The sequence below is a fragment of the Halonotius aquaticus genome (genome assembly GCF_003605575.1).
Classification (GTDB): Archaea; Halobacteriota; Halobacteria; order Halobacteriales; family Haloferacaceae; genus Halonotius; species Halonotius aquaticus.
The window spans coordinates 55805-108609 of sequence record NZ_QKNY01000006.1 but is presented as its reverse complement, the minus strand read 5'-3'; the positions used below and the strand labels follow the sequence as shown (position 1 = coordinate 108609).

Annotated in this window: 67 protein-coding genes, 1 tRNA gene and 1 other RNA gene (2 of these 69 running past the window's edge); 33 read left to right on the top strand and 36 right to left on the bottom strand. The window is 63.6% G+C overall.

Annotated features, from left to right (window positions below):
• Positions 1 to 506 carry the start of a sensor histidine kinase gene (locus DM826_RS04790; RefSeq protein WP_165853250.1) on the bottom strand. Its footprint begins 1150 nt before the window's first position, so the window shows 506 of its 1656 coding nt (coding positions 1-506); it begins with the start codon at positions 504 to 506; its stop codon lies beyond the left edge, outside the window.
• Between the two features lie 110 nt (positions 507 to 616).
• Between DM826_RS04790 and DM826_RS04785 the strand changes: the two genes are divergently transcribed.
• The gene (locus tag DM826_RS04785) at positions 617 to 943 is read left to right on the top strand and encodes a 2Fe-2S iron-sulfur cluster-binding protein (protein ID WP_120102026.1); all 327 of its coding nucleotides are present in this window, start codon (positions 617 to 619) and stop codon (positions 941 to 943) included.
• Positions 944 to 1003: 60 nt separating this feature from the next.
• The gene (locus DM826_RS04780; protein ID WP_120102024.1) at positions 1004 to 1603 is read left to right on the top strand and encodes a class I SAM-dependent methyltransferase; all 600 of its coding nucleotides are present in this window, start codon (positions 1004 to 1006) and stop codon (positions 1601 to 1603) included.
• Here DM826_RS04780 and DM826_RS04775 read toward each other — a convergent pair whose 3' ends face one another.
• The gene (locus DM826_RS04775) at positions 1604 to 2371 is read right to left on the bottom strand and encodes a hypothetical protein (RefSeq protein WP_120102022.1); all 768 of its coding nucleotides are present in this window, start codon (positions 2369 to 2371) and stop codon (positions 1604 to 1606) included.
• A 160-nt stretch (positions 2372 to 2531) separates the two neighbouring features.
• On the opposite strand from DM826_RS04775, the gene DM826_RS04770 reads away from it, so the two are divergent.
• On the top strand, positions 2532 to 3005 hold the full coding sequence (locus DM826_RS04770) for a redoxin domain-containing protein (RefSeq protein ID WP_120102020.1): 474 nt from the start codon (positions 2532 to 2534) through the stop codon (positions 3003 to 3005).
• Positions 3006 to 3048: 43 nt separating this feature from the next.
• On the opposite strand, the gene DM826_RS04765 is transcribed toward DM826_RS04770, so the two are convergent.
• The 3 genes from DM826_RS04765 to DM826_RS04755 all read right to left on the bottom strand — a co-directional run bounded on the left by DM826_RS04765 (position 3049) and on the right by DM826_RS04755 (position 5242).
• Positions 3049 to 4500 (bottom strand): phosphohexomutase domain-containing protein, encoded by a 1452-nt coding sequence (locus DM826_RS04765; RefSeq protein ID WP_120102018.1) that lies wholly within the window; start codon positions 4498 to 4500, stop codon positions 3049 to 3051.
• Positions 4501 to 4595: 95 nt separating this feature from the next.
• A complete protein-coding gene (locus tag DM826_RS04760; RefSeq protein WP_120102016.1) occupies positions 4596 to 4820 on the bottom strand; it encodes a hypothetical protein in 225 nt (74 codons plus the stop codon).
• Positions 4820 to 5242, bottom strand: coding sequence for a nuclear transport factor 2 family protein (locus DM826_RS04755; RefSeq protein ID WP_120102014.1), 423 nt, complete (start codon positions 5240 to 5242; stop codon positions 4820 to 4822). Before DM826_RS04755 ends, DM826_RS04760 begins: the two co-directional genes overlap by 1 nt.
• 119 nt (positions 5243 to 5361) lie before the next feature.
• On the opposite strand from DM826_RS04755, the gene DM826_RS04750 reads away from it, so the two are divergent.
• Entirely contained in the window at positions 5362 to 5955 is a 594-nt protein-coding gene (locus DM826_RS04750; RefSeq protein ID WP_120102012.1) for a HalX domain-containing protein, read from the top strand.
• Positions 5956 to 5973: 18 nt separating this feature from the next.
• Here the strand turns inward: DM826_RS04750 and DM826_RS04745 are convergent, their stop codons facing one another.
• Both DM826_RS04745 and DM826_RS04740 read right to left on the bottom strand, forming a co-directional pair.
• Positions 5974 to 7119 carry a pyridoxal phosphate-dependent aminotransferase gene (locus DM826_RS04745; RefSeq protein ID WP_205738797.1) on the bottom strand — a complete coding sequence of 382 codons (1146 nt, stop codon included), beginning with the start codon at positions 7117 to 7119 and terminating at the stop codon, positions 5974 to 5976.
• Positions 7116 to 7604: an Lrp/AsnC family transcriptional regulator gene (locus DM826_RS04740; RefSeq protein ID WP_120102010.1), complete on the bottom strand. Its 489-nt coding sequence runs from the start codon at positions 7602 to 7604 to the stop codon at positions 7116 to 7118. The genes DM826_RS04745 and DM826_RS04740 overlap by 4 nt, the downstream gene beginning before the upstream one ends.
• 118 nt (positions 7605 to 7722) lie before the next feature.
• On the opposite strand from DM826_RS04740, the gene DM826_RS04735 reads away from it, so the two are divergent.
• Genes DM826_RS04735 through DM826_RS04725 form a run of 3 tightly spaced genes read left to right on the top strand, consistent with a single transcriptional unit; the run spans position 7723 to position 9022 of the window.
• Positions 7723 to 8148 carry an EamA family transporter gene (locus DM826_RS04735; protein ID WP_120102058.1) on the top strand — a complete coding sequence of 142 codons (426 nt, stop codon included), beginning with the start codon at positions 7723 to 7725 and terminating at the stop codon, positions 8146 to 8148.
• A gap of 38 nt (positions 8149 to 8186) precedes the next feature.
• Entirely contained in the window at positions 8187 to 8759 is a 573-nt protein-coding gene (locus tag DM826_RS04730) for a MogA/MoaB family molybdenum cofactor biosynthesis protein (RefSeq protein ID WP_120102056.1), read from the top strand.
• 56 nt (positions 8760 to 8815) lie between these two features.
• A complete protein-coding gene (locus tag DM826_RS04725; protein ID WP_120102008.1) occupies positions 8816 to 9022 on the top strand; it encodes a hypothetical protein in 207 nt (68 codons plus the stop codon).
• On the opposite strand, the gene DM826_RS04720 is transcribed toward DM826_RS04725, so the two are convergent.
• The 5 genes from DM826_RS04720 to DM826_RS04700 form a co-directional block, all read right to left on the bottom strand.
• Positions 9019 to 10965 (bottom strand): SLC13 family permease, encoded by a 1947-nt coding sequence (locus tag DM826_RS04720; protein ID WP_120102006.1) that lies wholly within the window; start codon positions 10963 to 10965, stop codon positions 9019 to 9021. The genes DM826_RS04725 and DM826_RS04720 overlap by 4 nt on opposite strands.
• A gap of 63 nt (positions 10966 to 11028) precedes the next feature.
• Complete coding sequence (locus DM826_RS04715) at positions 11029 to 11754, bottom strand: TenA family protein (protein WP_120102005.1); 726 nt, start codon at positions 11752 to 11754, stop codon at positions 11029 to 11031.
• On the bottom strand, positions 11751 to 12410 hold the full coding sequence (gene tenA / locus DM826_RS04710) for a thiaminase II (protein ID WP_120102002.1): 660 nt from the start codon (positions 12408 to 12410) through the stop codon (positions 11751 to 11753). The genes DM826_RS04715 and tenA overlap by 4 nt, the downstream gene beginning before the upstream one ends.
• A 92-nt stretch (positions 12411 to 12502) precedes the next feature.
• Positions 12503 to 13036: a DUF2062 domain-containing protein gene (locus DM826_RS04705; protein ID WP_120102000.1), complete on the bottom strand. Its 534-nt coding sequence runs from the start codon at positions 13034 to 13036 to the stop codon at positions 12503 to 12505.
• 77 nt (positions 13037 to 13113) lie between these two features.
• On the bottom strand, positions 13114 to 13518 hold the full coding sequence (locus DM826_RS04700; protein ID WP_120101998.1) for a high-potential iron-sulfur protein: 405 nt from the start codon (positions 13516 to 13518) through the stop codon (positions 13114 to 13116).
• Positions 13519 to 13737: 219 nt separating this feature from the next.
• On the opposite strand from DM826_RS04700, the gene DM826_RS04695 reads away from it, so the two are divergent.
• Positions 13738 to 14997, top strand: coding sequence for a COG1470 family protein (locus DM826_RS04695; RefSeq protein ID WP_120101996.1), 1260 nt, complete (start codon positions 13738 to 13740; stop codon positions 14995 to 14997).
• Here DM826_RS04695 and DM826_RS04690 read toward each other — a convergent pair whose 3' ends face one another.
• Positions 14998 to 15252 carry a hypothetical protein gene (locus DM826_RS04690; protein ID WP_120101994.1) on the bottom strand — a complete coding sequence of 85 codons (255 nt, stop codon included), beginning with the start codon at positions 15250 to 15252 and terminating at the stop codon, positions 14998 to 15000.
• Positions 15253 to 15433: 181 nt separating this feature from the next.
• Between DM826_RS04690 and DM826_RS04685 the strand changes: the two genes are divergently transcribed.
• Positions 15434 to 16168 (top strand): adenosylcobinamide amidohydrolase, encoded by a 735-nt coding sequence (locus tag DM826_RS04685; protein ID WP_120101992.1) that lies wholly within the window; start codon positions 15434 to 15436, stop codon positions 16166 to 16168.
• 18 nt (positions 16169 to 16186) lie between these two features.
• Here DM826_RS04685 and DM826_RS04680 read toward each other — a convergent pair whose 3' ends face one another.
• Positions 16187 to 17260 (bottom strand): PGF-CTERM-anchored ABC transporter substrate-binding protein, encoded by a 1074-nt coding sequence (locus DM826_RS04680; RefSeq protein ID WP_120101990.1) that lies wholly within the window; start codon positions 17258 to 17260, stop codon positions 16187 to 16189.
• Positions 17261 to 17317: 57 nt separating this feature from the next.
• Between DM826_RS04680 and btuC the strand changes: the two genes are divergently transcribed.
• Both btuC and DM826_RS04670 read left to right on the top strand, forming a co-directional pair.
• Positions 17318 to 18415: a vitamin B12 ABC transporter permease BtuC gene (gene btuC, locus DM826_RS04675; RefSeq protein ID WP_120101987.1), complete on the top strand. Its 1098-nt coding sequence runs from the start codon at positions 17318 to 17320 to the stop codon at positions 18413 to 18415.
• Entirely contained in the window at positions 18412 to 19224 is an 813-nt protein-coding gene (locus DM826_RS04670) for an ABC transporter ATP-binding protein (RefSeq protein ID WP_120101985.1), read from the top strand. The genes btuC and DM826_RS04670 overlap by 4 nt, the downstream gene beginning before the upstream one ends.
• A 29-nt stretch (positions 19225 to 19253) precedes the next feature.
• On the opposite strand, the gene DM826_RS04665 is transcribed toward DM826_RS04670, so the two are convergent.
• The gene (locus tag DM826_RS04665) at positions 19254 to 19541 is read right to left on the bottom strand and encodes a hypothetical protein (protein ID WP_120101983.1); all 288 of its coding nucleotides are present in this window, start codon (positions 19539 to 19541) and stop codon (positions 19254 to 19256) included.
• 85 nt (positions 19542 to 19626) lie between these two features.
• Here DM826_RS04665 and DM826_RS04660 point away from each other — a divergent pair, with 85 nt between their 5' ends.
• Together DM826_RS04660 and DM826_RS04655 are read left to right on the top strand one after the other, a co-directional pair.
• Positions 19627 to 20667, top strand: coding sequence for a class I SAM-dependent methyltransferase (locus DM826_RS04660; protein ID WP_120101981.1), 1041 nt, complete (start codon positions 19627 to 19629; stop codon positions 20665 to 20667).
• A 41-nt stretch (positions 20668 to 20708) separates the two neighbouring features.
• Positions 20709 to 22169: an RtcB family protein gene (locus DM826_RS04655; RefSeq protein ID WP_120101979.1), complete on the top strand. Its 1461-nt coding sequence runs from the start codon at positions 20709 to 20711 to the stop codon at positions 22167 to 22169.
• On the opposite strand, the gene DM826_RS04650 is transcribed toward DM826_RS04655, so the two are convergent.
• The 4 genes from DM826_RS04650 to DM826_RS12985 all read right to left on the bottom strand — a co-directional run bounded on the left by DM826_RS04650 (position 22170) and on the right by DM826_RS12985 (position 25994).
• Positions 22170 to 22538, bottom strand: a complete 369-nt coding sequence (locus tag DM826_RS04650) for a hypothetical protein (RefSeq protein WP_120101977.1) — start codon at positions 22536 to 22538, stop codon at positions 22170 to 22172. It abuts the gene before it with no gap.
• 46 nt (positions 22539 to 22584) lie between these two features.
• Complete coding sequence (locus DM826_RS04645) at positions 22585 to 24396, bottom strand: HEAT repeat domain-containing protein (RefSeq protein WP_120101975.1); 1812 nt, start codon at positions 24394 to 24396, stop codon at positions 22585 to 22587.
• Between the two features lie 109 nt (positions 24397 to 24505).
• The gene (locus tag DM826_RS04640; RefSeq protein WP_120101973.1) at positions 24506 to 25579 is read right to left on the bottom strand and encodes a LolA family protein; all 1074 of its coding nucleotides are present in this window, start codon (positions 25577 to 25579) and stop codon (positions 24506 to 24508) included.
• A 238-nt stretch (positions 25580 to 25817) separates the two neighbouring features.
• On the bottom strand, positions 25818 to 25994 hold the full coding sequence (locus tag DM826_RS12985; protein WP_165853249.1) for a hypothetical protein: 177 nt from the start codon (positions 25992 to 25994) through the stop codon (positions 25818 to 25820).
• Positions 25995 to 26216: 222 nt separating this feature from the next.
• On the opposite strand from DM826_RS12985, the gene DM826_RS04635 reads away from it, so the two are divergent.
• The 5 genes from DM826_RS04635 (at position 26217) to DM826_RS04615 (ending at position 30893) form a co-directional block, all read left to right on the top strand.
• The gene (locus DM826_RS04635; RefSeq protein WP_120101971.1) at positions 26217 to 26873 is read left to right on the top strand and encodes a helix-turn-helix domain-containing protein; all 657 of its coding nucleotides are present in this window, start codon (positions 26217 to 26219) and stop codon (positions 26871 to 26873) included.
• 101 nt (positions 26874 to 26974) lie between these two features.
• Entirely contained in the window at positions 26975 to 27706 is a 732-nt protein-coding gene (locus tag DM826_RS04630; RefSeq protein WP_120101969.1) for an ABC transporter ATP-binding protein, read from the top strand.
• Positions 27706 to 28941, top strand: coding sequence for an ABC transporter permease (locus DM826_RS04625; protein WP_120101967.1), 1236 nt, complete (start codon positions 27706 to 27708; stop codon positions 28939 to 28941). Before DM826_RS04630 ends, DM826_RS04625 begins: the two co-directional genes overlap by 1 nt.
• Before the next feature lie 26 nt (positions 28942 to 28967).
• A complete protein-coding gene (locus tag DM826_RS04620; RefSeq protein WP_120101965.1) occupies positions 28968 to 30185 on the top strand; it encodes an MFS transporter in 1218 nt (405 codons plus the stop codon).
• A 57-nt stretch (positions 30186 to 30242) separates the two neighbouring features.
• A complete protein-coding gene (locus DM826_RS04615) occupies positions 30243 to 30893 on the top strand; it encodes a DUF1405 domain-containing protein (protein ID WP_205738799.1) in 651 nt (216 codons plus the stop codon).
• A gap of 9 nt (positions 30894 to 30902) precedes the next feature.
• Here DM826_RS04615 and DM826_RS12980 read toward each other — a convergent pair whose 3' ends face one another.
• From DM826_RS12980 to DM826_RS04600, 4 genes are all read right to left on the bottom strand, one after another.
• The gene (locus tag DM826_RS12980) at positions 30903 to 31079 is read right to left on the bottom strand and encodes a hypothetical protein (protein ID WP_165853248.1); all 177 of its coding nucleotides are present in this window, start codon (positions 31077 to 31079) and stop codon (positions 30903 to 30905) included.
• Positions 31080 to 31116: 37 nt separating this feature from the next.
• Complete coding sequence (locus tag DM826_RS04610; protein ID WP_120101961.1) at positions 31117 to 31578, bottom strand: hypothetical protein; 462 nt, start codon at positions 31576 to 31578, stop codon at positions 31117 to 31119.
• An 88-nt stretch (positions 31579 to 31666) separates the two neighbouring features.
• Positions 31667 to 32053 carry a PIN domain-containing protein gene (locus DM826_RS04605; RefSeq protein ID WP_165853247.1) on the bottom strand — a complete coding sequence of 129 codons (387 nt, stop codon included), beginning with the start codon at positions 32051 to 32053 and terminating at the stop codon, positions 31667 to 31669.
• The gene (locus DM826_RS04600) at positions 32050 to 32310 is read right to left on the bottom strand and encodes an antitoxin VapB family protein (protein ID WP_120101957.1); all 261 of its coding nucleotides are present in this window, start codon (positions 32308 to 32310) and stop codon (positions 32050 to 32052) included. Before DM826_RS04600 ends, DM826_RS04605 begins: the two co-directional genes overlap by 4 nt.
• 150 nt (positions 32311 to 32460) lie before the next feature.
• Between DM826_RS04600 and gatD the strand changes: the two genes are divergently transcribed.
• From gatD to DM826_RS04585, 3 genes are all read left to right on the top strand, one after another.
• The gene (gene gatD, locus DM826_RS04595; protein WP_120101955.1) at positions 32461 to 33747 is read left to right on the top strand and encodes a Glu-tRNA(Gln) amidotransferase subunit GatD; all 1287 of its coding nucleotides are present in this window, start codon (positions 32461 to 32463) and stop codon (positions 33745 to 33747) included.
• The gene (locus DM826_RS04590) at positions 33738 to 34013 is read left to right on the top strand and encodes a hypothetical protein (protein ID WP_120101953.1); all 276 of its coding nucleotides are present in this window, start codon (positions 33738 to 33740) and stop codon (positions 34011 to 34013) included. The genes gatD and DM826_RS04590 overlap by 10 nt, the downstream gene beginning before the upstream one ends.
• 111 nt (positions 34014 to 34124) lie before the next feature.
• Positions 34125 to 35009, top strand: a complete 885-nt coding sequence (locus DM826_RS04585) for a universal stress protein (RefSeq protein WP_120101951.1) — start codon at positions 34125 to 34127, stop codon at positions 35007 to 35009.
• A 21-nt stretch (positions 35010 to 35030) separates the two neighbouring features.
• On the opposite strand, the gene DM826_RS04580 is transcribed toward DM826_RS04585, so the two are convergent.
• Positions 35031 to 35465: a universal stress protein gene (locus tag DM826_RS04580; RefSeq protein ID WP_120101950.1), complete on the bottom strand. Its 435-nt coding sequence runs from the start codon at positions 35463 to 35465 to the stop codon at positions 35031 to 35033.
• 141 nt (positions 35466 to 35606) lie between these two features.
• Here DM826_RS04580 and DM826_RS04575 point away from each other — a divergent pair, with 141 nt between their 5' ends.
• The 3 genes from DM826_RS04575 to DM826_RS04565 all read left to right on the top strand — a co-directional run bounded on the left by DM826_RS04575 (position 35607) and on the right by DM826_RS04565 (position 36964).
• Positions 35607 to 36170 (top strand): class I SAM-dependent methyltransferase, encoded by a 564-nt coding sequence (locus DM826_RS04575; protein WP_120101948.1) that lies wholly within the window; start codon positions 35607 to 35609, stop codon positions 36168 to 36170.
• Positions 36171 to 36254: 84 nt separating this feature from the next.
• Positions 36255 to 36566, top strand: an RNA gene (gene ffs, locus DM826_RS04570) — signal recognition particle sRNA.
• A 74-nt stretch (positions 36567 to 36640) separates the two neighbouring features.
• Positions 36641 to 36964, top strand: a complete 324-nt coding sequence (locus DM826_RS04565; protein ID WP_233735680.1) for a DUF7111 family protein — start codon at positions 36641 to 36643, stop codon at positions 36962 to 36964.
• 5 nt (positions 36965 to 36969) lie between these two features.
• Here the strand turns inward: DM826_RS04565 and DM826_RS04560 are convergent, their stop codons facing one another.
• Entirely contained in the window at positions 36970 to 37695 is a 726-nt protein-coding gene (locus tag DM826_RS04560; protein WP_120101946.1) for a protein sorting system archaetidylserine synthase, read from the bottom strand.
• Between the two features lie 120 nt (positions 37696 to 37815).
• Between DM826_RS04560 and DM826_RS04555 the strand changes: the two genes are divergently transcribed.
• On the top strand, positions 37816 to 38241 hold the full coding sequence (locus tag DM826_RS04555) for a plastocyanin/azurin family copper-binding protein (protein ID WP_120101944.1): 426 nt from the start codon (positions 37816 to 37818) through the stop codon (positions 38239 to 38241).
• 45 nt (positions 38242 to 38286) lie between these two features.
• Here DM826_RS04555 and DM826_RS04550 read toward each other — a convergent pair whose 3' ends face one another.
• The 4 genes from DM826_RS04550 to DM826_RS04535 are packed head-to-tail and all read right to left on the bottom strand — an operon-like array spanning position 38287 to position 41016.
• Entirely contained in the window at positions 38287 to 38940 is a 654-nt protein-coding gene (locus DM826_RS04550; RefSeq protein WP_120101942.1) for a 30S ribosomal protein S3ae, read from the bottom strand.
• A complete protein-coding gene (locus tag DM826_RS04545; RefSeq protein WP_205738796.1) occupies positions 38937 to 39278 on the bottom strand; it encodes a KEOPS complex subunit Pcc1 in 342 nt (113 codons plus the stop codon). Before DM826_RS04545 ends, DM826_RS04550 begins: the two co-directional genes overlap by 4 nt.
• Positions 39271 to 40542, bottom strand: coding sequence for an exonuclease RecJ (locus tag DM826_RS04540; protein WP_120101940.1), 1272 nt, complete (start codon positions 40540 to 40542; stop codon positions 39271 to 39273). The genes DM826_RS04545 and DM826_RS04540 overlap by 8 nt, the downstream gene beginning before the upstream one ends.
• Before the next feature lie 9 nt (positions 40543 to 40551).
• Complete coding sequence (locus DM826_RS04535; protein WP_120101938.1) at positions 40552 to 41016, bottom strand: 30S ribosomal protein S15; 465 nt, start codon at positions 41014 to 41016, stop codon at positions 40552 to 40554.
• Between the two features lie 254 nt (positions 41017 to 41270).
• Here DM826_RS04535 and DM826_RS04530 point away from each other — a divergent pair.
• Together DM826_RS04530 and DM826_RS04525 are read left to right on the top strand one after the other, a co-directional pair.
• A tRNA-Ala gene (locus DM826_RS04530) sits at positions 41271 to 41342 on the top strand.
• Positions 41343 to 41534: 192 nt separating this feature from the next.
• Positions 41535 to 41774, top strand: a complete 240-nt coding sequence (locus DM826_RS04525; RefSeq protein WP_120101936.1) for a hypothetical protein — start codon at positions 41535 to 41537, stop codon at positions 41772 to 41774.
• A 47-nt stretch (positions 41775 to 41821) separates the two neighbouring features.
• On the opposite strand, the gene DM826_RS04520 is transcribed toward DM826_RS04525, so the two are convergent.
• Positions 41822 to 43048: a HEAT repeat domain-containing protein gene (locus DM826_RS04520; RefSeq protein ID WP_120101934.1), complete on the bottom strand. Its 1227-nt coding sequence runs from the start codon at positions 43046 to 43048 to the stop codon at positions 41822 to 41824.
• Positions 43049 to 43276: 228 nt separating this feature from the next.
• On the opposite strand from DM826_RS04520, the gene DM826_RS04515 reads away from it, so the two are divergent.
• Positions 43277 to 44281: a DUF7490 domain-containing protein gene (locus DM826_RS04515; RefSeq protein WP_120101932.1), complete on the top strand. Its 1005-nt coding sequence runs from the start codon at positions 43277 to 43279 to the stop codon at positions 44279 to 44281.
• Positions 44278 to 44598, top strand: coding sequence for a hypothetical protein (locus DM826_RS04510; RefSeq protein WP_120101929.1), 321 nt, complete (start codon positions 44278 to 44280; stop codon positions 44596 to 44598). The genes DM826_RS04515 and DM826_RS04510 overlap by 4 nt, the downstream gene beginning before the upstream one ends.
• Positions 44599 to 44698: 100 nt before the next feature.
• Here DM826_RS04510 and DM826_RS04505 read toward each other — a convergent pair whose 3' ends face one another.
• The gene (locus DM826_RS04505) at positions 44699 to 45169 is read right to left on the bottom strand and encodes an FKBP-type peptidyl-prolyl cis-trans isomerase (RefSeq protein ID WP_120101927.1); all 471 of its coding nucleotides are present in this window, start codon (positions 45167 to 45169) and stop codon (positions 44699 to 44701) included.
• A 76-nt stretch (positions 45170 to 45245) separates the two neighbouring features.
• The gene (locus DM826_RS04500; RefSeq protein WP_205738795.1) at positions 45246 to 47639 is read right to left on the bottom strand and encodes a heavy metal translocating P-type ATPase; all 2394 of its coding nucleotides are present in this window, start codon (positions 47637 to 47639) and stop codon (positions 45246 to 45248) included.
• A gap of 170 nt (positions 47640 to 47809) precedes the next feature.
• Between DM826_RS04500 and DM826_RS04495 the strand changes: the two genes are divergently transcribed.
• Positions 47810 to 48175, top strand: a complete 366-nt coding sequence (locus tag DM826_RS04495) for a DUF5518 domain-containing protein (RefSeq protein WP_120101925.1) — start codon at positions 47810 to 47812, stop codon at positions 48173 to 48175.
• Positions 48176 to 48225: 50 nt separating this feature from the next.
• On the opposite strand, the gene DM826_RS04490 is transcribed toward DM826_RS04495, so the two are convergent.
• Positions 48226 to 48735, bottom strand: coding sequence for a DUF367 family protein (locus DM826_RS04490; protein ID WP_120101923.1), 510 nt, complete (start codon positions 48733 to 48735; stop codon positions 48226 to 48228).
• 123 nt (positions 48736 to 48858) lie between these two features.
• Here DM826_RS04490 and DM826_RS04485 point away from each other — a divergent pair, with 123 nt between their 5' ends.
• Both DM826_RS04485 and DM826_RS04480 read left to right on the top strand, forming a co-directional pair.
• Positions 48859 to 49185: a nuclear transport factor 2 family protein gene (locus tag DM826_RS04485; RefSeq protein WP_120101921.1), complete on the top strand. Its 327-nt coding sequence runs from the start codon at positions 48859 to 48861 to the stop codon at positions 49183 to 49185.
• A gap of 43 nt (positions 49186 to 49228) precedes the next feature.
• Positions 49229 to 49708, top strand: a complete 480-nt coding sequence (locus DM826_RS04480; RefSeq protein WP_120101919.1) for an RNA-binding protein — start codon at positions 49229 to 49231, stop codon at positions 49706 to 49708.
• A gap of 33 nt (positions 49709 to 49741) precedes the next feature.
• Here the strand turns inward: DM826_RS04480 and DM826_RS04475 are convergent, their stop codons facing one another.
• Entirely contained in the window at positions 49742 to 50461 is a 720-nt protein-coding gene (locus DM826_RS04475; protein WP_120101917.1) for a DUF1028 domain-containing protein, read from the bottom strand.
• A 110-nt stretch (positions 50462 to 50571) separates the two neighbouring features.
• Between DM826_RS04475 and DM826_RS04470 the strand changes: the two genes are divergently transcribed.
• Positions 50572 to 50922 carry a cell division protein SepF gene (locus DM826_RS04470; protein WP_120101915.1) on the top strand — a complete coding sequence of 117 codons (351 nt, stop codon included), beginning with the start codon at positions 50572 to 50574 and terminating at the stop codon, positions 50920 to 50922.
• A 3-nt stretch (positions 50923 to 50925) separates the two neighbouring features.
• Here DM826_RS04470 and DM826_RS04465 read toward each other — a convergent pair whose 3' ends face one another.
• Together DM826_RS04465 and DM826_RS04460 are read right to left on the bottom strand one after the other, a co-directional pair.
• On the bottom strand, positions 50926 to 51924 hold the full coding sequence (locus DM826_RS04465) for a PrsW family intramembrane metalloprotease (protein WP_120101913.1): 999 nt from the start codon (positions 51922 to 51924) through the stop codon (positions 50926 to 50928).
• Between the two features lie 74 nt (positions 51925 to 51998).
• Positions 51999 to 52805, bottom strand: partial view of a translation initiation factor eIF-2B gene (locus DM826_RS04460; RefSeq protein ID WP_120101911.1) — the 3' portion only. It continues 42 nt past the right edge of the window; only the last 807 of its 849 coding nucleotides appear in the window; its start codon lies beyond the right edge, outside the window — the gene reads right to left on this strand; its stop codon occupies positions 51999 to 52001.

The following is a 52805-nucleotide window of genomic DNA, read 5'->3' as shown; positions in this document are numbered from 1 at the left end:
TCAACGCGGGTGCGCAGGCCCACGACCCCATCAAGTGGCTCAACGGCCGATGCTGACGTTGTGGGCTCTTTGACGGTCAGAGCCTCAGCGTCGAATGAGTCGATGCCACTGTCAGCGACGGGTTCGCCGGCGGGATCAGCTGGTGCGCCCAGTCCAGCATTAGTTGGCGTTGCCGCACCGCTGTCGCTCGCTGTGTAGACAACGTCGTCGACACCGAGCCGGAACGCCTGCCGCACCATATCAGCGTCAGGTTCGTCGGCGAACAACACAAAGGGTGCCTCAGATGAGGTCGTCAGCGACTCATACAGCGACTGCCAGGTCGTCTCCGGCAGCGTAGCCGAGGCGACAAAACAGTCGACAGCGACATCAGCGGCGGTTGTCGCCGCCGCGCCGCTCTCGACGGCTGTCACCGTCCACTCTGGCTCAAATGCCCCCCGAACCGCCTCGCGGCGGTTCTCATCGGCGTCGATATACAGCAGTTGAAACGACGCCTCCGCACTGCTCATAGCTATCGTTTGGTCGTGGGGGGTATCAATTTTCCTGTCTCGTTGTGTCATAATCGACGATGTCGCGGCCGGGCAACGGATTCAGGTCGCTGCAGCGACAGGTTTTCCCTATGGGTGAGTCCTACCGTGTCGTCGTTGCAAGCGAGGGAACCGAAACCGAACTCTCGGTGGCGGCCGGAACGACACTCCGGGATGCGTTGCTGGCGGCTGAGTGCTCGCCGTACGGGCGACTGTCCGAGCGGGCGAACTGCGGTGGCCGCGGGCTCTGTGCGACCTGTGGGGTACGACTCGCCGACGACGTTGCGCCCGATCACTGGCACGATCGGCTGGCAGACCGGTTTGGCTACCCGCGGCTGTCGTGTCAGGTGACCGTTGACCGCGATATGCGGGTCGAACTGCTGGATGACAAACTGGTCTGGGGCGGCCGCGAGTCGTAGGGCTGGCTGGCGAGTGTCGGGTGGGCGACCACTCATTGCGATCGCGCCCGTAGCCACCCTATGGAACCCCACGAGCGACAGGCGGCATGGGAGGAGCTGTCGACAACGTATGCCGACCGCCGCGATCCAGATGGCTCGGATGCAGCCCTCATCGACGACCTGCTCGACCGCTGTCCGCCTGATCCAACCATCGTCGATATCGGCTGTGGGGACGGCGCGCGGACGCTTGCGAATCTCCCGGCCGACAGCATCGGGGTCGACTTTGCCCGCACCGGCCTCTCACTGGCGGCCGATACCGTCCCCGACGCACGACTGGTGCAGGCTGACATGCGACAGCTGCCGCTGGCTGAAACCGTCGCCGACGGAATAACTGCCTACCACGCGGTCTTTCACGTCCCGCGGACGCGACACCCCGAGGTGTACGCGGAGTTCGCTCGCGTGTTGCGATCGGGTGGGATTCTGCTGAGTACGCTTCCCGGTGGGCGGTTCGAGACGGTGCGGCGCGGCTGGATGGGCGGTGAGATGTTCTTTTCCGCGCCGGGACGAGACCGTACGCTTGCGCAGTTGCGGACAGCAGGCTTCGAGATCCTCGCCACGCCGACGGCGACCGATCCACTCGGCAGCAGCACCGAGTTCGTCCTCGCCGAATACACCGAGTAGCTACTGTGGCTCAGTTGGGCGTGAACAGCGAAGACAGAGGGTGCTGTTGGCAACCCAGTTGACATCGCGGGAGCCACAGGCCGGACACGCGTGGTGATCGGTTGCATACTCGGTCGTCCCACGCGGTGCAGCGAGAATACCCTTGTCGACACAGCCGTCGACCAACGACGCGAACCGCTGGCGTTTGTACTCGGCGCGGGCGGCCAAGAAGTCGCCCGGATCGGACGGATCTGCACCGTGGAGATCTTCCCACTCGATTGCGATTTCGCCGTCTTCAAGCGTGCGAGCGAGCTGTTTTGCCGGCGCGGCCGCGGCCAAGAAGAGGGGTGTCGCCCCAACCGTCTGGGGATCAGTTGTCTCATCGGCAGCTGCCCGGTAAGCGTCGGCGGCAGCGGCATAGGCATCGGTGGCCCCCTCCAACCCACCGGCGACCCGGAAATCGGCGGCAAATTCGTCGAAACAGGCGGCCTGGAGCGGGGTTGCCATTGTCGCCCCAAGGTCGCCGACGAGGGCGATCCCGGCGGTGGCTCGCCGGGTCGCTCGCGCTGGACAGTCGGCGACGCGATAGCAGAGGGCGGCCGTCAGCAGGTGGCGGGGGCCGTCACCGATCGACCCACGGTCGTCCGGGGCGAACGGTTCCAGATCGTCACGAGGGTCGGCAAGCACTGACCAGCCAGCCCGGGTGTAAGCGTCGCCGGCCGCCTCGTAGCGTCGATCGGCGAGTGCGGCGACCGCCGCCGCGTAATGGCCGTTGTCGTTGGTGTGCATACGACACCTATGATCGCGACCGGGACAACAGTTGCTATCATTGCGTGATGAGACGGGGAGCCGGAGACAAACAGACGGGCAGTGTAGCGAGAAGTGGTTGCGTGTGCGATTTAGTGGCACAATGGGCTTATCATGATTGCACTCAACGATCTGAGTGCTTATGGTTTCAACCGGAGACACCGCCCCCGACATTTCCGCAACGATCGGTACAAGCGACCACGAGGATTTTGAGCTGTCCGACTATCTCGGCGACGGCCCTGTCGTGTTGGCCTTCTTCCCCGGCGCGTTCACGCCGCCGTGTTCCAACGAGATGGTCGCCCTGGAGGAACACCTCGATGCCTTCGAGGACGCTGGCGCGACCGTCCTCGGCCTCAGTGCTGACTCAGCGTTCTCACTGGGTGCCTTCAGCGACGAGTACGACCTCTCGTTTACGCTCGTCAGCGACATGGCCGGTGAGGCGATCCGCGACTACGGCCTTGAGATGGAGATCCCGGATCTCGGCCTCTACGGCATCGCCAACCGCGCGGTCTACGTGCTCGACGAGGACGGCACGGTCACCTACGACTGGGTTGCCGACGAGCCGACCGACGAGCCCGACTACGAGGAACTCGTCGCCGCCGCCGAAGACGCCTAACACGACCCGCAGTTTTCACATATTTTTTCGTCGCGGAGAGCCGTCAGTCTGCCCCACCATCAGCGTCGGCGATGGCCGCCGCGATCCGCTCAGTCGCCGTATCGACGATCTCGTCGACGGACTCACTTTCAGCATAGAGCCGAATGTAGGGCTCGGTGCCGGAGGGTCGCACGAGCAGCCACGAGCCATCCGGCAGGGAAAGCCGAACCCCATGCTCTACAGAGACCGTTGCCTCGGAGAAGGCGTCGGGTAACGACGATTCCAGCGTCGTCATCGCCGCGGCTTTGAACCCGTCTGGACAATCGATGCTGACCTTTCTGTAGGGTCGTTCGGTGATCGGCTCCCGAAGGGCCGCAAGCCCGCGGGTCGCAACAAGGCCAGTGAGCAGGGCTGCGCTGACAACGCCGTCGATCCAGCCGCCGAATCCGGGGTGAATGTGTTTCCACGGTTCGGCCGCAAAAACAACCGAGCCGCCGTCACGTTCGGCGGCGGCGATCCCCTCATGCAGCGCGCCGAGACGCACCCGCTCAACGCGTCCGCCGGCGGCGGTCACCTGTTCGTCGATGCGCCCTGAGGCGTTGGGCGTCGTGACGACGACCGGGTCGTCGCCGCGGTCGGCAGCAGCATCGTCAGCGTCGTCTGGGTCGCCGTCGTCCGAGACCGCCCGGCGCGTGTAGTATCCCGCTAGCATCGCCACCACGCTATCCTCGTGGACGATCTCACCGTCACTATCGAGGATCACGATCCGGTCGGCGTCGCCATCGTGGGCGATCCCGAGATCGAAGTCGCCGTCGACAACGAAGGCCTGGAGGTCGCCAAGCGTTTCCGGCGTTGGCTTGCTCGGTCGGCCCGGGAACCGGCCGTCAACATTGGCGTTGAGTGCGACGGTGGTCGCCCCAAGGGCATCCAACACCTGTGGTGTTGCCAGCGCGGCCATCCCGTTGCCGCAGTCGACAGCGACCCGGAGCCCATCGTCGATGGCTGACTCGCCGTCACGCGGGAGTTGGTCGCGGACATACCCGGTGACGGCAGTCCGGTAATCAGGCAGTGGCTCGCGGCGGCGTGGTGACCCCCACGCCCCAAATTCGGCTGGGCTGGCGGCCGCGTCGTCAACGAGTGCTTCAATCCGTGCCTCTAACTCGTCGCCGAACTCTTCGCCGTCGACGAAGCATTTGATCCCGTTATCCGCCGGCGGGTTATGCGAGGCCGTCAGCATCACCCCGTAGCGACCACGGGACGCAAATGCCAGCGTCGGCGTCGGCACAGTTCCAACCCGAACCGGTAGCGCGCCCACGGCGGCGACGCCGGCTTCAACCGCCGCGGCGAGGGCTGGCCCCGTCAGCCGGCCATCCCGGCCGATGACGATCTCCGGGTGTTCAGTCGGTGCATCCGCGACCGCAAGGCGGCCGACCGCGCTCCCAACGCTGAGGGCAACGTGGGGCGTAACCGTCTCGACGACCGAACCGCGGATACCAGCGGTTCCAAACTCGACCATACCAGCCCAATGGCCTGGCTCACTTAGTGTTCAGCGATCCGCGCGCGAGGACGCAGAGAACCGTCGGTCGCGTCGATCACGGCAGTAGCCGGCGCTCACCGCAGCGACGACCGATAATCCGCAAGATTTCGCAGCACAAACCACAGCAGTCCGACGCCAACCACGAGCCCGACGGCGATGACGACAGCCAACTGTAGCGGTGTCGGATCGACCTGCAGTGCCATCAGCCCCATCGACGCGGCGACAAGCACCACGAAGCCAACTTTGAGCCGCGTGTTTGCGGTTTTCCTCTCGTCGTCGGTGAGGCTTGAACCAACCATCAGTCGTCCCAGGAAAACAGATCATCTTCGGCGTCTTCGAGTTCCTCACAGGGCGACGACACGTGAAGTGAGACAAACTGCCAGGTGCCATCCGGGTTCGCTTCGAGCGTGCCCGTCCACCGCGTGTCGAACTCGTAGTCGGTATCGAGGGTGGTGTCAGTCCACGCCAGCGTCAGCCGGTCGTGAAACCACGCAAACGAATCGCGTTCGGTGATCGATGGATCAGCGTCTTCGACGCGCCAGTCGGCCGTGGTCGCCGTCTGTTCGGCCAAGGCGTCGGCGACATCGGGGTAGCCGACCAGCTGTTCGCTGAGGCCGACTTTGACCGTCGACAGCGACTCCGCGAAAAACGGCGACAGCGGCTCGCTGGCCTCTAACGCCTCGTAGTAGGCGGCGATCGTCTCCGCGGCGTCTTCATCCATATGTGGTGGTAGATCGGTGGGGGCTTGAAAACACTGTTTGTGCCTTGTCGCCGGAAGGGGTATTTTCATATATCCTCGGCCACCATACCCTCTATGAGCGACGAGGGATCCATCGAGATATGACTGACGAACCCCCACTCGTACTTGTTGTCGAGGACGAACCTGACCTTGCTGATCTGTATGCCACCTGGCTCCGCGCGGACTACCGGGTTCGGACGGCCTACGGCGGCGAGGAGGCCGTCGAACAGCTGGACGACGAGATCGATATTATCCTCCTTGACCGGCGGATGCCCGGCCTCTCCGGCGACGAAGTACTGGAGGAAGTCCGTGACCGCGGGATCGACTGCCGGGTGTCGATGGTGACCGCCGTCGAACCCGATTTCGACATCATCGAGATGGGCTTCGACACCTACCTCGTCAAACCCGTCACCCGAGAAACGCTGGAGGAGACGATCGAGGATCTCCTCTCGCGGAACTCCTACGAGGAAGGTGTCCAACAGCTGTTCTCGCTGTCCTCGAAGAAGGCGCTCTTGGAGTCTGAAAAGAGCCAATCCGCTCTCGCCGACAACGAGGAGTATCAAGAACTCACCGAACAGATCAACGAGCTTCGGGACGACCTCGACAACACGATGGATGCCTTCACCGACCACGAGGATTACGCCGGCTTCTATCAGGAGTTTGACGACGCCGACGAGGAAGTCTCCTTCGAGTAGTTCCCCGACAGCGGTCAGTTATCGATCAGCGACGAACGCGTCGATCCGGTTCATCGCTTCTTTGAGGTCACGCATCCCCGTTGCATACGAGATTCGGAGATGGCCCGTCCCGCCGGGGCCGAAGACACTACCCGGAACGACGGCAACACCTTGTTCTTCGAGGAGATTCTCAGCGAAGGCCTCGTCGTCGCCGCCGCAGGCCGGGAAGGCGTAGAACGCGCCCTTGGCGGTAAAGCAGTCCAGTCCCATCTCCTCGAACCGCGAGAGGACAAACCGCCGTCGTCGATTGAACGCGGTTGCCATCTCGTCGACGCTCTCCTCGCAGCTTCGCAGGGCCTCGATCGCAGCGTACTGGGCAGTGGTCGGTGCCGACAGCATCGTATACTGATGGACGCGGTTCATCGCCTCAACCGCGTCGGGCGGCCCCATCGCGTAGCCGAGTCGAAGCCCGGTCATCGCGTAGGCCTTCGAGAAGCCGTTGATGACGACCGTTCGCTCCCGCATGTTCGGCATCGTTGCGATCGAGGTGTGGTCGCCGTCATAGGTGAGCGCGGCGTAGATCTCGTCGGCGATCACGTCGATGTCGTTATCAACGCAGAACTCGGCGACGGCTGCGACCTCCTCGGCGTTCATCACCGCGCCGGTCGGGTTATTCGGGTAACAGAGAATAAGCGCGTCGGCGTCGGCTGCACCAGCCTCGCGGAGGGCCTCCGGCGTCAACACGAAGTCGTTGTCCGCGCCCGTCGGCACCGGCAGTGGCTCACCGCCCGCAAAGCGGACGCCCGGCTTATACGAGATGTAGGTCGGCTGGTGGACGGCGACCGTATCGCCGGGATCGACGAAGGTGCGGAGCGCGAGATCGACGGCCTCGCTTGCGCCCGTCGTCACAAGGATCTCACTGTCGGGGTCGTAGTCGAGCTCCCACTGCTCGACGTGGTTGGCGATCTCTTGGCGGAGTTCCAGCTTCCCGCGGTTGGCGGTGTAGGAGGTCTTGCCCGCCTCCAAGGAGTGGATCGCGGCGGTGCGTGCGGCCCACGGCGCGGAGAAATCGGGCTCGCCGACGCCCAGCGAGATCACGTCGTCGCGCTCCTCGGCGAGTTCGAAGAACTTTCTGATTCCGGACTCCGGCGTATCGGCGACGCGGTCGTTCGGCTGCAGCGTCATGGCGACACAGAGAGGCGATCATCGTCGTCGCGGTCGCCGAAGTCGATGCCGGCCTCCTTGTAGGTCTCCATGATAAAGTGGGTCACCGTCTGGGTGATCTCCGGGATGGGTGCGATCTGCTCGGAGATAAATTGGGAGACGTCCTGCATCGAGTCGCCGGTGACCTCGATCGCGAAGTCGTAGTCGCCGGAGACGAGTCGGAGGGATTCAACCTCGGGGAATTTGGCGATCCGGTCGGCGATCTCCTTGTAGCCGGTTTCACGGTCAAGCTCAACGTTGAGTTCGACGAACGCGGCGACATGCTCGGTGTCGGTGTTGTCCCAGTCGATGACCGCCTGGTAGCCGTGAACGGTGCCGTCGGACTCCAACTCATCGAGCAGGCTCTCGACCGTCTCGGCGTCGGTACCGAGCTGGCGGGCGATGTCATCGACATCCTCCCGCGCATCGGTCGACAGCAGCGACAAGAGCTCCTGTTTCTCGTCCATACATGTGGTGGGGCCCCGGGTTGCATATCATTTGCGACACTCCGCTGGCGCCCCGACCGAAGAGGCTGCCGCAGCCGGTATCCAGAACCGCTATCATGCCAGCGAACCGACCAACAGTATGAGCTATTTGCCGTGGGCGCTCTTGGCATTGGTTGGATACACACTCGTGCCCGTGTTGCTGCGGGTGGCGACAACCGGGCCAAACGCGGTGCCGAGCGACGTAGCCATGCTGCTCACCAATGGGTTGTTGGTTGGTGTCGTCAGCACACTCGTCGTCGCCACCGATCAGCCGGTGATGTCACATATTCGCGGGCCGAATGCCGGCTACATTCTCGCCGCCGGGGTTTGTCTCACGGTGGGGATCTTGGCGTACTATCGCGCGTTGGCTCGCGGCCCGGTCAGCGTTGTGACACCCATCTTTGGGATGTTTCTGGTGACGAGTTCGATCCTCGGGATCGCTGTCCTCGGGGAAGCACCGACACCGCGAAAACTGGCTGGCATCGTGTTGGCGGTCGTTGCTGTCGCGCTCGTCAGCATCGAGTAGCCGCCACCGCTAAGATGACGGCGACACGCTGGGGGGACATGACAGCCAACTCGACGCCGACACCGACGACCGATCCCGACCGCCGAACCACCGACGACCACGGCCACGATATCGTCTCGCCGCTCCAGGCGGCGATCCTGACAGTTTCGACCTCCAGAGCCGAGGCTGACGGCGCGGTCGACGATCCCGGCGGCGACCACATCGAATCGCTGTTTGAGGAGGCGGGTCATCGCGTCGTCGACCGCCGCCTCGTTGCCGACAATATCGGCCAGATTCAACGCGCCCTCGACGACCTCCTCGACGACGACACCGTCGATCTAGTCGTCACCACCGGCGGCACCGGCGCGACCGCTGACGACGTGACGCCGGATGCCGTCAGCGACCGCTTCGACCGCGAGTTGCCTGGGTTCGGCGAGCTATTCCGGCAGCTCTCGTATGAGGAGATCGGCCCGCGAACCATTGCCTCGCGGGCAACCGGCGGCATCGCCCGCGATACGCCCGTCTTCGTCCTGCCGGGCAGCACCAACGCCGTCGAGTTGGCGACCGAGGCGATCATCCTGCCTGAGGCCCCACATCTCGTCGGGTTGGCGACGCGGCATCTGGTCGAATAACGCCGCGGACAGAACGATAACCGAGAGGCCTATTCGTTGCCACGGCAACACCCTGCATGGGCAACGACGTGGGCTACTGCCGGCTCTGTGGGGCTGCACTCCGACAGGGCGCAATCGCCAGCGAGCAGCGCGCCTGCTGTCTCAACGCGACGACTATCGACGGCGTCTGTCCAACGCATGGCCCACTGGGGCCGCACCACGTCGTTGACACCCCACCCGATGCGACCGGCGATTGCGACACCGATTCTATAGCGCGAGATTAAGCGGGGCGCAATCCCCAGAAGAACGCGATCCCAAGCACCGTCACCACCGACAGCAGCAACTGCAGCGGCGCGCCAACTCTGAGGAAATCCGAGAACTTGTAGCCACCCGGCCCGTACACGAAGAGGTTCGTCTGGTAGCCGACCGGCGTCAGAAACGCCGTCGAGGCCGCAAAAGTCACCGCCAACACGAACGCAAACGGGTTCGCGCCGATCGCTGTCGCCGCCTCGATGGCAACCGGGAGCATCAACACGACACTCGCATTGTTCGAGATAACGCCCGTGATCAACCCCGTTGCGAGATAAAACACCCACAGCACACCGATCACAGGGAGATAGTTCGCCGTCGCGGCGACAAGCGCACCCAGCAGGTCGGCCCCGCCGGTCTGTTCGAGGGCGATGCCCAAAGGGATGATCCCAGCAAGCAACAGAATCACATCCCACTCGACGGCGTCATAGAGTTCGGGAGCCTTGATTACGCCCGTCGCCACCATCGCCACGACGCCCATCAGCGCGGTTAGCATGATCGGCAGCGACAACGCCGACAGCGCGGTGAACGCACCGATCCCTGTCGCCGACGCGAGCCACGCGCCGATGGCCTCGAACGGGACAGCGACGAGGCCGACGACGCCGAGCATGATCGCCGCGGCGTGGGGGATCTTGTCGGTTCGGTACTCAGGTTTGTCGGGCTCGTGGGCGACGATGAAGTCCGAGGTACGCGAGAGGCGGTCGATACTGTCCGGTGGCGCTTGCACGAGGAGTGTGTCGCCGACGTGAATGGGACGGTTTTCAAGGCCATCGCGGATCGTCCCGCCACGGCTGCGGAACGCCAAGACGGTGGCGTCGTATCGCTTGCGGAACGTCGAGCTTGCCAGTGTCTTGCCGGCAAGGAAGGAACCACGCGGGATGACGACCTCGACAAGCGTCTGTTCGGCCTGCTCGTCAGCCACAAGATCAGCATCCGAATCGGGGGTGCCAACCACGCCAAGCGTCGCTTCATCGACCAGCGAGGCGAGTGTATCGCGGTCGATGCGGAGTTGCAGCTCGTCGCCGGCACGGATCGTTGTCGCGCTGGCCGGCTCGATAAACTGCTCGTCGTCGCGGACTAACCCGAGGATATCAGCGTCGAATGCGGCGTCGTCGATGGCAGCCGGGACGGTCTTGCCAACCATCGGCGATCCCTCGACGACAGCGACCTCGGTCAGATACGGTTCAAGCTCGTACTCCTGGATGTAATCCTCCTCGGGTGGAACGCGCTCGGGCAGCAGCCGGTGGCCGATCGTCAGCAGGTACACCGAGCCGACGATGAAGACGATGATCCCGAGTTTGGTGAACTCGAACATCGAAAACGGCTGGCCGAGCAGTCGCGCCGACACGTCGCTGGCGAGGATGTTCGTTGAGGTGCCGATCAGCGTGAGCATCCCGCCGAACATGGAGGCAAACGACAGCGGCATCAGCAGCTTTGACGGCGAGGTGTTGCCCTTGTGAGCGATATCGGAGACGATGGGGACGAGAATTGCCACGACCGGCGTGTTGTTGATAAAGCCCGAGACGGGGCCGGCGACGCCGATGGTCGCCAGCAGCTGTTTGTGCGGACTATCGCCGGCGAAGTTGGCCATCTTGCGGCCAAGAATCTGGACGACGCCAGTTCGACTGATCCCGGAACTGAGGATCAACATCGCCAACACCGTGATCGTCGCCGGATTCGAAAAGCCCGACACACCCTCGGTTGTCGTGATCTGCGTGAAATTGACGATCCCGTCGGGGCCCAAGAGAATCAACAGCACCATCACGAAGATGGCCGTCACGTCGATGGGCAGCCACTCGGTGACAAACAACACCAACGCCAGCAGAATGATCCCGAAGACAACAAGCGTCTCGGCGGTCACACCTGCGGCGAGCCCGCCGGTCGCAAGCGGCAACCCACCGGTGATGACCGCCGACATTGTTGTCTCAGCAAGGCAGGGCAGGCGTCTTGAAGCCGGCGACTCCAAGACTGCCGAGTCGAACTAGACGGCGTTGGAGGCAGCGTCGAAGAAGGCGACCTCCTGCGCAACCGTCCGCTGGAACAACCGAGCCACCCGCTGTTGGCGACGCGGCGACAGCGTCGGCCCAACCGTATCGAGTTGCTCTCGCAGCCAGGTGACGAAGGCGACAAAGTCGTCGTTGGCATGGAGGTCGATCCACTCGGCGAGATAAAACTGCTCGGGGCGATCTTCGGCTTCACGGGTCGCCCACGAGCGGTAGATCCATTCGGCGGGCACCAGGACGGCCAGCGTCTCGGCGTAGCCGCCCTGCTCTTTGGCGGCAAGCAGGAGGTCGATAAACGCCTCTGTCGTTGCGGTTCGCTCGGGTGTCTGCCAGTTCTCTGGCGGCACCGCAAGGGCATCGAAGGAGCGTTCGAAGTAGGCATCCTCGTCGTCGGTGACCACGTCAAGAAACTCGACAAAGCGGCGTTTTGCCGCCATCGTCGGCGCCTGTCCGACAGCGTAGCCGAAGACGCCGACCAGCGTGTCGACGAAGGCGTAATCTTGGGTGAGGTAGGCGGCCATCACGGTCTCGTCAAGCGTGCCTGCACCCAACTCCCGAGTGAATCTATGGTCGACGGCGTCGCTCCACGCCGGCTCGCTTCGCTCGCGGAGCCAGTCGGTGAATCGCGGATCGTCGTGGCTCTCAGCGTAGTCGTCGAAGGTGTCAGCGTCTTCGATCGTCGCCGTAGTCGACGCATCGCTCATAGGCCCCACCCCTCCTCGCTGTAGGCCATCTCCCAGAATCGGTATTCGAGTTTCGCACTCGTCAGGAACGCGTCTTCCATCGCCTCGCGTTCGCCGGGGTATTGCTCCCAGCAGTCATCAACGAATGCCCGTCCCCACGCCACGTCGTCGCGGAACTCATCGCCGGTGTAGGTCTCAATAAACGGGGTGTACGCGTGGGTGTCGTCGGCCACCTCGGCCATGTGATCGGCGATATCGAGATAGCCCTGCATACAGGGATACAGCGCGGCGGCGATCTCGGCGAGGCTCCCCTCGTAGGCCGTTCGCAGCAGGAAGTTCGTGTAGGCGACGCAGGTCGGTGCCTTCTCTGTCGCCTCCAACTCTTCTTGACTGATCCCGTAGTCGGCCGCAAACGAGCGGTGGAGATCCATCTCAGTGTCGAGGATGGTGTGGGCGATACCCAACAGGTCGGTCATCGTCGTCTCCTCGCGGGCTTTCGTCCCGGCGAGGGCCCACAACCGGGCGTAATCTTGGAGGTAGCGATAATCCTGTTTGACCCAGTGTTCGAACGCCGCGCGGTCGAGGCTGCCATCGGCGAGTTCGACAACGAAGGGATGGGCTTTCTGGGCCTGCCAGATCGATTCGCCTGCATCGAGGAGGTGGTCGCTGCCGGCCATGGGCGTGTATTCGGGTTCTCGCAGTTATAACTTGCTAATAACACTAACTTATTCGTCTACGACGCACACGGTAGGCACCCCCGGCCGAGCAGTTATTTGGCGTCTTCGGCGGGAGCGGTGGGCTCGTCGTCGCCGGTGAGTACGGTGTCGACCAGTTCCTCGACAACATCGATCTCACGACGGCGGTAGGCGATGACCATCTGACGGACGAGCCCGTAGCTAAGCAGGCCTGCGAGAACCGCGATGATCGACGAGCCGACAGCAACGCGCACCAATAAGGGTCGATTGCCCGACAGCGAGAGGTCGACGCTGAGGCCACCATCGATCGGGCCGAGCAGTGCGACACCGATCGGGACGCTGACCGCATACACTCCCCACTTGACGAGGGGATTGATGACGATCCCTGAGCTAAACAGTGCGACCGGGTTGATCCAGGCGACACGGGCTGCCAACGCGACCATCACAAGGAGGTTGCCGCCGAGGGTCGGCAACGTGGTCAAAAATACGCCGATCGCAAAGCTCCCAGCGATCTCCTCGGGCGGCTGATCGTCATCAAAGGAGGCCTCGACCGCTGTCCTGACTCGCTGTCGCAGGCGAGTCAGGCGACCACCGCGAGAGCGACGCATACACCACAGCTAGCCCTATCGTGGCAAGAACCTACTGCACGGCGGCGCGGTGACGGGCGTGACGACTGCGAGTCAGGTTAGCCGTTGTACGCGGCGTAGCTGATACACCAGCCTTCAGGGTCGATCTGGCCGGAAACCAGCGTACAGGCACCCATCCCGTCGCCGTTTTGATCCGGGACATAGTACTGACAGCCGTTACACTGTTGGCCGTTGTTCGGCGTTGACTGGTAGTTGAGTGCCTCGGGATCTTGGAGTGCGTCGGGATCGCGTTCGATGCCGCCAAGCGCCTTGGCGGTACGCTCGGACTCCGGAACCGGTTCAGACTCGCTGCCGCCGCCACCCGATTCCTCAGTGCTCTCAGTCGTCGATTCCGAATTGTCTGTACCGCCGCCGCTGCCACCGCAGCCGGCGAGGCTGGTGGTGATGGCTGCGGCACCGGCGACACGCAGGAACTGTCGGCGTGAGTTCGGTGTCTCCGACATATCAGGAGGTACGACGAGTGTGTAAAAGATGAACACTACTGTTCTCAGAAACTGAGAATCGAGGGAGGGCTCCACCCCGACGCAGATATCGAGGATATGAATGTGTAACACAAATTGAGCTTTGAGTCTTCACAAGGGGTAGTACCCACGATCACCGAGTTGTAGCTGCCAGTACACCGCCCTCCAGACAGGCCGGATCCACAGACGCTGGCATCCACTATGAACAGTCGAACGCTCATGTTGATCACGCTGGTGGTAGTCGGTGCCGTCGCTGCCACGGGCGTGGTCGCCGCAACGACGGGAAGCACCGCAACAGCAACCGAGACAGCGACCGCCAGCGACGGAGTCACCGCCCCTGATCCCGGCAACTACACGCGCCTCTATGTCGATGAGGGGTACCGAAACCTCGAACTCAAGCCGGGCGAAAGCGACACGGTCACCGTTAGCATCGAAAACGGCGAAGACGAGGCCGTCGACATCGCCCCACGAATCGCTACCCCGCCGACCCGGAGCCAGCCGCCGGTCGAACCGGATTGGGTATCGATTCCGAATGGTGAGACTACGCTCGATGCCGGTGAATCCACCGAGGTTGAGATCTCGGTTGACGTTCCAGATGATGCCGAGATCGGCGACTACCGCGGTGTCATCGCCTTCACCGATGAGACGGTTCGGTATCCAGGCCGGCCGCCGCAACCGATCCACAGCGTCTCCCTCAGCGTTGATGTCTGGCAGGAGCCGACCGTCCAGCTCAACTCGGAGACACACATCTACACCCACCTCCAAGCCGGCGAAACGATCACCCGAGAGATTTCAGTCTCGAACACCGGCGAGGAGGCTGTCCCGGTCAACCCGCAGTTCAACGCTGAGAACCGACGCCGCCATCGCCCAGGCGGTCGCACCACGTTGGATCGCTCGTGGGTGACGATCGAGGCCCCCAGCGAGGTCGCCCCGGGCGAAACCGAGACGATCGAACTTACCGTCGAACCCCCCGCTGACGCCGAGCGCGGCGACTACAGCGCGACCGTCGACCTCGGCCTCACCGATCCGGCTCGCAACGCCGACAACACCTACTGGCAGGAGGTCGATCTCAACTTCCAGGTATGGACTGCCCCCGAGGAACCATTCGAAACGAGCTTCAGCGTCAGCGAGACGACGAGTAATGCAACGCTGGAACTCACCGCCAACCAACGGCGCCGAGCCGGCGAGCGCAGTCAAGACGCGTCGTTCGATGTGACCTTTATCGCACCGGACGGCCGTGAGATCGACGCCGAACGAACCAGCCTGACGGACTCCGGCAGCGTCAATCTCGGCGCCCAGCGGCCGAGAGAAACAACCGACGGCACCTACGCCGCCCGCGGCGGCCAACAGACGTTCACCTACGAGCTGGATGAGCCAGCCGCCGGCGAGTGGTCGGTGCGGATCATGCCGGAGAACACGATCGACTTCCGCTACGAGATCACCAGAGACGAAGGAAACTGATCACGCGGTAAGCGATGTCACGTTTGCCGGTCGATGCGCTCGCCACACGTTGGCCCGCGCCCCGACGCGATCAAGTTTGAGCTCGACGAGTTTGCCGGCCGGCAGCGTTGCAAGCTCTTTCCGGAGCGCATCATCTTCATAGGCAACCACCTGAAACACACGGTTTGCTGATGGGTTGAGGAGATTAATCGCATCGTTTGTATTCATTTCGTCGATAACGCGGTATTCGTGTGGTTTTGATCGCTCCGTCTTCATACAACAACATTAGTAACCGCGATTGTCAAAAGAATTGCGGCTATATCTGTGAAGTACAATCTCAATACGCTTTTATTCAAATATTTGTTGTATTATAGCTAGTATAATTTTATATTCATAGAAATTATGCTGCATTCGGAGTCGACAGGGCTACTTGGCTTGCGATTGATTGCCAGCAACGATGGCCAACGGCGTTTTCGAGACAACGATCACCGACGGCGTGCTACAGGCTGGCCGGCCCGATACCGACTGGCTCTCGACGGGTGTCGATGGCGGTCGAGGGCGCGCCGACGCCGCCTACAACATCACGGTGCCGACCGGGTGGAACGACACCGACCTCAGCAGGTACGTCGATCGGCGGACGGCAGCCGCCGGCTTCGAGATCGATGGGCCAGCGTTGTTGACAGGTGTCGAGCAACGACACGCCAGACGGGCCGTCCTCGACCCGGTTGAGGTGCTCGTCACCGCTGGGCTCTCAAATCCGGCCACGTTGCCGCCGCAGGGGGCTGCCGAGTCGTCGACGACGGTCGAAGGTGACAGCACGACCCCCGACACCACCGACCACTATGGAACAATCAACATCATCGTCGGCACAACGCGAGCACTCCCGCCGGCCGCGTTGGCCAGCCTGCTTGCAGGGGTCGCCGAGGCGAAAACCGCAACGCTCAGCCACCGAACCGACTTCACCGGCACGACGAGCGATGCGGTGATCGTCGGCAGCGACCCCACCGGTGAGCCAGCACAGTTTGCTGGCTCGGCGACGATGGTTGGCCAAGCGGCCCGGGCCTGTGTTCGAGACGGCCTCACCGCCGCCGTAGACGCACGGTATCCGGACGGTGAGCTGCCGCGATCGGTAGCCGACGCTGACTATGGCGCTGCAACGACGGCGACGGCGACAGTCTCGACATTGAAATAGCTCCACCGGCGTCGTCGACTACCGCCCGTGATAGAATCGCGCGCTGGCAACGACCGCCACCAAGGAGAGGACAGCGACAACAACACCGAATCCGGGGGCCGAAACGTCTGTCGCCGGCCCATCGTCGCCGTCGGCGCCGGGTGTCGTGGTCACGTTAGCCGCCGCATCCGGATGCAGCTGAGCACTGAGATTACCGGTCGCATAAACGACACTCCGTGGGGCGGGTTGGTTGAGATACTGCACCGACAACGATGCAGTTCGATTGTTTCGTCCTGCAGAGGTCTGTGAGTACGGTGTGGAGGCAAGGATCTGACCCTGGGTTTGGTCGGTGACGATCAGTATCTCGGGATCAAGTTTGAGGACAACCTCGTAGTTTATTTGTTTATAACCGTCAAACTCGCTGGCAGCAACGTTCGCTCCGCCAGCCGTGGTGATAATTTGGTTAATAAACGTGTTGTCACCAACGGCATACCCACCCAGTAGCGGATAGAGCACGCGTGGGCGATCAACATCGTTCAGTTCCGACTCGGTCGCCGCAACATTGCGCCACATCCACGCATTCGTCTCAGCGGCCGCGGCGGTGTTGTCCGTCAGCCGACCGATGGTCTGTGTTTTCGTGGCAACCGCCTCAAAATCGGTTGCCGCCGGGAAATGATACACGGTGAGGTTGGCTGCGCGAAGCGTTCGCACGGTCTCGACACTGGTCGCATTCGGCGCGAGCACCAGATCCGGTTCGGTCGCTACCACCCGCTCGATGCTGACGCCGAGACCGGCCGCCGAGACGTTGTCCCGCTTCTCGGCCCCATCGAGGTAGCTCGCGTACTGTGTGACGCCAACGACCTGGTCGGCCGCGCCAAGCGTCCACATCGTCTGGGCCGCACTCGGGTTGGTCGTCGTCACATTCTCAGGACGGGACTCAACAGTGACCGCCGTGCCGGTCGCGTCGGTGAGCGTGACAGGGAACGTGTCGTTTGCGGTCGACACAGATTCACCTGACGCTGTAGCCGACACAGGTGCGACAGCGGCCAAGCCGATCCCGATGGCCACAGCCGCCAACAGACACACAACACGCAGTCGTCGATTCGTGATCATACGCCATCTCCGGGTGAAGACAATAAGTATTTGCCTACTGCAACTCGGCTTTCATTCATGCGAGTGCGACAGCGCGCCGTAACGTGGTCGCTGGGGCTCACCACGGTGCTCGCTGTCGCGGGGACGCTCAGTGCGGGGATCGGGCCGGTTTCAATTCCGCCGGCAACGGTGGTGAAGATCCTGCTCAACGCGGTGTCGCTGCCGGCCGGAATTGAGGTCGCACCGCTGTCGGTTGCCGGCACCCTCCAGGTACCGGTGCCGACACTGCAGTGGCAGTCAGCGGTTGCCTACCCCGTCGACAGCACGGCCGAAACGATCATCATGCGCGTTCGGCTCCCACGAATTATGTTGGCGGCAACGGTCGGCTTCGCGCTGGCGGCCGCCGGCACCGTGATGCAGGGCTTTTTCCGCAATCCGATGGCCGATCCCTCGATCATCGGCGTCTCCTCGGGGGCCGCGGTCGGCGCGGTCGCGGCCATCGTTGCGCCCGCTGCGATTCCCTTCGGATTGGGGCTTCGCGGCGCGGCGTTTCTCGGTGCGGTGATAACGGCTTTTGTCGTCTATCTGATCGCCACCGATGGCGGTCGAACGCCGGTTGCAACGCTGCTGTTGGCCGGGGTGGCGATCCAAGCTTTCCTTGGGGCCGTTATCGCCGCCCTGCAGCTGTACAGCGGCGAGGGGCTTCGGGCTGTCGTCCACTGGCTGATGGGCCATCTCGGCAACGCCGGCTGGGATGACGTGACGATCACGCTGCTCATCGTCCCCGTGCTGTTTGGGATGCTGCTGGCGTACGCCCGCGATCTGAACGTCCTCCTGCTCGGCGAGGAGGCCGCCGCTGGACTGGGCGTTGAGGTTGAGCGCACAAAGCGGCTCCTGCTTGCGGTATCGGCGGTTCTGACCGCCGCGGCTGTCGCCGTCTCCGGCGTGATCGGCTTTGTCGGGCTCATCGTTCCGCATATGTTGCGGTTGGTCGTCGGCCCCGATCATCGGGTGTTGTTGCCGGCGGCCGCGCTGGGCGGCGCGTCATTTCTCGTGATCACGGATACGATCGCTCGGGCGGGCGCGACGGAGATCCCGGTCGGCATCGTCACCGCCGCGTTGGGTGCGCCCTTCTTCCTGTACCTGCTCCGTAGCCGGGAGGTGCACACGCTGTGAGTGACCCACCACTCGTTGTCGACGACGTGTCGGTCACCCTCGGCGGTCGAGCGGTGTTGTCAGGTGTCTCACTCACAGCTGAGCGCGGTGAACTCGTCGGGCTTATCGGCCCAAATGGCGCGGGCAAAACAACATTGTTGCGAGCGATCCGCGGCGGCGTCACCCCGACGACCGGCGTGGTCACGGTAACCAGCCAATCGGTGTCGTCGCTGTCGGCCAGGGAGATCGGCCGACGGGTAGCGACTGTCCCACAGGAGACCGAACTATCCTTTGGGTTCTCCGTCGAGCAAGCGGTGGCGATGGGACGGCATGCCCACATCGGCCGGTTCGGCACCCCCGATGAGACGGATCAAGAGGTGATCGCCGACGCCCTGGCGCGAACCTCGCTGGAATCGCTGGCCGATCGGCCGGTCACCGACCTCAGCGGCGGCGAGCGCCAACGGGTGCTGTTGGCCCGGGCGTTGGCGCAGGCGACGCCGGTGCTGTTGTTGGATGAGCCGACCGCAAGCCTCGATATCAACCACGCGATCCGCACGCTGGAGACCGTTCGGTCAGTCGTCGACGACGGCACCGCCGCGGTCGCCGCGATTCACGATCTGGATCTGGCAGCCCGCTACTGCGATCGGCTCATCTTGTTGGCTGAGGGCGACGTTGTCGCCGCAGGCGACCCGGAGAGGGTGCTGACAAGCGAAACTTTGGACGACGCCTTTGATGCAACCGCGGTTGTCTCCCGCGACGAGGTGACCGACACACCACGGGTGACCGCGCTGTCGGCGGAGTCGACGGCGACCGCTGACGAGGAGGAATAGATCGTTCGTCGCAGGCCGAAACCAGCTGGTTACGGCGATTCTGAAGTGTCGCGCAGATACCGATCGTAGAGTTGGTCGCCGAGCAGCGTCCCAAACAGTCCGGAAATGATGACAAACGAGCCGAGCGAGACCATCAGAAAGCTCACCCACTGGGTCAGCGGCTCAACCGGCGGCCACAACATCGGGATCGTCCGGACGACAAACTCCCAGAAAACAGCGAGTTGCACCACCGCAACGCCCGCACTACAGGCGGCCCGTACCCGCAGCCGTTCCCACGACGGCCCAGGGCGGGGATCGGGAAATTCGCTGTCACTCATTGCCGTTCGTTGGGATGCCACCCTCAAAGCACCCGTGGTCGCCGCCAAACGTCACGCTTAGGCGCGGCGATACCACACGGTCACTATGGACGTTCCGTGTGTCGCCGTCGCCCGCGAATCCGGCGAGGCTGCCCGCAGCGCGTTGGCGGCGGCTGACGCCCTCGACGACGACCACGAGATCGCCGTCGAGGACGGCCGTCTCTACATTCCCATCACCGACGCCGAGGCCGCAGCCGATGCTGTCGCCGTACTCGATGGCGACACCGAGATGACGACCCACGATCTTCCCGTCCGCCAGGGTGTTCGCACGCCCGCCGATATCCTCGGCTTCGAGCCCTCCGTGGAGCGGATCGGCGACATCGTCGTCATCGACGAGGACGACCCTGACCGCGCGGCGACGATCGCTGAGGCCGTCATCGACGCCGACCTGCCGGCTCGATCGGTGCTCAATCGTGCCTCGAAGATCAAAGGTGAACTCCGGGTGCGAGACTGGGAGGTGGTTGCCGTCGACGACGACGCAGCCGCCGACAGCGAGCTCTCACCGACCGAAACAGTACATCGGGAGTACGGCCACGAGTTTTGCCTTGATCTCGCCGCCGTCTACTTTTCGCCGCGGCTCGCCACCGAACGCCACCGCGTCGTCGAACAGATCGATCCGGGCGAGCAGGTACTGGATATGTTTGCTGGCGTCGGCCCGTTTGCGATCCCTGCCGCCAGCCGCGGGGCCGATGTCGTCGCCGTCGATCTCAACGAGACGGCGGTCGACTACTGCCGAGAAAACGCCCGTCGCAACGGTGTCGCCAACGCGGTGACCGCGATCGCCGGCGACGTCCGCGATGTCGCCGACGACTACCACGGCTGGGCCGACCGGCTCGTGATGAACCTTCCCCACAGCGCGAACGAGTTTGTTGCCACAGCGGTTGATCTCGCCGGCGAGGAGTGTGTCCTCCACTACTACGACATCCAACACGAGGACGACCCCTTCGGCCCGGGAATTGAGGCGATCAAAGCGGCCGCCGAACCGGAGTACGCTGTGACCGTTGAGACCGAACACGTCGTCCGATCGTACGCCCCCCACGAACTCAATGTCTGTCTCGACGTGCGGCTGACAGCGGCCCACCGATAGCGGACGCAACGCTCTTTCGCGTCGGTCGCTGACGGCCAGTCATGACCACGCGGGAGATCAACGGCTATCAGCTGCAGCGGGTTCGGGAGCACGTCTGGGAGATCCGCCAAGAAGGCGAAATGCGTGTCCCGGCGCGGCTGCTCGCCAGCGAATCCCTCCTCGATCAGATCGGCGACGACAACACCCTCGATCAGATCACCAACGCCACCCAACTGCCGGGGATCACGACCCACGCGCTCTGCATGCCGGATGGCCATCAGGGCTACGGCTTTCCGGTCGGCGGCGTCGGCGCGATCGACGCGGAAAATGGCTGCATCTCGCCGGGGGCGGTCGGCTTCGACATCAACTGCGGCGTCCGACTGATCCGGACAACTCTCACCTACGACGACCTCCGCGGCCGAGAAGAGGAGCTCGTCAACGCGCTGTTTGCGAATATTCCGACCGGTATCGGTCACGGGGGCGTTGTCGAAACCGATGTGGAGACGGTCACCGAGGTGCTTGACCGCGGGCTCGACTGGGCGGTCGACGAAGGCTATGCGACACGGGACGACATGCTGCACTGCGAGGACGAAGGCCGTCGCCCCGATGCCGACAGCGCCTTCGTCTCCGAAGACGCCAAAAACCGCGGCAAAAACCAGATCGGGAGTCTCGGCTCCGGCAACCACTTCCTCGAAGTCCAGCGCGTCAGCGAAATCTTCGAGGACGACGTGGCCGACGCCTACGGGCTTCAGTCCGACCAGATCGTCGTGATGATCCATTGTGGGAGCCGCGGGCTCGGCCACCAGGTCTGTAAAGACTATGTCAACCGCATCAGCGAAGAACACGCCGAGTTCAACGCTGACCTCCCCGATGACAACCTCGCGGCCGCCCCCGCCGGCAGCCAGGTTGCTGAGGCGTACTACGGGGCCATGGGCGCGGCGATCAACTTTGCGTGGGTCAACCGCCAGCTGCTCACCTACCAAACACGGCAGGTCTTCGACCGTGTCTTTGGTCGCTCTTGGGAAGACATGGGGATGGAACTGCTGTATGATGTCGCTCACAACATCGCCAAGAAGGAGATCCACGCGGTCGACGGCGAGGACAGGGAGCTCTACGTCCATCGGAAGGGCGCGACGCGAGCCTTCCCGGCCGGCCGCGAGGAGGTGCCACGGGCCTACCGTGAGGTGGGCCAGCCCGTCCTTCTGCCGGGCAGCATGGGCACCGGCAGCTACGTGCTCCGCGGCGGAGATGGCTCGCTGTCGGAGAGTTTCGGCTCCACCGCCCACGGCGCGGGCCGGATCATGAGCCGCACGCAGGCCAAACGCGAGTACGGCGCGAGCGACGTCCAAAACGACCTCCGCGATCACCAGCAGATCTACATCAAAGCCGAGGACGGCGAGACCATCGCCGAGGAAGCACCCGGTGTCTACAAGGATATCGACGACGTGGTCGCCGTCTCCAAGGATCTCGATCTCGCCGATCCTGTTGCTCGAACCGTGCCGGTCTGCAATATCAAAGGCTGATTACGACCAGAAGCCGCCCGGGCCCGACGGCCCGGAGGGGCCACTGGGTGCCGAGGGCGATTCATCAGCGAGTTCGACCTGTTCAGTTGGCTGCCGTGGATCGATCTCACGGCCGTCCTCGAACTTGATGAAGCTGAGATAAAACGACTCCCCACAGCCGGTTTCGCCATCCCGGAGCGTGCCGTCCTCGCCACAGGTGAAGGCGACGCCGTCAACATCGGCTTCGTCCTCAAACGGCTCATCAGGGGAGACATACGACCAGCCCTCGAAGGGATAGGGGGTGACAGCCTTGTCATCGAGATATCCCTCGCGGTCGAGTTCAACGAGGGCCTCACAGTGAGGACAGTAGTAGGTGACAGTGAAGCTCATTACCAGTTCTTGGGCGGCAACGCTATTGAGCCCTTTGTGCGCCCTTTCACTCGATGCGTTCCAGCGCCCACGCTGCCCGCTGTCGCACTGACTCCTCGGGATCAGTGTGGTGACACTCGGCGAGTGCGTCGGCAGCCGCGGTGGCATCACACCGACCCAACGCCCAGCAGGCATGGACACGGCTTCGCGTCCACTCGTCATCCAACAACGCAATCAACGCATCGGTAAACGGCTCGACGTGCCGAGGTTTCACCGACGCGATGCGAGCGAATGCGCCAGCCGTATTCGACCGCACGGTCGGATCATCGTCGGTGAGACGGGCGGCGAGTTCGTCGGTATACGGCGCGATATCGGTGGGGAATTCTCTGGCGATGTCGCCGAGGACGCCGGCCGCGTTGGCGCGGAGCTCCGGATGGTCGGCGTCGAGTTGGGCCACCAGCGTCGGCACCGCCGGTGTCGCCGCCGCCGGATAGGCAGCCGTCACGCGGCCGAGCGCGGCGGTGCTGCTGATCCGAAAGGCAGTGTCATCAGTGTCTAACAGCGAACAGAGCTGTGGGACGAGCGGTCGTACTGCCCCGGGGTGCGGTTTGGCGAGGAGGCCGACCGTCGCCAACGCCTGCCGGCGCGCGCGGGTCGGCGTCGGAGCCAACAGCGAGCCGAAGGCGGGGACGGCATCCAAGACGGCACCGGGGTTGTGTTCGGCTACGTAAAGCAACAGCCGTGTTGCCGCCGCCGCCACCAGCCGGCTATCAGCGGTGACGGTGTCGATGACGGGGTCGACCTCGTCGGCGACGATATCGGGATACAGCTCCGCGATATGTGCCAGCGATCGCAGAGCATACAGCGTGCTCACCCGCCCCGCATCGAGACAGTCCACCAGCGACGAGATCGCTGTCAACCCGGAGGTAGCTGTCGCGGCGAGAACAGATTCAAAGATCTCTACGGCGGTCGCTCGCGCCTGTGGATCGGGCGTCCGAAGCAGCGTTTCGAGGCCGCTGGGGTTGATAACCCCGGGAGCGACCGCCGCCAACTGCCCGTAGCGATCGAGTTGCTGTGTGGTGACTCCGGGATCAGGAGTCGCTACCGTTGGCTGTGGAGTCACAGCGATGGTCTCGACCGCATCGATTGACACCACAACCCGACGCGGGGCGGGTTCGGCTGTCAACGCTGACACCTGTGGGGTGTCGTGCGTCGAGCGGGATGCCGTCACGCGCTGTACGTCAACAACCGGCGGCTCAATCGGCGACGCAGGACGGGCTGTCTCGATGTCGAAGGCGGTGCCGGAGCCAAACGTCTCACAAAAACTGAGCAGATCGACAACGCCGTCAGGGTCGATCCGCACCTGTTGCGGCGAGCCGCGGTGGTCGATCCCGAACCATCGCAGCGGGGTGCCGTCGGCATCGGTATGGCGTCGAAGAAACTCACGGGCTGAGTCACAGCCGACCGCGTCGCGGGCGAGTTGCCACCGGTCGTCGGTGCCGACGCGCCAACAGGTGACGCCGTCGACAATGACGGGATTCGGGCCGGATTTTGGGGCGGTAGCTGGGAGGGCGGAAGTGCCCTGGGGTGTCGGCGGTGCGTCGATCGGGTCGCCGGCAGTCGTGGTTGCCGTGGTCGCACAGTCCCGACACACCGGGTTCGGGATCGGCGGGGGGAGTTGAACCCCGCCGTCTGGTTCGGGAGCCCCCTCCCCCGCCGGGTCAGATCCGATCGTCGGCGGGCCTCCCAGAGTCGCGGGCGGTTCCGAGCCGACCGACCGCTGTGTGGGCGGCTCTGCGGCGTCGGTGTCGTCGGCCGCCCACGACACGGGTGTGCCGCAACAACAGCACTGGAGGTGGTGTGGTGACTGGGACGCCATCTACCTGATATCGGATGGTCGGTAGCGCAGTCAAAAAGCGTTCGCCCGCGGGTATCACCAGCGATAATTGGGGGAGGAACGGCGTACGCGGGGGGCCCGCAACAGCGCGTTATAGCGTCGCGGCGGCGGCGGTCGCGTCCTCGATCGTTCCCTCGACAGCGACGGCGGTAGTGACCCCGTCGGCCGTCCAGAAGACGACCGCGCGGTCGTCACGCTCGACGGCGGTTGCCGACTGCCCATCGACGGTCACCGTCATCCCATTGTCGAGTTGATCGAACGGCATCGACACGCCGCTTGCCGTGATCACCGAGACCGTGTCGTTGTCGACGGCGTACTGCTGGACGACAGCCTGGCCGTTTGCCCGACTGATCACGGTGGCGGTGGTGAACGTGCCGGCGTCGGAGGGCGGTACTGAGAGCTCGGTCGCCGACTGAACAGCCGCGAAGCTGTCGTAGGTGTCAGTTGTCGTCACCGACACCCGATCGGCTGGCGGCTCGAAGGTGCTGTCGTGGATGCTAACGTTAAACTGAGTTTCGCTGACCCGAACGGTCGTCTCGTTGGTGCCGTCGGTCGCGGTCGCCTGCAGCAGGCGGCTGTCATCGGTGGCGACCCAGAGCGTGCCAGCGACGGTAGCAGCGTCGTCAGTTGGCTCGATGTCGACAACGTAGGCGGATTCGCCGTCGATCTCGGTGGTCTCAACGAGCGTCGCGGTGACGTTCGATGCAGCGACCGGATCGGTCAGCGAGCCATACTGGCTGGCCTCGCCTAGGAGCCGCTCGCGGTCGCCACTCGCCTCGTAGGCTTCAAGCTCGGCTTCGGTCGGGATCTCACGGGCGTACGATCGGTTCTCACCGACCGCCCAGGCGACGCTGCCGTTCGAGCCAGCCTCGTAGGTTGTGCCGGCCTTTTTGACCGTGTAGGCCACCTTCTCGGGCTGTTTGGCGGCGAAGGAGACAGTTGCCGTCGACGATGCGGTTGCGTTTTCGACCGTCACGGTCGCCGTCCCGCTGAGCGTGTCGGCGGAATCGTATCGGGTCTCGACGCGATCAAGAATCTCGTCGCCGGACGGCTGGTCGTCGACAGCCATGCCGGGGAGCCCGGTCGCCGCGCCAGCGGCCAGCAAGCCGACCACAAGGAGGGCGGCTAGCACACCGAGGCGACGACTGAAAGGGGTGGAAGTCATCACCACCGCTACGTGCTTGCGCCGTAAGTACATTGCTCCGCGCACAGCTTGGTCACGTTGCACACGTCGCTACGAGTTCGTGGCAGTCGACTCGTGACCCGCAGGGTGCGTGGAGCAGTTGGGAGGTAGAACCGTCAGCGGGGCCGTGTCAGTTGTTTTGTAGCAACCAACAAGATCGGTTGGCTTGATTGATAATGAGACCTAAACCACGTACCGCGAGAAGATCGGGTGGGGCGTGTTACTCCAACTCGTAGACGAGGACTTCCCAGTTGTGATCAGTGTTCCCATTGGCATGGTAGACCCAGCTACCCTCGATGTCGACATCGTTTTTTTCGGCCGCGGTAAGCAGCTCTCCAAGCGCGGTTTCGAACTCAGTTGTGGTCGTCAGAGACTCTGTCCACTGCGTGTCGCTCATACCGCCGCCTCAAACCGCTGTTGCTTGGCAGGCTGTTGTGTCCTGACAGTGCCATGGTGGCGGCAAGAACACGCTCGCGGAGTGCTGGTGGCTATTAACATAGCTATACATTCGTCGCCACGGGGATAGGTGTGCCGAAATGCATGATCAACCATGGTTTTCCGATAGTCCCACACGATTATATGGCGAGGGTTTATCTCACCTGTCCGTTTGTAAACACCTGTGCCTGTTATCATCGAACTGGCCCTCCCGGCAGCCGAGTTTCAACTCGGGCGAATTCTGGCCACGGAGGGAGAGGGAAAAGTAACCCTCAAAACAATGGTTCCGCTTGGGGGGCGATCAGTCCCGTTTTTTCACGTCGTCGACCACGCCCGGGAGGCCTTCGAGGCGAACGTTCGGAACCATACCTCAGTCTCAAATCTCTACGAGGTCAGTTCACATAACGGCGAAACGCTGTATGGGTTAGATTGGGAGATCGCTGACGACACGTTTTTTGATAGTGTGATATCACTGGACGGCCATATTCTTGAGGCGAGTGGCGGCCACGAGACGTGGGTCTTTCAGATTCGGTTCCGAACCCACGACGCGCTTTCAGCGTTCCAGCAGGTCTGTTTCGATGGCGGGATCCCCATCGATATCAGGCGGATCTACAACCCAACCAAACCCGACGCTGGGCCATGGCACGGCCTGACCGCACCCCAGCGAGAGACGCTGATGTACGCCGTTGAGATGGGGTATTACTCCCTGCCGCGGCAGATCTCGACCCAAGAGATCGCCGATGAGTTCGACATCTCCGATCAGGCCGCCTCCGAGCGGCTCCGGCGGGCGATCAACACGCTGGTCTCAAATACACTGTTGTTGACTGCCTCCGATGAATAACCACAAGCAGCCGTCGATATACCACCCAGCGACCACCTGCGCCGTCCAGTCCCGTTGAGCCGGCGGCCAACGTTGATACCCACAGACAGCCATACTCACCTGTGAGCGAAACAGCAGCGACCGCAACGGCAGCCAGCGACGACGCCGAGCCGACGGTCGTCGTTGAGGCGGTGTCGAAACATTACACGGTCGGCAGCCGGGTGACCGCACTCGATGGGGTGAGCCTCACACTCCCAACGGGGTCGTACACCGCGATCATGGGGCCGAGTGGCTCCGGCAAAAGCAGCCTGTTGAACCTGATCGGCGGGCTCGATACGCCATCCTCGGGGCATGTTGCCGTCGACGGCAAGCCGGTCTCAACAGCGAGTGAAGACGAACGCGCCGCGATCCGCGGCACCGACATCGGCTTTGTCTTTCAGACGTTCAACCTCATGCCGCGGCTGACCGCCGTCGAAAATGTCGCCCTCCCGTTGGTGTTCGATGGCTGGTCGCGGACCGAGCGGCTCGACCGCGCGACCGACCGCTTGGAGGCGGTCGGGCTGGCCAATCGTACCGACCACGTCCCCAGCGAGCTCAGCGGCGGCCAACGCCAGCGAGTCGCCATCGCCCGCGCGCTCGCACCCGATCCGGCACTCATCCTTGCCGACGAACCCACCGGCAATGTCGACACCGACACCGGCGCGACCGTCCTCGATATCTTCGATGAACTCCACGCCGCGGGCAACACTATCCTGCTTGTCACTCACGAACGCCATGTCGCCGAGCGGGCCGACCAGATCGTCCACATCACGGACGGCGAGATCGGCTCAATCGAAGCCACGGGTGAGGCCTAATGGACGGCCGCGAAGGACTCCGAATCGCTGTGCGGTCGGTGCGGGCCCACAAGCTTCGCTCGGCGTTGACCGTCGTCGGTATCGTCATCGGCATCGCCTCGGTGATCACGTTTGCGACGTTCGGAGCCAGCGTCCAAGCCGAGATCATCGGCGATATCGGCGACAGCAACGCCGGCAACATCTACGTCTTCGGCACCCCCAGCGACGACGAGGGCTTCGATCGAGTGTTGCAGCCGGTGTTCACCGAAGCCGATCTTGCGGCGATCAGTGAGATCGACGGCGTCACGGCTGTCTTACCACGCGGCTCGATACAGGTGTCATCGATTCGCGCCGGGAATCAGACGCTGGCCAGATCGCAGGTGACCGCAACAACGCCTGAAAGCATCACCACCGGGTCGATCGTGGCGGGGCGTTCGTTCACCAGCGGCGAACGCGAGGTCGTTGTCAACGAGCGACTGGCGACCGGCTTCAGCAAGAATCTGACGGCCGGGTCGACGCTGACGCTGCGCTATCCTGACGGCGAGGAGCGACCGGTTACGGTAACAGGGGTCGTCAACGGCACCCGCGGTGAGTTGCCGGTGAGTAACTTTGCTCGCCAGCCGCGGCTGTTCGCGCCGGTCGATCCCTTCTACGAGGCGGTCGTCGAGAGTCCCTCGGCTGGGGTGCGGCAGCGGGCCTACCCCCAGGTGACCGTCGTCACCGACCCACGGCAGACCGCCGAGACGCGCAAAGCGATCGAAGACTATCTCGCGGACGACGCCGACGCCCGCCAACTCTCGGCGAGCGACACCGAGTTGGTCGCCCGGTCGGGCAGTGATTTCATCGATGAGATCAGCGACGTGATCGAGCGCATCACGCGGTTTGTGACCGGCATCGGCGTCATCTCGCTTGTCGTCGGCGCGATCGGCATCGCCAACGTGATGTTGGTCAGCGTCACCGAGCGAACCCGGGAGATCGGGATCATGAAAGCCGTCGGCGCGCGCAACCGCGACATCATGAGTATCTTCGTCATCGAGGCCGCGCTGTTGGGGACGCTCGGTTCGCTGCTCGGCGTCCCGCTCGGTCTCCTTGTCGGTCGGGGGGCTGCCGCCTACGCGGACGTAACCTTTGCGTTGGCCCCGGATTGGATCGCTCTCGCCGTTGGTGTCGGCGTCGTTGTCGGGATCGTCGCCGGCTTGTATCCGGCCTGGCGGGCCGCCCGCATCGATCCCATCGACGCGCTCCGACACGAATGAGTAGTCACACACAAACACCACGGTAGATGGCCGAGACCGAGTCCTCGCCGACCCGGATCGTCCTCTGGGTGATCGTCGCCGCGGCGACGCTGACGGTAATGGCCGGCGCGATCCTCGGGCCAGTGGTTCCACAGATCCAGTCGGCCCTTGGCGTCTCCGATACCGCCGCCGGGCTGATCATCACGACCCACGGCGGCGTGATCGTTCTTGCCAGCCCATTCGTCGGCGCGCTGATCGATCGGATTGGCCCGCGGCAACCGTTTATTGGCGGACTGGCGATCTACGGCCTCGGCGGTGGGGCCGGCCTCCTTGTCGACAGCTACCTCCCGCTGTTGGCTTCCCGGGTTGTGCTCGGAGTCGGTACCGCCGCGGTCTACACGTCGATCACGGTGTTGCTCTACCAACTCTATGCGGGCCAGGAGATGGAGCGCGCCCTCGGCTTCCGGAGCAGTGCCAACAGTGCGGGCGCGGCAGTGTGGCCGCTGGTCGGCGGTGCGGCCGGGACAGTAACCTGGAATCTGCCGTTTGCCGTCTATCTGATCGCGCTCCCGCTGGGAGCACTCGCGTTGCTCACGATCCCGGAACCGGCAGCAACGTCGACGGCGAGCGACGATTCCGAACCAAGCTCAGCGGCTGCCACCACGCTCCGGGGGCGGCTTGCGGCAACAGCCGCCGTCGTCGGTGCTCGCCCGCAACTCCTCTTCGTCTATCTGCTCTACTTTACCGCAAACACGCTGCTGTACGTCGTGGTCGTCTTCTACCCGCAGTTCCTCGACGGTGTCGGCGTCGACTCCTCGGCGGCAATCAGCCTCTATTTGGCCGCCAACGGCGCGGCCGGCGGCGTGACCGCCGTTGCCTACGATCGGTTGCGCAAACGGGTTAGTCGGCTCACGCTCGTCGGCGTCGCCGTCGGGTTGTGGGCGATCGGCTTTGCTGGCGTGAGTGCTGTCACAACCGCCGTTGGCGCGTTGCTGCCGGTCGTCCTGTTTGGGGCCGGCATCGGGCTGGTCTTTCCGTCGGCGTTCGCGTGGGTCGAGCAGTTCGCGCCGTCGGCCAAACAGGGCCAGTTCAGTGCCTATCTTGCCTCGGTCGGCTACACCGGCCAGTTCCTCGCGCCGGTGTTGTTCGGGCCGTTGGTGCCCGGCCTCGGTGTTGCCGGCGTCTTCGCTGTCGGCGCGGCTGTTGCCGCCGTCGGCGTTGTCGTCGTGATCGCAACCTCCCGATCGACCGACAGACACCTGTAGCTGGCCGCACAGAGACCAGCCATGTCGCGGTCAGCGGACTGGGAGACCACCCCATCGATGCGGCGACCGGTGTCGCGGGCGACTGCCGAGTCGTATCTCTCCCACGGCCCGAGTTTGGTCATGTTGTTGGTCGCCAGCGCGGCCGCCTTTCTCGTCGGGGTGCGGTTCTACGTCGATACTATGCCTGCGGTGTCGACGCTGCTGTGGCCGCTGTATGCGGATTCGCCAACCGCCATCGCGCTGGCGACGCTGTCGCTGGCGACGTTGTTGCCGACACTGAACCAACCGCTGTCGGCGACCCCAACAAACCGGCCGCTGGCGTACCTCCATACCCTTGCGTACGTCTGGCTCATCAAGTACGGCCTGTGGGTCGTCATCGCGCTCAACCGCCGGGTCGATCTCTACATCGGGTTCGACACCGACGCGCTGTATGCCTACTGGGGGATCATCGGCACCCACCTGTTGTTTGTCGCCCTTGCCTTCGCCATCCTCCACTACGGCCGGACGACACGCGGCGCACTCGGGTTCTCGCTGGGACTGTTGCTTCTCAACGACATCGTCGACTACGGCTTTGGCTACCACCCGCCGCTACGCTACGAGCCTGAGATCGTGGTACCGCTGCTCACGGTCGCGCTGTCGATCGGTGTCGTCGCGCTGGCGGCCTGGCAGTTCGATCGGCTGGAATCGTCAGCAGACAAAGCGGATTGACGGCGTCAATCAAAACGACGTATCATCGAGGACGGTCTCAAATAGCATGATGGCGATGAGCCCAACAACCAGCAGTGTGCTCCCGACAGGGCCGTAATTGAACGGGTAGACCGTCAGCGCAAGTAGGGCGATAGCACCGAGAAACGCGATCACACCGACGAACCACGCCTTCTCGCGTCGATCCATACAGGTGCTTATGTCGGCTGGCTACTGAAAGTGGTGATTATATGTCACGTGTGAGCCCGTCATGCAGGTCGCGACCAAAGTAGTGGCCGGCGAGGGCGAGCGCAACACCGACGACCACCCCGACGCCGCTGAAGGCGAGGCCGTACTGCTGGAAGAAGTCGACGCCGATAGGAAGGGCGACGGAGGTGAGGAGGCTCAGCGCGAAGTTGACACCGACGACCGCGCCGCCGGCGAGGCCAGTTTCGAGATACCACGACCGACCCAGCACGCCGAGCAGGAACGTCGCCGCGGCGACGCCGACCAACGAGGTGATCCCACCGACCAGCGGGATCATCCCACCGACGCCGACACCGGCCGCGACGGCGACCAGCGACACGAGGAGGGCTTTCGCCGAGAAGCGGCCACCGAGGCGACCCACGTCGCCGTCATCGTCGGCACTGGACGGCGTCCCGGTGTCAACCCCCTCGACCGTCTCGGTCAGTTCATCCGTCTGCTGCATACCGGTAGCTGGCGCCCCAGCGGTTTGGCTGTTGTGCCGACAGCGACGATACTGTGCAGCGTGCCGTCTGTATCACAGCCGCTACGAACTAGTCTCGATACGTCTCGATTTGTAGATCCTCGATAGCAGCAAAATGAGTGTCGTCCACGACGAGTGGCACACCAAGCGAGCGAGCAGTGCCAGCGATGTAGATGTCGCTTTTGTTGATCATTTCACCGTCGGCACGGAGGCTGGCATAGATTTCGGCGGCTTCCGCAGCCGTTTCGTTCGTGAACGGCACCGGCTGCACCCACTCGTACTTCGACATCGCCTCCGCTTGTGTCATCTCTTGGGTGATCATCAACCCGCGATACAGCTCCGAGAGGACGATAGTCGGTGCACCGATCTCTTCGCTGTCGTGGGCGGCTAAATACGCGATTGCGGCGTCATCACCTCGGGCGTAGTCGATGAGAAACGACGCGTCGACGAGCTTCACGATTCCCCTGAAAGCCACTCGTCGATTTCATCGCCATCTTCATCGAACGCAGCATCGACATCCGCAAAGCCTTGCTCAACCGCCGCTTCGAGGTCGTCAGCCCCCTGCTGAGAAAGAAATCCGGCGTTCGTCCGCCAATCGGAATCGAGTTCCTCCAAGAGGCGGTCGAGCGTCTCGCTGAAGCTCTCGTCACCGCGTTTGTGCGCTTTCAGCCGCTCGTAGACATCTTCTTTGATGCCGATATTTTTCGAGGCCATCCGTGCTTTGTGTATGGGTTTGGGTACACATCAAGATTGTTCCCGGCTCCCCCGATTCAAAATAAGCGGCGTCGAAAGGTTTCGGTGGAATTCCCACTATCACAACCACGAAAGCGTGGTTTCAAGTCGACCCCCGGGCAAGGCGGGCGTATGAATCCAGGCGACCGCGTCCGCGTCGAGCGCGGCGGTACCACCAACGAAGGGGTGGTGCTGCCCTCCTCGACGAGCGATCACATCGTCCTCAAACTCGACGGCGGCTACAACATCGGGATCGACCGCGAGGCAGCCAGCGTCGACGTGCTCGAAACCGATGTCCACGACATCGACGACGATGGCGAGCCCGACGACGGAGCTGTTTCGGAGATCGAGTTCGGCGACGAGCTGCCGACGATCTCGCTCATCTCAACGGGCGGCACCATCGCTTCGACGGTCGACTACCGCACCGGCGCGGTGACCGCGCAGTTCACCGCCGAGGACGTGCTGCGAGCCGTCCCCGAACTCGCCGGTCGCGCCAACTACCGGGGCCGTGTCGTCGCCAACATCCTCTCAGAGAATATGGAGCCCACAATCTGGCAGGAGTTGGCCACCGCCGTCTACGAGGAAATCGAGGCCGGTGCGGACGGCGTCGTCGTCATGCACGGTACCGACACGATGCAGTACTCCGCGGCCGCGCTGTCGTTCATGCTCAACACGCCGGTTCCGATCGTCTTCACCGGCAGCCAGCGATCGGCCGACCGGCCCTCCTCGGACAACGTGATGAACGCGGTGTCAGCGGTCGAAGCCGCGAAAGCCGACTGCGCGGAGGTGCTGCTCTGTATGCACGCGTCGGCCAGCGACGACCGCTGTGCGCTCCATCGCGGCACCCGCGTTCGGAAGAATCACACCTCCCGGCGGGACGCCTTCGAGACGATCGGCAACAAGCCGCTGGCGACGATCGAGTACGAAACCGCCAGAGACGACGGCGCGGATGGCGATGCTGCCGACGACGCCATCACGTTCAACCGCGAGTACGCCGCCCGCGGCGAGACCGACCTCGCGCTCAGCGACGACCTCAATCCCGCGGTCGAACTCGTCAAATTCACCCCCGGCATGGATCCCGCGGCGTGGGACTACCTCGATGACGCCGACGGCGTGATCATCGAGGGCACCGGCCTCGGCCACATCCACACTGAGCTGATCCCGCGGGTCAAGGAACTCGTCGACAACGGAACCGTGGTCGCGATGACGAGCCAATGTTTGGAGGGGCGGGTCTGCGATCGGGTGTACGACACCGGCCGCGATCTGCTGGATGCCGGCATCGTCGAAGCCGGCGATACGCTCCCCGGCACCGCGAAGGTGAAGCTGATGTGGGCGTTGGCGAACGTTGGCAACCCCACTGAGGCGATGGGGCGGTCGCTGGCCGGCGAGCTTACCGAGGAATCCCAGCCGTGGCAGTAGCGGCGTCGCTGGCAGCCGCCGGCTCGCCTTTGCTCGTCGCCGCCATCATCGACCAGCCAATTTTGGTCGTCATCTACGGGATCACACTCGCCATCTCCGTGTGGCTGTTTCGGGATGCACGTCGTCGACAGCGATCGATCCCGGTGGCGGCCGGCTGGGCGGTCGGCGGGTTCGTCCTCCCGGGGATCGTCCACTTTGGCTATCTGTACGGGCGACTGAAAGACACGTCATCGAGACCCGAAGAGTCACCTGAAGACGACGCCTAAACAACCGACAGCAGCACCCATCGTATAACGGAGCAATCAAAGGAGAGAGGAGGTCGGTTGACAGCGGAGTCGGCAAGGGTTGTTATTAGGTCGCCGCCCGAAGAGGCAACCATGTTCGACCGTATCTTGTTCCCGATCGACGATAGCGACGGTGCAGTCGCCATCCGCGAGAGCGTCTATGCCCTTGCGGCCGCCCACGACGCGACCCTCCACGTGCTCAATGTCGCCGACACCGCCCACGACAGCGTCACCCGGATCGGCGACGAGGTCGTTGATGCCCTCGAAATCGAGGGCGAAGAACTCGTCAGCGAGACCGCAACCCAAGCGGCTGAACGCGGGATTCCGACGAAGACGGCGGTGATACAGGGTGGTGTCGCCGCGACGATCACCAGGTACACGGAGACCGCCGACATCGATCTCATTGTGATGCCGACACAGGGGCGAACCGGCATCGAGGAGCACCTGCTGGGCAGCACGACCGAACGCGTCAGCCGCGAGACACCCGTGCCGTTGCTTACACTTGGCCCCGACGCCGCAGGGGTGTCGCCCCCCTTCGAGCGGCTGCTCGTGCCGACTGACGGCAGCGACACCGCCGCCGCGGCCCTCGATGTTGGCATCGATCTTGCGGTCGCCGACAGCAGTACTCTCCAGCTGTTGTCGGTTATCGACACCTCGCTGTTCGGCAGCGAGCTACAGGCTGACCAGTACGCTGACAGTCTGAGCGAGACCGCCACCGAGATCGTTACTGCGGCCCGCGACCGGGCCACAGCCGCCGGTGTCAACGATGTTGTCACCACGGTAGAAGAAGATGAGTCGGTGGTCGCAGGGATTCAGTCGTATGCCGCCGACGCCGACAGCGATTGCATCGTTGTCGGCACCCACGGTCGAACCGGACTTGATCGATACCTACTGGGAAGCGTCACCGAGAAGCTGATCCGAACCGCATCGGTACCCGTATTGGTCGTCCCGCCGGCAGATCGCGACACCGAGGCGTAAACTGGAATAGATTGACAGCCTCTACTGGTCGTCAGCTGGCAACACTACAATCGGGATGTTGCTTTTGACGATAAGTGCAGTTCGGACGCCACCGGCGACGATATCCAACCAGTCGCTGCCGCCTCGTGAGTGAAAGGCGATCGCCGAAGCATCGTTGTCGCTGGCAGCCTCGATAATCGACGCGGCAATGTCGTCGCCGGTCAGCACGTCAGTGTCGACGTCAATCCCGTCGCCGGCCGCAAGCGACGCAAAGCGATCGACAGCGTCGGTAGCGCGGTCAGTCGCGGCACGCTGGGTGGTGTCGTCGCCATCGGTGGTCGCGACGACGCTGACCACCAGTGGTTGACAGCACTCGGGATCGATCTCGGGACGAAGCGCGTCGTAAGTCTCGACGGCGTCGTCAGCATCTGACACTGGGACGATCGGCCGCGTGAGCAGCCCCGACCGGCCAGTCATCGATGACCACCTGACAGTGCGGAATCGACTGGGGACAGCGAGGAGCCGATCATGCCCTCGCTTTCGCCGCTGTCCACATAGATCCTCGCCATGGGGAGCCAAATCCGAGGCTCTATTGGGCTTGGTTCCCACAATCGACCAATGGGATTTCACACGTTTGATCCGGCGAAGGCAGCCAAGTTAGACGACGAAAGCCGCTATCAGTTCTGCTCGCGGGAGGAGCTGCTCGGCGCGTTTGCGGCCGGCGGCGGCACCGACGACCACCTTGTTGATCTCGGCAGCGGAACCGGCTTCTACACGACCGCGCTTGCCCCCTTCTTTGGGCAGGTTTCGGCGGTCGATATCCAGTCGGAAATGCACGACCACTTTCGGCAAAATGGGGTGCCGACAAACGTCTCATTGGTCGAGAGTTCGACCGATAGCCTCCCGCTCGATGATGGCTCGGTTGACGCGGTGCTGTCGACGATGACGGCCCACGAGCTCCCGCTTGCGGCGACGCTGGCGGAGCTTCGGCGGGTGCTCGGCACCGGCGGGCGATTCGTGATCGTCGACTGGTCGGCCGAAGGACGAGGTGAGGCTGGCCCGCCACGAAGCGAACGCCTCAGTGCAACTGACCTTCGGGAATCGCTGACCGAGGCTGGTTTCAGCGTCGATCGCGCGGAAGAACGCAGCGAGACGCTGCTGGTCACGGCAACACGCGACTGACGGCGACAACGCAGCAACCCCCCGATGGCGTCGGCATGCTGGACGGCGAGCCGAAAGGGACTTAACGCCCTCGGCTGTATCCCGGAGTGGACTAGGCCGGGCAGGTAGGCCCTGCTCTTCACCCGTGAGACAGTCTTTAGCGGGGGCCGAACAGCCGGGGCGTCGGTCGAACCGACACAGGCCTCGGGAGCCAACGTGGAAACCTCGTCCGTCGGGGACAGCGGTTCGGTGTGTACACCCGCAGGGGTGTTCCACACCGGTTTGTCGGCGACAGTGGGTCAGGCGCGGAAGCGAGCAGCCCATCGCCGGACGCCCGTCGCTCGCCGGATCGCGGGGTGGAGGAGGCAACCGAGAATCCCTGTGTCCGGAACGGCCGGCAAGTCGGCCTGTCCACCATTCATACGCGATTTCTCCGATCACCACGTCCAAGCCATCGACAGGTTCGACTATCAGCAGTGCCTTGCGTTTGCATGGCCGACGACACGACGACTGACAGCGACGACACAGCACCCGATGCCGACGGCGAGACGAACGCAGTCGCCGGCAACATCCAGGCCACCTACACCGAAACAGCGGGTGAGCGACGACTCAGCTTCGAGCGCGAGGGTCAAACCGCGGTCGTCGCACAAAACAGCGAGGGATATGCGATGTTGCGAGTGCGACAGACAGCCGACGGCGACGAGCTTGAACGCTACTACGGCTTCGACATGGCACTCGATCACGCCGCAGAACTACTCGGTGTTGACCCCAACGGGCTCCCGGTGCCAGAGGCGGCCGCCGACATGGGGATGTAAGCGCGTTATCGGTTCTCGCCGAACGACGACTGCAGGAAGTCGCTGTCGAGGTGATCCCGCCAGTAAAATCGCGGCGCGAAGACGAGATACGCCACCGCCAGAAACAACAAGGCGAACGCAAAGACACGGCCGTAGTAGCCCGACGTGAGGATCGCCAACCCCTGGACAACACCCATAATCAGCGCGTCCTGGGGATGGAGATCCGGATAGGTGATCTGAGTAACCATCAGCACCGCGAGAACCCCAACAAGGCCGATGAGCTGCCAGACCGCGGTGAAGCCAGCCAAGACGGCCGCCGCAAGGATCGTTGCCGCCAGCGTCGTCTGGACGCCTTGGGTTTCGGCACTGTCGTAATCGTAGGCGGTGTACATCCCCAACCGGGTGACTGCCATCGCCACGAATAGGGCGGGCAGACAGACGCCAACGCCGACGATCGCCGGCTCGCCGTTCGGCATCCACTGTTCAAAGACGACGGCAACGACGAGCACGGCAGGGGCGACACCAAAGGAGGCGACATCGGCCAGCGAGTCGAGATAAACGCCAGCCGGGGTACTCCCCCGGCGGCGGGCGACGATCCCATCGAGGGCATCGGTGATCGCGCCGACGAGAATGAGCCGGGCGGCCAGGGTCACGTCGATGAGCGCGGCCGCGGTCGCCAGAAAGCCAAGCGCAGCGTTGGCGACGGTGACCGCATCGGCAGCGCCGAGTCGCCCGACGAACCGCGGTTGCATACCTGCTCGTTGGCCAGTGGGAGGTTATGTGTTGTTATCTTCGTGGCCGAGCCCTCGATACAGGTGACAGACAGCCGGTCGAACCACGCGGCCTATATGGCTCCCACCCCTACCCCCTGTATGGTCGAGTTGCGGACGCGACGGCGTGTTTTGGCCACGCTTGGGGCCACCGCGGTGGGCGGCCTCGCGGGCTGTCTCAGCACCTTTGATCGCCCCGAGTACGACATCGGGATGCGAGCGACAGCCTTTGCCCCCGAAGAGATCACCGTCGACGCCGGAACAACTGTCGTCTGGCGAAACACGAGCGCCCGCGGCCACACCGTCACCGCCTACGAGAGCAGCCTGCCGGAGGGAGCAGCCTTCTTCGCCAGCGGCGGCTACGACTCTACCGACGAAGCCCGAGAAGCCTGGCACAACGACAGCGGCGGCCGCATCGAAACCGGTGAGACGTTTCGCCACACCTTCGAGGTACCCGGCGAGTACAGCTATGTCTGTATCCCCCATGAGACAAGCAGCATGGTCGGGACGATTGTTGTCGAAGCATAGCTGCGTCGCTGGGCGGGTAGAAACTGCGAAAATGTGGTCGCCAGCTTAGTCGTCTGCGACGTCGGTGGCCACGTCGTCTTCGTCGACATCGACGGCCGTGGCTTCCTCTTCGGCCAGCTCTTCGGGGCGGGCTTCGAGTTCGAGTTTCGTCACTTCGACCCGTCGCAGCGGATAGATCTGTTTGGCCTCGCCGTAGATCGCCGACGAGAGGCGTCCTTCGATAACGCTGTCGGCCAGCTCCTCGAAGGTTCGCTCTTCGGCGGCCTCGTTGACGAGGTCGATCATGACACGCCGAATGGCGTGCTCTTGGCTGTTGTCAGCCTTCTTCGTCGTGAAGGCGACCGGCTGGATCTTCACGCGGTAGTCGTCGGTCGTGACGACCGTGATGTTGGCCTCGGTTTTCGAGGCCCCGCGTCGCACGAGGCTCCGCAGGTAATCGCGGGTCAACTCGTGTTTGATAAACTCGGTGTAGGCCGTATCCGAGCCCACGTCGTTGATCTTGAACGTGAGTTTGGTGTTGTCTGATCCGGCGTCATCCTTGATGTCGCCGAGGGTCGTCTCGATGGTGCGGCCGACGACCTGCTGTGGCTCTTCGGCGATGGTCTCACCGAGTTCGGCCCGGTCGAACTGCTCGGGGGCCTGTACGGTGTACCATCGTTTTCCGTCCTGTTGCTGCTTAGATACTGATCGTTCGCTCATAGTTGGGTTGTCTCGTCTGTCGTAGTTTCGGCTGCTGTGCTGTCCTCGGTCGGAGCGGTGTCGGATTGGCCTCCAGCGTCGGCTGCCGTGTCGACGGCGTCGAGTGCTGCCTCGGCGACGCCGAGGTTGACAACGTAGTCGTCGACGGTTGATTGCAGCCCACCGGTGGTGTCCCGATCGATCTCTGTCGTCACGGTCGCCGCCTCAACCTGCGTCGTCATCGACGCGGTGTTGTCGGGGCCGACCGCGCGGGCGACGCGCTCGGCGCGCATCGGTGTCGCGTACTCGGTTGTCACAGTCGCGCTGGTGACGACCGCGCTGTGGGTGGCGTCAGTCATCGTCAAGTGCCTCCCTGACCGCGGCGATCAACTCGCCGTCGGCAACGCTGCCGTCAACAGTGAGTGTCGCCTGCGTCGGTGTCCCGCCGGCGTCGCCGTCGAACTCGCGGGCGACGGTCGCTGCCGCATCGTAAAGCCCGCGCGGCTCGGTTGCCGCGAGGGCGGCCTGTCGGCGGCCATCAACCGGGTCATCGGTGACGACGAGCGCGATGGGTTCCGGCGAGCGGTACGCGCGTGCGAGGCGGGCGACTGTCGGCAACACCGCCGGGCGATCCGTCTCGACACGGAGGACGAAAACGCCATCGTAGCGTCCCGTCGTCGGCGAGTCGAGTGCGGCATGCGCCGCGGCGGCGTGGTCGCGCCAGATATCGACCGCCTCGCTGACGGCTCCCGGCGCGCCGAACGCCAGCGACACCGCCACCCCTGGAGCCTCGCGGGCGAGTGCTGACACCACGTCAGCGTAGCCGCCGAGCGTGGCGAAGGGTGCGGTCGGCGTCGCGTACGGCCGGAGTGCGGCCTCGACCGAATCGGCAGCCTGTGGGGCAGCCGGATCGGCGGTCGCGGTTGCAACAGCGACAGCGGAGGCGAGGGCCGTCCGCGTCTCCGCGTCGATCTCGGCGTCCGAATCGGTTGGGATACCGAGATCGGCGAGAAGGTCGCCTGCGGCGTCAACATCGCCCGAAAACGGCGCGTCGAGTCGCGTCGAGTGGGCGAGGTCGGCGGCGCGGTCAGCGGTCGGCACCGCAACGCCAGGGCGACGCTCGACGAGGCCGGCCGACTTGGCCGCCGCGAGGAGGTCGTCGCTCCCGGCACCGCCGGGTGTCTCGCCGGCGGCGATGATGCCCGCTAAGGCGAGCACCGGGTCGGGATCGACGCCGAGTTCGCGGCTGATCGTCGCGGCCGCAACGCTCGCCGGCTGGCGGTCGCCGCGAGCCGGCACCGTGAGATCAGCAGGGCCACGCTGGCCACGACTGACCACGAGGGATTGGCTCTCGGCGTCAGCGTCGGGCTCGCCGGCTCCGCTACTGTTGTCTTCGGCAGTTTCAGCGGCGACAGCGTCGCCAGCCGGATCCGCCGAGACGTGGACGCGGAACGGGATCTCCCGGTCGCGGAGCGCGACCGCCAACAGCCCGCAGGCGGCGAGTGCGTCGCCGTCGGCGTGGCCGAAGACCCGGACGAACGGCGCGGCCGCTACCGCCGAGGCCACCCTGTTGGCGGCGTCGGGAGCGGTCGCGGCTGCGGCGTCAGTCCGGGAGTCCGACATCGTGAATCCTTACTCGAGGAGTTCTTTCGCTTGCTCGTAGCTGTAGTTGAAGTCCGCGTCGATCTCGTCGCCGCGGTAGTAGTTGGCGAGGCGACGGATCTTCGACTCCGTGTTCTGGAGTGCGCGTTTGTTCTGGTGGTCTTGGCCGTTCTCGTCGAGGTGCTCACGGAGGTTGATTGCGCGCTCCATGAGCCGCCGGAGGTCTTCGGGGAGTTCCGGTGCGGCATCGTTGTCCTCGAGAATCTCGCCGACCTTCTTGCCGGTGGCGAGTTTGACGTTCGGAATCGGCGTCCCTTTGACGCCCTCGTCGCGGAGTTTCATTCCGATGACGCTCGGGTCGTGGCCCTGTTCGGCGAGTTCAACGACGCGATCCTCGATGGCATCGGCGTCGACATCGCTCCATTCGGCTGGTTCGTCTGCCGCCGGGCGATCCGAACCGGATGAGCCGCGGCGACGGGTATGCATTCGTGCCATTGTCTGATATTGGAACGGCACAGGCCGCAGAAACGACGTGTCCACACAGCCCAGAGGCGACTGACTGGCCGCTGCGGGCTGGTGGCGCACTGTCGCAATCCCAAGCCCATGTGGGCGAGTCAGAGTTACGACTGTGCTGTTCCCACCGATTGCTCTCCGCTGTGGGCGTTAAGGGCTTTCTATTTGCTGACGGGTTCATTACCCCGAGTCGAAGGCCTTAATACCAAAACCGGAAAACGACAGGTTGCGTTCGCGGGCTCGTAGATCAGCGGTAGATCATCCCCCTGGCACGGGGAAGGCCGCGGGTTCAAATCCCGCCGAGTCCATTTCACTTCGTTCTCGCTGCGCTCGAACTCGTTCAGTGAACTCGGCGACCTCCCACTCGCTCACGCCGTTCGCTCGCGGGAGTCCCGCCGAGTCCATTCAGTGAAACCATTCAACGTCTGTCAGCGACGCGATACTGTGTTGCTCACGCTTAGCGATAGTATTTTGGTCGCCACCGGCAGTAGGTATATCTCGTGGGAACGGATCGTGACCGCGTATGGGCGGGGGTACTTCGGGTATCGAACGAACAGGCTGGCTTCTCAGTCGAGGAGGTCAGCCGTGTCTGTGAGGAACTATTTGGCGAGGACACACCACAACAGGACACGATCGAGGATGCCGTCGCAACGATGGTTGAATGGGATGTGTTGGAGTCGTTCGGCTTTGATACCGGTGAAACCTACTATATCCTCAACGACGAGGGGATCGACCCCTAATACCGCAGCCTGCGGTAACTCACCAGACAACAGGCGAGGTCAACCGGTCACGAGCCCCAGATCACTTTCTCCGGGCCGTCTTGTAGATTCGATCGGATCGACGACGCCAAGTTGTGGGCCATAGACTCCTCGTCGACCGACTCAAGGAAGGCTTCAAGCTTCTCTTCGACCAGCGAGGAGTCAAGCGTCGTCAACCCGGCGGCAGCGATGATTCTGAGATAGTCGTCGTCATCATCCAAAGCCGCAAGCAGGCTCTCGACGGTGTCTTCAGTGTCGGATTCAAGTTGGCCCAACACCCACGCCGCGTTGCGCTGTTCGGGTTTCCGGGGCGACTCATCAACGATCGAAGCAAACTCATCCGACACCGCATCGTCGACGTCGTCGTCCATCTCAGCAAGGGCCTGCTCGCGGACAGTGTGACCATCCTCAAAGTCGGATTCGGTGAAGGTGGTGATCAACCCCTCGGCGGCCTCCTCGCGTACCGCATCGTCATCATCGTTGTGTAGTTCGTCAACGATCAGATCGACCGCCTCGTCGGGGGCAAGCCGGCCGATCTCGCTGAGCGCGCAGGCTTTGAGTTCGGCATCCGTCCCGCGGGAGGCTGTGTGTAACGCCTCGTAGGCACCGTTGGTACCAAGTTTGACCAACGCCTCAACGGCGGCTTGTTTGGTGCGTCTGATCTCCTCGGCGTCGGCTGATTGGTACATGCTCTCGTCGTCGATCCGCAGATAGTTCTTGATCGGCGTGACAAACGTCTCATCGCCGACCGTGCCGCTGGCCTCGATCGCCCGGCGGATCACCCGCAGATCGGTCTCCCGTTGGATCGTCGTCCGCAGCTTTTCGATCGTGGTGTGGCTGCCGACGCGTCCAAACCCGACGACAGCGAGAAATCGGAGTTCGGGCCACTGTCGCTCGTGCCATTTGGTCAAGATCAGCGGATACGGCGTGTCGGTCGGCGTCGAGTCCGGAGTCATCTCCAACCGCGTGATGATGTTGTCGGCGATCGACTCATCGATGGCGAGCAGTGTCTTCACAACGTTTGCCCGCACGGCGTCGCTGGGATCGTTGAGCACGGCATCAACGAGGGCTTTCCGCGCCGGCGGCGTCATCTGCTCGGCGAATCCCGACACGGACTCCGAAAGCACCCCAGCCGCACCGTACCGCACATCCTCGTCGTCGTGATCCCGAATATACCGGATGAGCTCGCCGTAGGCTCCTCGGCTCGACAACGAATAGAAGTGGTCGAACATCTCCGAGGAGGGTTCTTGTGCCATTGTCACATACTATGCTCGGTAGAGTAAAAAAATACTGGCTGAATACACATACTGACTGGATAAAATGTCATAACAATAGAATAATTACCGACACAGCCAATCGCACCGGCGGTCATAGCCATCCAAGCGTCAACCCGCCCGCCAAAACACCGGTGCCATTGCAGCCGTCACTCAAGGCGGTGTTATAGCCTCCCAAAAACACTTACAGACGGCGGGTGGTTCGCCGGTATGGATCGGACGAAAACCCTCGCAGCCGGAGCCGCCGGCGTGGTTGTGGTGGCCCTCCTCGTTGCCGTGCTCGTACCGGGCGCGCTCTCAGCCCCGCGTGCGGCGACCCAGCCCGGCAACGTCGATATCGCCGACACCACCATTCAGCCACAGGCTGTCGGCGGCCAAATCGTCGCCCTCCAGGTCAACACGACACTGCGCCATCGCGGGAATCCAAGCCCGAATGTCACGGTTCGCCTGCGAGCCATCGACGCCGAGTCCGGGTTGCTGGAGACCACCCGGACAGTCGAAGTCGGCGAGTTGGCCGATGACCGCGAGCGGGTCGTTCCCGCGACGCTCAGCGTCGCCCGTGAGGGTGGCTACCGCATCGAAACCGTGGTGTATCAGGACGGCCAGCGGGTCGATACCGGTCGCCAGGAGGTGCGTGGACTGGCAGCGTTGGTGCCTGAATACGCACGCACACCGATCCAGTTTGCCGACGAGACGACGCTGCCACCGCTTGGCGTCTCAGTCCAGGCGGCAACCGAGAGCCAAGCAACGCTGGATATCACCGCCCAACTGATCAACCGAGGATCAGTGCAGTCGGATGATGTGGAAGTAAGCGTGATCGCCCGACAGGCCGACTCGAATCTCGTGGCCGACCGCGACGCTGCTGATGTTGCCACGATCGAGCCCGGACGAACAACCGGCACCACGCTGACCGTCTCGGTGCCAAACAACTACAACTACTACGTCGACGGCGTCCTGAAAAAAGACGGTGTCATCGTCGATACAACCCGGACGGCGGTGAATCTCAACCCGAGTGAACGGATCGCGGTCAACGAGACCAGACAGTCGGTCGAACTCGAGGTCAGCGATTTCGAACGCGACCGACGACCGGATCGTGACGAAGAACGGGTGGAAGCAGGGGGCGAAAGCGATTCAGCAACCCCCGGGTTCGGTGTTCCGGTCGCGGCACTGGCTCTCCTGGTCGGCGGGCTACTGGCACGGAGGCGAACAGCATGAGTTCTGATCACAACGACCCCACGACGACAGATGAACAGGCGTCGACTGATCCCGAATCACCACCATCGGTGGACGAGGACACCGACAAGAGCAGATTCCTTTCCGGCGATATCGAGCGGACGCTTCGGTATGCGGTCGTCGCCGGCCTCGCGTTGTTGGCCCTGATCGCGACGCTCCGCTTTTATTTCGCTGCCGGAGCAACGATCGATACCTGGGTCGCACGGGAGTATCGGTCGCTGTTTCAGGCGCTGTTCAACCTCACAATCCTGTTGGTATCCGGCGCAGGAATTCTCTGGCAGGTACAGAAACTTCGGTAGCGACACAGCTCCCATTGGCCAATTTTAGAGCGACTCACCGTGCCAAGACGGCTCGCAAAGAAACGGTATCCGCGACCCCTACGGAGTCAACAACAACCCGTTAGTTGATAGCGACCACTTCAAGCTCAAAGTGGAGCGTTTCCCCGGCCAGCGGCGGGTTGAAATCTACCTTCGAGACATCGTCGGCAACGTCGGTGATCTCGGCGGCTGCGCCCTGCTCGGTTTCGACGTACTGGCCGACCTCCGGCCGTTGGCCACCGAGAGTGGCGGCCAGCTCGTCGGTCTCGTACTCTTGGACGTGCTCTTCTGACCATTCACCGTAGCCTTTCTCCGGCGGCACCTCGACAGATGTGGTCTCACCCTCGTCTAACCCTGGAAGGGCTTCTTCGATCCCGGCGATGACCTCGCCGGCCCCCACAGAGACGGTCAACGGAGTGAACTCTCGGTCTGGCTGGGCGTCGGCCAGCCCAGATTCGGTTGCAACATCCTCGCGTGAGGTGTCAAAGACAGTTCCGTCGTCAGCGCGACCAACATACTCGATAACGACCTCATCGCCGGATTCGATTGTCATAGAACAAATACATCACCGCGCCGAATAGGACTTGCGGTGACCGCCTCGCAGCGCGAGCGACAACAGCAGGTAGCAGCTACTCGCTGTCCGTCGGCGGTTCCGCGGGTGTCAGGCCAGCCAGTCGCATCGCGTTGCCGGTTACCCCGAGGCTCATCCCCATGTCGCCGATGACGATTGCGCCAAGCACCGAGACGTAGCCAAACGGCGCGGCGATCGCCAGCAGCACCTTCACGCCCAGACTCGACCAGATATTCTGCCGGATGACGCCATCGGCGGTCTCCGCGAGGGTGTGGAGGTAGGGCAGCCGACTCAGATCGTCGGCCATCAACGCGATGTCGGCAGTCTCCAGTGCGGTGTCGGTGCCGGCGGCACCCATGGCGACCCCAACGGTCGCCGTCGCCAACGCAGGGGCGTCGTTGATGCCGTCGCCGACCATCGCCACCCCACCTGGGTGGGCCTCCCGGAGGTCACGCACCGCATCGACTTTTGCCTCGGGGAGCAGGCTCGCCTGCACCTCGTCGACACCGACCTGCTCGCCGATCGCTTGGGCAGTGCGCTCGTTGTCACCGGTCAGCATGACGATCCGCTTGATCCCGTTGGCCCGAAGCTGATCGACAGCCCACGTTGCCTCGGGGCGTACCGTGTCAGCAATGGCGATCAGCCCCTCCAGGGTTTCATCGGTGCCGACAAGCACGACGGTTTTGCCCGCCTGTTGGAGCCGTGGGATCGTCTCCGCCAACAGATCGACGTACCGACCGTGTTCGCAGTCGGTCGCCTCCTCAACGACCGTCGGGTGCTCGTCGCTAGGGTCGGCGGCACCCGTCTCATCGGCGTCGATCGCGTCGGTCGTCAGCCCGCCGTCCGTTTTGAGGTGGGCATGATCGAGTTCGAAGCCCAATTCGGTGAACACCGATGGCTTGCCGGCGTAGTGGGTGACGCCGTCGATCTCGGCGCGAACGCCCTCGCCGGTCAGCGCCTCGAAATCCTCGACCGGGCGGTCGCCGACGGCACCGGCCTCGCGGGCTTGGTCGACGATCGCGTCGGCGATCGGATGTTCGCTGCGTTGTTCGAGCGTGCTCGCGCAGTCTAAGAGCTCAGCTTCGGTTGTGTCGTTGATCGGGATCACGTCGGTGACGCCGAGATCACCGGTCGTCAGCGTCCCCGTCTTATCGAGCGCGACAGCCTCAACATCACCCATCGCTTCGAGATGCGGGCCACCCTTGATCAACACGCCATTGCGCGCCGCACTCGTCAGCCCGGAGACGACAGAAACGGGCGTCGAGATGACGAACGCACAGGGGCAGGCGATCACCAGCAGCGTCAGCCCGCGAACGAACCACTCGGTGAACGCGCCCCACCCGAGCAGCGGCGGTACCGCCATCGTCAGCAACGCGGCGGCGACGACGATCGGGGTGTAGACCGCCGCGAAGCGATCGACAAACTGCTCGGTGTCAGTCTCCTCGCCTTCGGCGGCCTCAACCAAGTCGATCACGCGGGCGATCGTCGACTCGCTGGCCGGCGCGGTCGCCTCGATCTCGATGTAGCCGGTCTCGGTCAGACTACCCGCATACACCTCCGCGCCCGGTTCCTTGTCGGCGGGGACGCTCTCACCGGTGATCGGCGACTCATCGATCGCGCTGGAGCCCTCCCGAATCACGCCGTCGACAGGGATCTTCTCGCCGGGGCGGACGATCACGCGGTCACCGATCTCGACGGCGTCGGCGGCGACCACCTGCTCCTCGCCGTCCCGTCGGACGGTCGCGGTCTCCGGGGACAGCGCCATCAACTCTCGGAGCGAGCCGCGGGCGCGATCCATCGAATAGCGCTCCAGCAGTTCGGCGATACTGAACAGCACCGCCAGCGTCGCCGCCTCAAAGGGAAGGTTGACCGCGAGCGCGCCGAGGATCCCGCCGGTCATCAGCAGGTCGATATCCAAGCTGCGATTGCGAAGCGAGGCATAGCCGTTCCGCAGGATGATCACACCCGGAGCCGCAGCCGCGGCCACGTAGGCGACCGTATCAAGACCGATCTCCGCGCCTGCGATCGTTGTGAGCGTTGGATTTGCGGCAGGGAGCAGCCACTCAAACAAAATCCCGACCAGCAACAACACCGCGCCGACGGCGGTGCGGATCGCCCGCCCGCTTGTCCAGATTGCCATCGGGTCGTATGGTTCGTCGTCGTCGACGATCTCGTAGCCGGCGGCTTCGACACGACCGCGGATCGCCTCGGGTGTCGTCCGGTCGGGATCGTAGCCGACGACAAGCGTTCCCGAGGTGGTTCGAGGGTCGATATCGGCAATGCCATCGAGGTCGCTCACGCTGGATTCAACTTTGCCAGCACAGGATGGACAGTCCATCGAGGGCACCGACAGCGAGAGAGTATCGAGATCGCTGTCGACCGAATCAGTCGTGGTCGACCCTGTCGCATCCGGTGGTGCAGACGGGGTCGCCTCCGCGGTATCGTCGCTCATTGATTGGGGCTACTCGCTCGATGGTTATTAACTCAACTGCTAAATAGCGCGGATATTGCTAGAAAGATTGCTTCTCGCGGCAGCATCGTTAACAACAGGGCCACTACCGCGATCAGGATACTCCACCCCGGGATCCACGGGCTTTTGCGGACTGGCTGCCTCCGGCGTGTATGCCCAACTGGCGTGCAGTCGGCATCGGCTTTATTGTCTTGTTCGTCGCCGGCGCGTTGGCGACGGGTGTCCCGATCGTCGGCCACGTCGGCGCGGGCCTCATCGGCGGGGTCGCGGCTGGCTACGTCGCCGGGGGCGGGATCACCAGCGGCGCGGTACACGGCCTGCTCGCCGGCTCGATCGCTGGCTTCGCCGTCGCCGTGATCTTCGCGCTCGGCGTTGGCGTCATCGGGGTCGCTGCCGGCGGCCCTTTCGGCGGCCTGCTCGGCTTCAGTGGCGTCGTCATCGGCGGCGTCATCATCGCCCTGATTATGGCCCTCGATAGCGCGCTCGGGGGAGCACTCGGCGCGTTGCTCGCGGCCTGAACGCTGTGCATTACTGTCGCCGCTGACTCACGTGTCGCCACGGGCAGGCGTTACTCCTCCCCACGGTCAAGGTATTCCTGCTGGACGGCGACGATATCGCTGGAATCCGCACAGTCGGCGTACCGATCGAGGGGTTCAGCGTTGAGTTCGAGGAACGTCTCGCCCCACGTGAATTTGCTGAGGATCGCTTCGGCCTGCTCGGTTTCGCCGAAAATAGCGAGCGCGGCAGCAAGCGCTTCGACGGTCGTGAGTTCCATCGGTCGACCGAAGTTGACGGGGTTGGCGGCGACGAGATAGGGGAGCGCGCGGTGCTCGCCGGCCAGCGAGAAGCGCGCTTCGCCCGCGGATTCCCACGAGCAATCGAGAGCGACGAGCGAAACATCCTCAGCACGCTCGCGGTCGGCTGGTGAGAGTGCCTGCTCGGCGTGGGGGTTGAGAACGACGCCGTAGGGGGTCTCGCTGTGGCTTCGGTGGAGCGTTGCCAACTCGAAGCGCGCCAGCTTGCGGGCGGTACACTTCTCGGGGTCGTCGTCGCCCGCATACCGGATATGTAGCTCCACAGTTGGGTCGGCGTTCGTTTGCGACCATCAAAAGTAGCGCGTTCGTGGCGAGGAGATATCCTGACCCAGGTGGATCAGCGGTCAGACCGGCAACGCTCTTAGGTACCCCGACAAAGAATGACTATGGATCGAGACAGTCGCGTCCGAGCCTACTACCAGCGACTTGACGACGGCGAGTACGCCGAATTGGAGTCGCTGTTGCATCCGACCTTCGTCCAGCGACGCCCAGACCGCACCTTCGAGGATCGGGCGTCGTTTCTGGAGTTCATGCGCTCGGAGCGGCCGCTGACTGAAACCACCCACAAGCTAACCACCGTCTGTGCCTCCGAAGGCGGCCGCGCAGCCAGCGGGCACCTGCTGGATGCCAACGGCGACGAGCTGTTTGCGTTCATCGACGTTTTCGAGTTTGGGCCCGACGGCCGGCTCACCCAGCTGACCACGTACGTCTGATCGAAACGGGCGATTTATTCGCCCCGACACCCTCCGGCCGCGCATGCAGGTCAGCTCCAGACACCATCTCCGCAGTGACGCCATCGACGACCTCACGGCGTCGCTGGCGGACGCCCTCGGGGTCAACATCGAGGGCGACACTTTCGAACTCGTCGAACTCGACGGCACCGAGTTCGATATTGTCCTCGTTGACGGCGACAAGCTGGTCGCCTACGTCGACGACGAACCGTTTCTCACCGTCGACGGGGCCAACGAGTATCCCCCACAGCGTGGGCTCGTGACCGTCGACGCCGGCGCGATTGAGTTCGTCTCCAACGGCGCGGACGTGATGCGGCCAGGGATCGTCGAGGTCGACGACGGGATCACCGACGGCGATCTGGTCGCTATCGCCGAGGAAACCCACGGGAAGGTGCTCGCCGTCGGTCGCGCACAGACCGCCAGCGACGACATGCTCGGCGACTCCGGGAAGGTCGTCGACTCGATCCACCACGTTGGCGACGACCTCTACGAATTTTCTGTCTAACGCTGGACAGCCCCCACAGTTCAGTGCTCGCTGTTAGGGAGACGACGGAGCATCCGGCTCGCCGTAGGCGTCGACCGTTTGCTCGTACCCCAACAGCGCGGCGTTGTACGTTGTTTCGAGATCGGTGATCGGCGACTCGCTGGCATCAACCCGAAGATCGTTGTAGAATCGCCGGTCGTCAGTCGACTCGGTGGTGACAACGCGAACCGCCGCACTGCCGACGGTGAGCGGCCCATCGCTGTCGCTATCGCCCCGGCGGCTATCGATGCCGACCTCGCGTGCCGCCGTCAGCGCGTCGATTAACCGCTCGGCCAGCGGATCATCACCGAAAGCTGCACCGGTGTATCGATCAACCATCGCATCAAGCGCTGCCTCGTTCGGCAGATGTGTTCCTGCGGCGGTGTAATGATCGCCATCGCGGTCGGCGGCCGCCACGCAGTCGCGGCCGCTGACCGTCACACATGAGGAACGGCCGACACCGTGGAGTTGTCGGCCGCGCCGGGAGGCCACATCCTCGGCACCAAGCAGGGCCTCGACCGCGTCGTCGATCGCGACGCCGTCGGCGAGATATCGACTGAGTCGGTTGCCGAGGGTATCGTCGATGTGGCCGCCCATCGCGGCCGCACCGTCGGAGGAGACGACCGGTGAGAGCGCGCCGATCCCCGGCACCGCGGCGGCCGCGACGACACCAAATCGGAACTGGCGGTCGCCATCGACACGGTAGGGTTCCCGCACGCAGAGACTGACCGTCATACCGGTGACTCGGGTCGGAGTGACAAAACCCCACAGATCGGGGATTTTCGTGAGCTGTCAGGGGCCTGTCTGACGTAAGAACTATTGTTGAACGCCGGCTCCGGTACCCTATGGGTATCATGAGTAAGATCCTCGGTAGCGACGACGGCCACTCGGCGTCGGAGTACGTCGAACTCGACATGCAGGACGTGTCGGGGGCCGCCGAGAGCGCGGGGATGTCAGTCAGGATCGCCGAGATCAGCGACAAACACGACGTGATCGACATCAAAGACGCCATCTACGACGGCGATCTCGTGCTTGCGGATATCACCCGCCACAGCACGAGCGACCGGACGATCGAGCACATCATCGACGAGCTCCGGCAGGTCACCCGCGAGGTCGACGGCGACATTGTTCAGAAGGGCGACGACCAACTGATCGTCACCCCCACCGGGATCTCGATTGACCGCGAAAAGCTGTAGGCCTCACCCCTCGGCCGTCGGGTCGGCGGGCTCCGTGCCATTTGTCTCCAGATAGTGCCGCCGGTATCGCCAGAGCTTCCGCAGCAAGAAGAGCCCGAAGATGCTGTCGAAGATGATGACGTAGACGAGAAACCCACCCAACCCCGGCAGCCCGGTGATCGAGGTCACGACGTAGGAACCAATGCTTACCGTTGAGTTGTACGTCGCGTGAATCGCTGCCGCAAGCAGGAGGCCCTTCACAACGATCGGCCCCCGGTTCGCTGGATTGAATTTTGCTAATCCGAGATAGTAGCCGGCGATCGACGAGTAGATGACGTGGCCCGGCCCTGCCAGGGCGCGTACTGCGGTGATGTCGCCGCCGGCGGCGACCGCGCTCAGCCCGATCGTCAGTTCGGCCAACTCACCGCTCTCGGAGAGTTGGCGGAGGATATACAGCGAGTTTTCGATCGTCGCAAAGCCGAGACCGGCGACCGCGCCGTACACCGCCCCGTCGATGACGGCGTCAAACCGGCGGTCGGTGTAGGCGTACAGCCGCACCGCAAGCAGCTTCACTGTCTCCTCGCCGGGGCCAACAATCAGGAAGAAAAACAGCGGCATTCCCAGGACGCCAAGCGGCTCAAAGAACCGCTCGGCTGTTGAGTTGAACACGGCCGCAAACGTCGCAAACAGAATCGAGAGCAAAAACGTCGTCACGAGCAGCGACAGCGGCTCGGCGTCGGTCACATCCGAGCGGTAGACGTAGATCGTGAGTCCGGCGGCCGGCACCACCGACAACAGCGTCAACATACCAACAGCGGGATCGCTGAGGGCGGCCAACCCGCCGATCCCGGCGAGAATCCCAAGCGCCAGCAGGACGACGATCCACTTTGCCGCCCGCGTCAACAGCCAGTAGAGGGCGACCGCCGCCCCGTCGATCGAGGTGCGTTCCTCCCAGGAGGCGATCTCATACAGATCCCGTGACTCCTCGGCGGCGGCCTCCACGGGCTCTTGTGTGTCGTCCATACCGTGTGTGGGTGGTCCGGTCGTAAGGATATCTCGGTTGAAACAGTGCGTGCAGGTCAGCGATCACCAGTGGCTCAGACGTCGTGGACGCCGGTGTCGGTGATCAGCGTATCGATGAGCTCAACGGGGGTTGCGTCGTAGGCCGGATTCTCGATGGTGATCCCTTCGACCGGCTCCAACATGACCTCCGAGGGGTCGCGCTGTTGATTCTCGAAGACGAAGCCCTCCTCGATGACCTTCGCACCGGAGCCGACGGCAACGACTGGGACATCAAGCTGGTTGGCTGTCGCCGCCAGCGGGAACGTGCCCACGCGGTTGTATAGCGTATCGTCGACGATACAGTCCATCCCGATGACCACGCGGTCACACTCTTGGAGGAAGTGACCCATCGCGTTGTCAACAATCAGATGTGGTTCGACGCGGTCGATCGCCGACAGCATCCGCGCCGTTCCGCGGCCGATATAGCGCGGCCGGGCCTCCATGACGTAGGCGTCGAGATAGTGGCCCTCCTGGGCGGCGGTTTCGACCGCGGCTAAGGCGGTCGAGGAGAAATCGTGTGTCATGAACGTCTCGCCGTCGTCGAAGGTTTCGGCGGCGTTCTCGGCGGCCCGCCGCTTGCCCGTCTCGATATCGTCGACAACGCGGTCGATCATCTCCCGGGTCAGCTCCTTAGCCTCTGAGACGGTGTCGGTAACATCGACGACCGAGCGTTCGACCGCCCGCACCGCGTTGTGGAGGGAGGCATGCGAGGGGTTGGCCCGCCGGAGCGCGCCGGCGTTGCGCTGGAGGTCGAGTTCGAACTCGTCGACGGAGGCGTACTCGCGGTCAAGCAGTTCCGACAACGCTTCCGTCGCCTTGATCGCGATTGTCGAGGAGCTGTG

Excerpts from the sequence above, each read along its gene's own strand:
- DM826_RS04785 (WP_120102026.1), top strand. The coding sequence starts at position 617 with ATGGGTGAGTCCTACCGTGTCGTCGTTGCAAGCGAGGGAACCGAAACC.
- DM826_RS04780 (WP_120102024.1), top strand. The coding sequence starts at position 1,004 with ATGGAACCCCACGAGCGACAGGCGGCATGGGAGGAGCTGTCGACAACG.
- DM826_RS04775 (WP_120102022.1), bottom strand. The coding sequence starts at position 2,371 with ATGCACACCAACGACAACGGCCATTACGCGGCGGCGGTCGCCGCACTC.
- DM826_RS04770 (WP_120102020.1), top strand. The coding sequence starts at position 2,532 with ATGGTTTCAACCGGAGACACCGCCCCCGACATTTCCGCAACGATCGGT.
- DM826_RS04765 (WP_120102018.1), bottom strand. The coding sequence starts at position 4,500 with ATGGTCGAGTTTGGAACCGCTGGTATCCGCGGTTCGGTCGTCGAGACG.
- DM826_RS04760 (WP_120102016.1), bottom strand. The coding sequence starts at position 4,820 with ATGGTTGGTTCAAGCCTCACCGACGACGAGAGGAAAACCGCAAACACG.
- DM826_RS04755 (WP_120102014.1), bottom strand. The coding sequence starts at position 5,242 with ATGGATGAAGACGCCGCGGAGACGATCGCCGCCTACTACGAGGCGTTA.
- DM826_RS04750 (WP_120102012.1), top strand. The coding sequence starts at position 5,362 with ATGACTGACGAACCCCCACTCGTACTTGTTGTCGAGGACGAACCTGAC.
- DM826_RS04745 (WP_205738797.1), bottom strand. The coding sequence starts at position 7,119 with ATGACGCTGCAGCCGAACGACCGCGTCGCCGATACGCCGGAGTCCGGA.
- DM826_RS04740 (WP_120102010.1), bottom strand. The coding sequence starts at position 7,604 with ATGGACGAGAAACAGGAGCTCTTGTCGCTGCTGTCGACCGATGCGCGG.
- DM826_RS04735 (WP_120102058.1), top strand. The coding sequence starts at position 7,723 with ATGAGCTATTTGCCGTGGGCGCTCTTGGCATTGGTTGGATACACACTC.
- DM826_RS04730 (WP_120102056.1), top strand. The coding sequence starts at position 8,187 with ATGACAGCCAACTCGACGCCGACACCGACGACCGATCCCGACCGCCGA.
- DM826_RS04725 (WP_120102008.1), top strand. The coding sequence starts at position 8,816 with ATGGGCAACGACGTGGGCTACTGCCGGCTCTGTGGGGCTGCACTCCGA.
- DM826_RS04720 (WP_120102006.1), bottom strand. The coding sequence starts at position 10,965 with ATGTCGGCGGTCATCACCGGTGGGTTGCCGCTTGCGACCGGCGGGCTC.
- DM826_RS04715 (WP_120102005.1), bottom strand. The coding sequence starts at position 11,754 with ATGAGCGATGCGTCGACTACGGCGACGATCGAAGACGCTGACACCTTC.
- tenA (WP_120102002.1), bottom strand. The coding sequence starts at position 12,410 with ATGGCCGGCAGCGACCACCTCCTCGATGCAGGCGAATCGATCTGGCAG.
- DM826_RS04705 (WP_120102000.1), bottom strand. The coding sequence starts at position 13,036 with ATGCGTCGCTCTCGCGGTGGTCGCCTGACTCGCCTGCGACAGCGAGTC.
- DM826_RS04700 (WP_120101998.1), bottom strand. The coding sequence starts at position 13,518 with ATGTCGGAGACACCGAACTCACGCCGACAGTTCCTGCGTGTCGCCGGT.
- DM826_RS04695 (WP_120101996.1), top strand. The coding sequence starts at position 13,738 with ATGAACAGTCGAACGCTCATGTTGATCACGCTGGTGGTAGTCGGTGCC.
- DM826_RS04690 (WP_120101994.1), bottom strand. The coding sequence starts at position 15,252 with ATGAAGACGGAGCGATCAAAACCACACGAATACCGCGTTATCGACGAA.
- DM826_RS04685 (WP_120101992.1), top strand. The coding sequence starts at position 15,434 with ATGGCCAACGGCGTTTTCGAGACAACGATCACCGACGGCGTGCTACAG.
- DM826_RS04680 (WP_120101990.1), bottom strand. The coding sequence starts at position 17,260 with ATGATCACGAATCGACGACTGCGTGTTGTGTGTCTGTTGGCGGCTGTG.
- btuC (WP_120101987.1), top strand. The coding sequence starts at position 17,318 with ATGCGAGTGCGACAGCGCGCCGTAACGTGGTCGCTGGGGCTCACCACG.
- DM826_RS04665 (WP_120101983.1), bottom strand. The coding sequence starts at position 19,541 with ATGAGTGACAGCGAATTTCCCGATCCCCGCCCTGGGCCGTCGTGGGAA.
- DM826_RS04660 (WP_120101981.1), top strand. The coding sequence starts at position 19,627 with ATGGACGTTCCGTGTGTCGCCGTCGCCCGCGAATCCGGCGAGGCTGCC.
- DM826_RS04655 (WP_120101979.1), top strand. The coding sequence starts at position 20,709 with ATGACCACGCGGGAGATCAACGGCTATCAGCTGCAGCGGGTTCGGGAG.
- DM826_RS04650 (WP_120101977.1), bottom strand. The coding sequence starts at position 22,538 with ATGAGCTTCACTGTCACCTACTACTGTCCTCACTGTGAGGCCCTCGTT.
- DM826_RS04645 (WP_120101975.1), bottom strand. The coding sequence starts at position 24,396 with ATGGCGTCCCAGTCACCACACCACCTCCAGTGCTGTTGTTGCGGCACA.
- DM826_RS04640 (WP_120101973.1), bottom strand. The coding sequence starts at position 25,579 with ATGACTTCCACCCCTTTCAGTCGTCGCCTCGGTGTGCTAGCCGCCCTC.
- DM826_RS12985 (WP_165853249.1), bottom strand. The coding sequence starts at position 25,994 with ATGAGCGACACGCAGTGGACAGAGTCTCTGACGACCACAACTGAGTTC.
- DM826_RS04625 (WP_120101967.1), top strand. The coding sequence starts at position 27,706 with ATGGACGGCCGCGAAGGACTCCGAATCGCTGTGCGGTCGGTGCGGGCC.
- DM826_RS04620 (WP_120101965.1), top strand. The coding sequence starts at position 28,968 with ATGGCCGAGACCGAGTCCTCGCCGACCCGGATCGTCCTCTGGGTGATC.
- DM826_RS04615 (WP_205738799.1), top strand. The coding sequence starts at position 30,243 with ATGCGGCGACCGGTGTCGCGGGCGACTGCCGAGTCGTATCTCTCCCAC.
- DM826_RS12980 (WP_165853248.1), bottom strand. The coding sequence starts at position 31,079 with ATGGATCGACGCGAGAAGGCGTGGTTCGTCGGTGTGATCGCGTTTCTC.
- DM826_RS04610 (WP_120101961.1), bottom strand. The coding sequence starts at position 31,578 with ATGCAGCAGACGGATGAACTGACCGAGACGGTCGAGGGGGTTGACACC.
- DM826_RS04600 (WP_120101957.1), bottom strand. The coding sequence starts at position 32,310 with ATGGCCTCGAAAAATATCGGCATCAAAGAAGATGTCTACGAGCGGCTG.
- gatD (WP_120101955.1), top strand. The coding sequence starts at position 32,461 with ATGAATCCAGGCGACCGCGTCCGCGTCGAGCGCGGCGGTACCACCAAC.
- DM826_RS04585 (WP_120101951.1), top strand. The coding sequence starts at position 34,125 with ATGTTCGACCGTATCTTGTTCCCGATCGACGATAGCGACGGTGCAGTC.
- DM826_RS04580 (WP_120101950.1), bottom strand. The coding sequence starts at position 35,465 with ATGACTGGCCGGTCGGGGCTGCTCACGCGGCCGATCGTCCCAGTGTCA.
- DM826_RS04575 (WP_120101948.1), top strand. The coding sequence starts at position 35,607 with ATGGGATTTCACACGTTTGATCCGGCGAAGGCAGCCAAGTTAGACGAC.
- DM826_RS04565 (WP_233735680.1), top strand. The coding sequence starts at position 36,641 with ATGGCCGACGACACGACGACTGACAGCGACGACACAGCACCCGATGCC.
- DM826_RS04560 (WP_120101946.1), bottom strand. The coding sequence starts at position 37,695 with ATGCAACCGCGGTTCGTCGGGCGACTCGGCGCTGCCGATGCGGTCACC.
- DM826_RS04555 (WP_120101944.1), top strand. The coding sequence starts at position 37,816 with ATGGTCGAGTTGCGGACGCGACGGCGTGTTTTGGCCACGCTTGGGGCC.
- DM826_RS04550 (WP_120101942.1), bottom strand. The coding sequence starts at position 38,940 with ATGAGCGAACGATCAGTATCTAAGCAGCAACAGGACGGAAAACGATGG.
- DM826_RS04545 (WP_205738796.1), bottom strand. The coding sequence starts at position 39,278 with ATGACTGACGCCACCCACAGCGCGGTCGTCACCAGCGCGACTGTGACA.
- DM826_RS04540 (WP_120101940.1), bottom strand. The coding sequence starts at position 40,542 with ATGTCGGACTCCCGGACTGACGCCGCAGCCGCGACCGCTCCCGACGCC.
- DM826_RS04535 (WP_120101938.1), bottom strand. The coding sequence starts at position 41,016 with ATGGCACGAATGCATACCCGTCGCCGCGGCTCATCCGGTTCGGATCGC.
- DM826_RS04520 (WP_120101934.1), bottom strand. The coding sequence starts at position 43,048 with ATGGCACAAGAACCCTCCTCGGAGATGTTCGACCACTTCTATTCGTTG.
- DM826_RS04515 (WP_120101932.1), top strand. The coding sequence starts at position 43,277 with ATGGATCGGACGAAAACCCTCGCAGCCGGAGCCGCCGGCGTGGTTGTG.
- DM826_RS04510 (WP_120101929.1), top strand. The coding sequence starts at position 44,278 with ATGAGTTCTGATCACAACGACCCCACGACGACAGATGAACAGGCGTCG.
- DM826_RS04505 (WP_120101927.1), bottom strand. The coding sequence starts at position 45,169 with ATGACAATCGAATCCGGCGATGAGGTCGTTATCGAGTATGTTGGTCGC.
- DM826_RS04500 (WP_205738795.1), bottom strand. The coding sequence starts at position 47,639 with ATGAGCGACGATACCGCGGAGGCGACCCCGTCTGCACCACCGGATGCG.
- DM826_RS04495 (WP_120101925.1), top strand. The coding sequence starts at position 47,810 with ATGCCCAACTGGCGTGCAGTCGGCATCGGCTTTATTGTCTTGTTCGTC.
- DM826_RS04485 (WP_120101921.1), top strand. The coding sequence starts at position 48,859 with ATGGATCGAGACAGTCGCGTCCGAGCCTACTACCAGCGACTTGACGAC.
- DM826_RS04480 (WP_120101919.1), top strand. The coding sequence starts at position 49,229 with ATGCAGGTCAGCTCCAGACACCATCTCCGCAGTGACGCCATCGACGAC.
- DM826_RS04475 (WP_120101917.1), bottom strand. The coding sequence starts at position 50,461 with ATGACGGTCAGTCTCTGCGTGCGGGAACCCTACCGTGTCGATGGCGAC.
- DM826_RS04470 (WP_120101915.1), top strand. The coding sequence starts at position 50,572 with ATGGGTATCATGAGTAAGATCCTCGGTAGCGACGACGGCCACTCGGCG.
- DM826_RS04465 (WP_120101913.1), bottom strand. The coding sequence starts at position 51,924 with ATGGACGACACACAAGAGCCCGTGGAGGCCGCCGCCGAGGAGTCACGG.